The organism is Candidatus Vicinibacter affinis, from assembly GCA_016714365.1.
Taxonomy (GTDB): domain Bacteria; phylum Bacteroidota; class Bacteroidia; order Chitinophagales; family Saprospiraceae; genus Vicinibacter; species Vicinibacter affinis.
Genome location: JADJNH010000005.1, coordinates 2,973,759 through 3,031,429, shown reverse-complemented (window position 1 = coordinate 3,031,429; position 57,671 = coordinate 2,973,759). Strand labels below are relative to the sequence as shown.

Genomic DNA, 57,671 nt, shown 5'->3' with positions numbered 1-57,671 from the left:
GTTGGGGCTATTTTGACTTCTATAAAATCAGTCAAAGTCAGAGAGTCGCTTTCAAGGAAATTTTTTGCAACCAATTTGGCATCGTACTTTCCTTTAGCATTGTATGTAACAATTGGATTGCGGGCAGTACTTGTGGAAGGATTTCCTCCTGGGAAGGTCCAAATGAAGTCTGTTGCACTACTGGTAGAAGTATTCTCATATTGAACTGTAAAAGGAACACAACCAATTGGCGTTTGGGTTCTGAAACCAGCTGTAGGTTTAGTTCCGATGATGACAACATCTTTTACAGTCGTAGACCCACAAGCATTAGTAGCTGTATATCTCACTTCGTAACGACCATCTCTGTATTGATGATTGGGGCTTTCTTCAACACTGGTAGTTCCATCACCAAAATCCCAAAAATGAGTATTTGCATAAACCGACTTATTGGTAAAAGAAACATTAGGTCCATTTAATTGATAGCTGAATTTTGCATCCGGAATGCTGTCAATTCGGATATACATTTCTTTTGTTATTGAAGTTGAAAATTTTGGTGTGTTAACTGAAAGTTTTACTTTATAAACACCTGGATTTGTATACTTCACTACCGGATCCTTTTGGAATGAACCAGAAGGTGTGCCACCAGGAAATGACCAGGTCCAGTTGATCACGTTACTGGATGATCGGTCAAAAAACTTTATAGTTTTAGGTGCGCAGCCCCAGGTAGTATCAGAAGTGAATTCCGCAATTGGATATGTATAGACTCCAATGTTTTTGCAAATTGTTTTGCTACCACAGTCATTGGTAACGGTTAAGCAAACTTTATAAAGTCCATCCTTGGCATATTCATGTTCCGGCATAAATTCTTCACTGGTTTCACCATCTCCAAAATCCCAGAAATATTCTACTCCCCGTTGTGATCTATTCACAAATAGAACAACCAAATCTACATTTCCACCTGTAAAATCAGCTGTCGGTAGGTCATTTGTTTCAATAAATAAGGGTTTGGTAACCTTAACACTGCACTTTGGATTCATAACTTCCAGGGTAACATCATATTTTCCAATTGAATTGTAGGTAACTACTGGATTAATATCTGTTGAGGTAGCGGGATTGCCTCCAGAAAATGACCATTTATAGGATACACCATTTACAGAAAGGTTATTGAATTGCACTGTTAATGGAATACAGCCATATGGGGGATCAGCTGAAAATTCTGCAACAGGAATATTCCCGCCACTGCAGTCATTTAGACAACCACCATTACTAAGTGTGTAAACTTGTATTTCATTCATTGATTGAAACGACCAGGTCCCGGAACCATTGACCACAGGAGACATAATTGTTGGTCCTAAAGGGTCATGTGTACAAGAAAAATTATGTCCTAATTCATGTGATTGTAATTGTTTTAATAAAAAAATATTTGAAATGAATTCACTGCAAACGTTTAAGCCATTAACCTTACATACTGAACTCAGATTTGCTACCCCAACTGCCCCTGTTGTAAATTTTACTGTCCAAAGAGTTGCTACGTCATAAACATTCGTGAAAATTGAAAATTGTTGACCAAATAATATGTCAAGATGAGTAAAAATATCATTAGAATTAATCCATGGATCTTTAAATTGATCTTCTGATATCCATAAATCTGAAATTGAGTATATATATTCATTTAAAAGAGGTGTAGCCCAATCAATTTGCATGAAATTTGCAACGTTTACCATGGCTGCTTCCGCATTTGAAGGACTCTTGTAAAAATTTGTATAAGACCAATCACACGCTAAAGCTAAATCAACTTCATAACAACTCTTATTCCTTTTGTCAATTTCTCCGCCATCAAAATCCTTCATATGTTCTTCTTTGTGTTTATTTAACAAATCAGCACCGCATAAAACATCTTTTACCGGCAGTACATCCGATGTCTTGTACAATATGAATTGATTCAATAAATTTTGGTCCAAACTTCGGTTTTTTTGTTCTAAATAATATGTTTGGCCGTTTTCATTGAAAATAACAGCCAAAAAATCCTTAGCCACTGTCATACCAGCATTACCCCCAGAAAAACTAGAAGAAATCCCTCTGAAAGTTCTCAATTCTTTACTTGGTTTGCGTGTAACAATACCATTTGCAGTTTGAATCTTGACAATGGCATTGCTTTTAAACATGTCATACTCAAATAATTGAAGTATGATCCTTTTAGAATCAAGATTGAGTTGTAATTCAACACCGACTTTGGTGATATTCTCTAATTTTTTTCGAATGTCTTCTACATTAATTTCATATTCTTCAACTTGCCTAAATTTTTGAAAAAGAACCTGGTCAACAGGAATCTTTTTACTGTTAATTATTACATCCTGAGCCGATAGCCAAGGGAAGGTGATGGCAAAAATGATTAAAGTAAATAATTTATTCATATTGATAATTGTTAGCATTTAGACGCTACAATATACGGCTATTCTATCAATTTATTTCAAAAGTATGTTTATGCTCCTCGGTTAAATCTTTCAAAATCCGTGTTTTACTTAATTTTTATGATTTAAATAAGTGTTTGTTTAGTTAAAATATATATGTGTAAATTATTGAATATTAATGTGTAATAGGATATACCAAATATTAATATAATTTACATCAGATCTCTCAATCTAATTTGGATTTTTAGAAATTCTGATATTTAATGCAAAAATTTAGGAATTAATAAAACCACTTTTAATTGTTAGAATTTACTCTCTTTTTGCTCAAGAATTTATTAACAATTTCAACAAAAACTAAAAGGACCTGCATATTTCAATAAAACCCATATTTATGATTTTTTTTTGTGAAGGCGAAAGGTTAAAAAAAAAGATATGTTAATTAAAAGTTTCATTTTTACAGTACACATGCTGTCTTTGTATCCTTTTTACAATCTAAAAATAAACAATCTATGAAGGTTTTTGAATCATTTGCCAGGATTCTTGTTTGGATTTTAATATTGCAAGTTTTTGATAATCAAATAATTGCTCAGAAATGGGGTTATGTTACGATGATTGCACCCGGAAATTCAAATACAGTAAACCTGTTGGATACAAATAGCTTGGTAGTGAAGTCTTGGAACAATTTGAGTGGAAAGACAGCATACTCATCCCATCTAATGCCCGGTGGAATATTGTGGAGATCGGTTGGTGCCCCAAATGCAATATTCAGAGGTGGTGGAATCACAGGAAGGATCCAAAAAGTAGATTGGGAGGGTAAAATATTGTTCGATTATACAATTTCTGACAATACACAATGTGCTCATCATGATTTTTGCCCTTTGCCTAATGGGAATGTCCTTGTAATAGTATACGAACTAAAATCTGCAGCTGAAAGTTCTGCGAAGGGAGGACCAAATGCTTCAAGATATTCAGAAAAATTAATTGAATTAAAGCCTACAGGTTTAAGTACAGCTGAAATTGTTTGGGAATGGCATTTGTGGGATCACCTATGTCAAAATACAAACCCTGCTTTATCAAATTACGTGAGTTCTCTTGTAAATACTCCCCACATGCTGAATATAAACTACCTAAACAATAAAAACGATTGGGTTCATATGAATGGGGTTGACTATAATGAAGAGCTTGATCAGATTGTGCTTAGTTCGCATTTTTTAAATGAAATGTGGGTAATCGATCATAGCTTAAGTAAAGCTGAAACAGCTCTAAATAAAGGTGGTCGTTTTGGGGTTGGAGGTGGCTTTCTCTACCGATGGGGAAATCCGGCAACTTATGGCGCCCAAGGACCAGTCATTTTTAAAGTGATGCATGACGCACATTGGGTTCCAAAAGATGCACCAAGAGCAGGATTTTTGGCTGCAGTTAATAATCAGGGTGTAAGTAACAACCAAACTGCTGCGGACTATTTTGAATCCACATGGGATGGCAAAAAATATTCCTTAACCCCAGGTCAGGCTTATTTACCTGCTAATTATTCTTTCCGTCATGCTGCTAATGGTTACACCAGCAATATGGGAAGTAGTCAGGAATTGCCGAATGGGAATTTATTGATATGTTTAGCAACTGCCTCTAAAGTTTATGAAGTAGATTCATTTGGTAAGCAATTATGGTTGTATCAGGGCAATGCACCAATCCCTCAGGCTTTCAGATATTCTAAATGTTTTATTGAAAATCTGATGGCAAGTGTTTCCGCAAGTTCTACTTCAATAAATCAAGGGGAAAGTACAAACCTTAATTGTACAATTGTTTCTACTGCAGCGACTGGAATAAATTATAGTTGGTCCCCTGCTGAAGGGCTTTCAAATTCAACAGTAGCCAATCCAGTCGCTAAGCCAGCTGTTACTACGACTTATGAAGTGACCGTTACATCTTCAGCAGGTTGCTTGACTACAAGTTCAATTACTATTGTGGTTAAGTCAAATGGATTGGAGGTAGATGTTTCGGCAATTGATTCAATTATTTGTTTAGGTGAAATTACTCAGCTCAACTCCAAATTATCCGGGAGCAATGGAAATCCTACGTATGAATGGACTTCCAACCCTGTTGGTTTTAATTCTAATTTGCCAGATCCATATATTAACCCCGAAAAAAATACTTGGTATTTTTTAAAAGTGACAGAAAATGGAAATACTGCTTTGGATAGCATTTTAATTCAAGTTAATCCACTTCCGTTACAACCATCTATCACCAAAGAAGATTCTTTACTTGTTTCATCAGCGGACATTGGAAACCAGTGGTTTTTTTATGGTAACCCAATCGACAGTGCAAATAGTAAGTATTTATTACCTAAAGAAACTGGTTCGTATCAGGTGCAAATTGTCGATAGTAATGGCTGTGCCTCTATATTATCAGACCCTTTTGAATTTATTCATACCCTAATCAAGGATATTAATCTGATGGATACGTGGACTTACTTCCCTAATCCTACAACGGATAAGGTGAATATTATTACATCAGATTTAGAATCAAATTATTGCTTGATCTTGGTAGATCAACTGGGCAGAGTTGTAAAGAAAATTTATAATGTAAATCAATTTTCCGTTGGAGACCTTTTCGATGGAGTTTACAATCTTGTGTTACAAACTGAAAAATCAACCAGTTTCAAAAAACTTATTGTTACTCATTAATCATTTACAATTAAATTTTATGGTTTGAAAGTTAAGGTATATTTTTTGTTGCTTTTCTTGCCTAATTTAATTTTTGGACAAGGTTTTTATGATTCAGAGATAATTCAGGATATAAAAATTTATTTTCCATTTGACGACTGGAGATTCAGGTTGGATACAGCCAAAGCTGGATACGATGGATACATATTGGCAGATTCAATCTTAATTAATGGCAATAAATATTTATTGGCTGGGGTAAAGTTTAAAGGGAATAGTAGTTATGCTATTTCAAGAAAGAAAAACCCATTGCATATAAAATTGGACCTTGTTAAAAGTGCAAACTATGAGGGTTTTGATGATATCAAATTAGGAAATGCCTGGAGCGATAATTCGATGATTCGTGAGCCCTTGGCTTATGATGTATTGAGACAATATATGTTTGCTCCCAAAAGTAATTTTGCAAAAGTTTTTATCAATAACCAGTATTATGGATTAATGAACAATACTGAGAGTATTGACAAAGGATTTATTTTAAGGAATTTCTTGAGTTCAGCTTACAGTTTTGTCAAATGTAATCCTGAATCAATAGGGGCTAATTTTGGAAACGGACCTAACCTTGGGTATTTAGGAGAAGATTTAAATTTTTATAATGGGAAATATGAATTAGAATCTGACACTGGATGGTACGAATTGATTCAACTTTGTGACACCCTGAATAATCATTTTGAATATTTTAACTCAATTGCTGATATAGATCGTTTTCTATGGATGCTGGCTTTCAATAATGTGTTGGTCAACCTGGACAGTTATTCTGGTAATTTTAGACAGAATTATTACTTATATAGAAATCACAAAGATATTTGGAATCCAATTGTTTGGGATCTAAACATGGCTTTTGGCGGATTTGCTTTACCCGGAGGTATATCAGGATCACTAACCCCAATAACTATGCAAACAATGGCGCACAACCTTCATAAATCAGAAAACGGTTGGCCATTAATATTTAAATTATTAAATGACCCATTTTACGCTAAGATGTACTATGCGCACATGAGAACAATTAATCAGGAAAATTTTGTTTCAGGAAAATACAAAGAATGGGCATTGAAACTCCAGAATTTAGTTGAACCTGCAGTATTAATTGATTCTAATTTTCTATCTACTTATGGTAATTTCAAAGTTGCACTTGAAACTAATACTCCGGGAACTAATGGGGCTCCCACTTCACCTGGAATTTTTCCGTTAATGGATGCACGAGCTAATTTTTTAAAAAATGTCTTATCAGCATCACCTCCTGTTTTGGAATTTGTAAAAATCCCAACAAACATTGAGATTGGAGCTGTAGTGGTTTTTAAAGTAAAAATATCTAATGGTGGAAATGCTTATCTTGGATACCGAAGACAAAATGGAGATAGATTTTTAAGAGAGCCATTATTTGATGATGGAATGCACGGGGATGATCTTGCCGGAGACCAGATATTTGGTACTTCAATCACAATTTCTGATCCACTAATTCAATTCTATTTTTATGCTGAAAACAATCAAGCTGGTGCATTTTTGCCAGAAAGAGCAGAGCATGAATTTTTTACAATTGAAGCAAATGTACCATTGGCAAAATTAGGAGATTTAGTAATTAATGAACTAGTGCCAGTTAATTCAAAGGGTATTTTTAATGAAAAAGGGAAAATTAAGGACTGGTTTGAATTAGGGAATAATACAAACCAGTTTTTAAAACTTTCAGGGTTTAATTTGAGTGACGATTTGCAGAATTTTCGTAAATGGTCATTTCCTGATGATGCCTATATATCCCCAAATGGACATCTATTAGTCTGGGCAGATGGAGAAAATAGCAGTTACCTAAACCATCATACAAATTTTTCTTTATCCGGTTCGGGTGGAAATCTTATACTCAGCTATAATGGACAAATTGTCGACCAAACTTCTTATTCAACAATAAAGACTGACTTTTCCTCAGGGCGCTGTCCGGATTTAACTGGAGATTTTCAAACAATATCAAAGGTTACACCGGGTGAGGTTAATTACTGTTTAAGTTTCTCGGAGGATTTATCCATAAATAAAATCAACATTTTTCCGGTTCCTACTTTTGGGGAGATTGCAATACATTCTGAAGTTGGAATTAGAGAGGTCCAATTATTAAACTGCTTTGGAACCTTTGTTAAAGAGCTAAAAGAGGGTGTCTCTGATTTGTGTGACTTACCTTCAGGGGTGTATATTCTAAAAATAATTGACATCAATAATAAGGAATATATTAATAAAATTTCTAAATTGTGACGAAATTGGAATTTGCTGGAAAGTGAAATTATTTTAACCAGTAAGTTGAGTTTGTTTAAATTTAATTTTGTATTTAAAGTAGATAGGTTAATTTTTAAATTGAAGGATCAAATCCTAATTTGGTCTTTTTTATATTGGGATAGACGGTAAAAGGTAAAATATGAATATTAGAAAGCGGGAAGCATTTCTGATTGCTTTGTTTTTCTTATTCTTGACATTTGTTTTTGTAAATCAAACAAAAATTGCGAGTGAGATTCACAACAAGTATACAATACCAGCAGATTTTGAATCGCAGGAAATGGTTTGGATGTCTTGCATAGGTTTGCCCCCCTTTAATAAAATAAATGCTGAGCTCATTAATATTATTGAATCGCGCATCAGGATTAATATTGTCACGGATTCAGATTCATTACTGGAAGACTGCAGGAAATACCTGAGTAATGTTGAGCACAATTCCCATCCTATCAAGTACCGGAGTATTACAGATAGTGATCTCTGGATTAGGGATCATGGGGCAGTTTTTGTTAAAAACAAGGAAGGTCTTTTAAAGATAGTGGATTTTAATTGGACCCAATACGGTTATAGAGAGTGGCTCAATGAATATTATTCCGGCAATCAGTCTTTAGTGAATGAAGTGATGTCAGTGATATCAAAATCTAGAAAAGGGCAGTTTGATAGTTTAATGGCAGTGCGCCTCGGAATACCTATAGAGAAAACTTGGATAGCCATCGAGGGTGGGGCTATTGAAACCAATGGAAAGGGTACTATAATACTTAATGAAAAACTTACCTTAGAAAGGAATCCTGGCGTGGCAAGAGATGAAATAGAAAAAGAATTTAAACGAGTTTTGGGAGTTAGTAATATTATATGGTTACAAGAAGGTCTTGCAGAAGATCCACATATTTTTGGAACGATAGTAGATAATTTCATCGGAATTGGAACAGGAGGCCATACGGACGAATTTGTAAGGTTTGTAGGACCAAAAACAATTTTATTAGCTTGGGTGCCGGAAGAAGAAAAGCATTTGAATGCCATTACTGAATTGAATTTTCAAAGGATGTCTGCCAATTATGAAATATTAAAATCCTCTAGAAATGAACACGGAGAAGAGTTTAAGATCGTTAAGGTACCTCTACCCAACAATGTAATGCAAAGAATTAGAATTAATAAAGGGAATGAATGGGATTCAACCTTAAATATTCCAGAAATGATGTTTAAACCTACGGATGGGTGGAGTGCGGGAGATTCGGTTATTAGAGTAGCTGCTACAAGTTACCTTAACTATTTTGTAACCAATTCTGAAGTTATAATTCCAAGTTACATTCACTCTGGAACATCTAAGAAAAAGGAGCAAGAGGTAAAAAATATCTTTAATGCAGTATTTCCAGGAAGGCGAATTATAAGCGTAAATGCATTGCCTTTAAATTGGCGGGGAGGTGGACTTCATTGTGTAACTTTAAATCAACCTGCATCCATCGTAAAGCCTTAAGGTGTATATAAATTATTCAAAATCAGGGTTAGTATTATTTTGTTGATAGACTATAATTTAATTGGATATCTATTTTAAGATCCAGTAAATAAAACCAGTTAATTTTATTTGAGAGCTCAGAATCCTTTTTTTTACTTGAAGTGGAATCAAGTAATTTTAGCGATGCTCTTTTAGAATTTTAAATTTGTTCTAAAAATTCCTTTGATGAAAATCAAAACTCATGGTATTGATTTTATGTCAAATATCCTTGAATTGTATAGCCAAAGATTTATTGATTTAAAATTGAACTTCGATGGTCACCAAAGGGATTGAATAGTAGTTTTATTAGTATGTTGTTTGATTTGTGCAACAACTTTATTCAAACGAATTATCATTTTATGCCCATTCATTACTTTAGGTTCAATATTTTACTTGTAATAATAATTCCTGAAATATGTTTTATCATAAGGGTATACAAGTACTTGCCTGTTAGATTTTTACCCGTAAAAAGCTAGAAGGTACCTCAATTTCGTGGTCACCTTCTGTTAATTCACCCTCAAACAATACTCCTAAATTATTTCCATTAAAATCATAGATTTCTATTGTAACCCTGCAGGATTTGTCTAAAAAAAATGGGATCGTGGTATGTGAATTAAAAGGATTAGGATAATTTTGAAACAATTTAGATTCCCTGATCTTTTCAACTCCATCGATATCTGAAAAAACTGCCGGATTATCCTTGAACGCAATTGCAAAAGTTTCAAAATGAGGAGGATTGTAATGTCTAGCTGATCCAACCATTACGTATCTGTCCCTATTTTGTTTGATAACATCCAGAACATTGTATTCAATGAAAGTTCCTGATTGATCTGTGAACTCAAAATATGGATGACCAAAAACGATATCAAGTTCTCCTTTGAGATTATATCTGGACATGGCCAACTGCCTTCCATTCCCTGTGTAAGCAATACTTATTCTATCATTATCAATAAAGATTCCCCCAGGGACTTCTAATTCAGCTGGGTCACAAATCACAAGTCCTAAATTCCCAAAATCAGGAATATTGGATCCAGAAGTTGCAGATCGTTTAATTAACCATGGAGCAAAAATATCACTTCCGCCATACATTAGTACTTCTCCATCAGGAAAGTTCAGAATTCGTTTTGAGTAGGTCTCATTATGGAAACCAGGCCTTTTTTCAACTACGGGTTTGCCGTTCCCAAAACTTTTCACATAAGCACCATTTTTGTCGAATCGATACAAAAGCTGATGATTTGCGCCGAACTGAGCCCTCGCTGTTCCAATAGCGAGAAACGAGCCATCACCTGATGAAGTGGGAGGGATGATACTTTCAATATAACCTCTCCAGGTAATAGAATCCAATGGCGTTATAAGACCTACAGCACCAAAACTACTATCATACATGCCGCTGTTCAGAAACCTCCTGATGGCCGGTCTGCCAGGGGAAAATGGTGCACTTGAAATGGAACCTCCACCAATAAGGATCTTATTATCTGAAGTAACTTCTAAACATTTTAGCTCATCTGCAAGCTGGCTGGGAGTTTCCCCGTCATGTCTAAAGGATTGAATCACCAAGCCCTTGTCACCAAATGTTTGATCCATTTGACCATTAGAATTTAATCTCACTAAACCAATTTCATATCCAAGTGAATTATCAGAATATGTAACTATAAAATCGCCCCCTAGAATTATTTTTCCATCCACCTGTAATGCCATTGCTTTTAGGCTTGTCGGAAAAACTTGGTAGAATGATGATTTTATAGAAATTACAACCTTTCCATTCATACCGAAACTCGGATCCAGAAGCCCATCAACGCCCAATTTCACTACAGTAAAATCTACTGTTTCAGCACCATTGGTGCTGACTTTGCCATTTTTAACGTCACCTGCAATAATTAGTTGTCCATCTTTTGTCAAGCGGACTGCTTTAGCACCATTGGCCAACTTTGCACCGGAGGCATCCCATTTGAATATGCCATTGTCACCAAAGCTATTGTCAATTACCATGCCCTCAACAACTAAAAAAGAAGCACTTGTTGCAATCTTATTATAACCCCCATCCCGATAGAGTCTAAAATTATATACACCGGAACTTTTAAACCCTGGAAAGGTCAACTCACCACTCGTCAGGTTATTAATATATTGATAGGAAATATAATTCCCGTCGGGATCAGATTCACGGTAAACGCCTATCCAGCTGCCATCCACACCACTGGCATTTTTAAATTCAACTGGAATAAGCGCCCTTAATCCAACTTTAGAATACTTAATAGTAAGAGACTGAGCCCAACATACCTGCAAACTCAGCCAACTGGCTAACAACAATATCGTAGAAACTCTCATAAGTCAACATTTAAAAAGTAAAAACTCTATTGCCGAAATTATCATGTTATTATTTTAAATTAGATAACAGAACTTATTTAAGGAAATGATAACGATCATGATTTTTCTTCAGAAATATAATTTTATAAAGTCAATATCAAGGGACATACATGTTAATTAATAAGGATAGCCTCCTAAAAATATGGATTCAGATTTAAGGCGTAAATTGAAAATATGATTTTAAAAAAGAGTGGATGGCAAATTTTAATGATACTGAATATAAATTGGGCGGGGATAAATTTTAAAAGTTCGCTCGGGGTGTATAGTTCTTTCAAGCTAGTTTTGGTATCATTTTTATAAAATATTTTGAATCCAGTAAATTGTACAGGTTCTGTAAAGATGTGTCTTTGATAGGTACTCTTTTTTAATTCTTTTGTACCAAATCCGTCCATATCCAAAATGAATTGCACCTCTGGAGATATTTTTATCGATCTGACATTGGTAACCATGTTTTTCGTAAAACGATGGACTACCAGAATCTTTGGTGTGAGTTGATATTTTTTTACAAGGTTACTTAAATATTTGGAAGCGTAATTGATGTCTTTGGCATCAAAAGTGCCAATTTGTTTGCCGGGCAAAATCTCTGATTTCATTGAAAATTCCGGATCTATTCCAAGATGCACGTTGGGCAATTTTAAGAATTTTTCAAGTTTGGGGATTTCTACTTCAAGACTGCTCCAACCAACCTGAATATCCAGAAATACTAGAGCGTCTATTGTGTTGGCTAGAGAAAGTATTTTTTCAATTTGGTGAAATGGCATTCGAAGGTTTTTATTTTGACCTTCAGTTTGGGCGGTGACCGCAATGTAATGAAGCGCGGGCTTTACAGGAAAGGCCGAATCAGCTTTTTCCCAATTTTGACACTCCTTTTTAAGTTTTTCTAGCATTTCAGCTGCTGGATATTCACCTAAAATCCCCATCCTTTTTGAATATAGATTTCCATAAAAGGCTACTATACGATAGAATGGCAGAATTGCACCTGGAAGAGGATAGGGACCTTTTGGCGGCCATTTCCCTGAAGTGTCCCCATTAGCTAAAAAGTTGAGTCTAATATTATAATCCAAGGTATCCAAAACAAAGATGGGCGTTTTTACAGGTAGCGAATCTACAAGATTTTTTGCCTTAATGTTGCCATTCAAAACTTCTTTGCAGCATTGGAATATTAAGGACAATGGAACCAAAATAAATGCAATAATGATGAAGATTAAGCACCTGTTCAATTTTATTTTTTCGTAAGTCAATCGGTTTGGTTTTCTTGAAGAATACAAATATATCCCTTATAATTTAATAAAGGACATAACAACTCAATTTGAGGAATTCCAATATAGTTCATTATAAGATAGAAAACTTAAATTGAGGATTTGGGACATTAATTTAAAATTTGTAATGGTGTACATTAAATTTGTTGTATACAGAAAATATTTTCTCTATTTCTATGAAAACGGTTATTTTATAAGAAACCTAAATAAATTTTATTGTAGGATTTGGAATAGAGGACGTAAACAGTAAAAGAGTTCGCCAAAATAAAAAAGCCGACTAATAATTAATCGGCTTTTAAATTTTTGTGGCGGAGGCAGGACTCGAACCTACGACCTTCGGGTTATGAGCCCGACGAGCTACCAACTGTAAATCAATGTATTATGTATATTAATTAATATTAATTTAAATAATTTTCAAGGAACGTGCACCAAATTGGATACCATGTTTTATTAGAACAAATTTAATAAAGATTCACCTTATCCGGAAATACATTATTCTCCTAATGGTAAATATGCAAATTTGGAATCACTTACCAAATAGCCTTAATTCAAAAGCTGGAATTAAATTCTTATCTAAAATCAAAGGATTTTTTATTTGAGTTTTATGACCTTTAATTTGCCTAAATTAATCCATCATCAGCCATTGAGTAATACCCAGTATTGATGATTAAATGATCCAGAACCTGAATGTCAAACAGCTTTGCAGCCTCCTTCATTTGAGAAGTAAGTTGGATATCTTGAGAACTTGGGCAAAGGTTACCACTGGGATGGTTATGGGCTAAAATAATACCACTGGCATTCACTTTAAGGCCTACAGCAAGGACCTGCTTAATACTCACAATAGTGGCGGCATCCGTTCCAGAAGAGTGCTTATGGACTCCTAAGACCTTATTAGCCTTATCTAGATATAGAACCATAAACACCTCCTTATAATAGATCTGATGTTCTGGAAATTGAGACTTTAGGAGATTATAAGCATCAAGACTGGATTTAATTGCTGTCCTCTCGGAAGGCTTTATAGTAGGCAAATAGCTTACTTGTATTTCTGAGATTTTCATAGGTGTAAGTTTTAGTGGTTTGAGTTTAGGATTAACCGGTAGTACCTTATGGTGCTTAGTAAGCTTCTATTTGCTTTAAGATTGGATTGGAGCTTTAGGTTATAATTGGCTTTAAGAGCTACTTTAAAATATTACTAACATATTGGTGTGGCCCTGCTAAGGGTTGATCTATATGGAATCCTATCCTATCCTTCTGCCTATTCTATATTTTAAAGTTTTTTTTTAAAGAAAAGGATAATCCTCACCCTATCTAACCAAAATATCTTCCTAAATTTAACAAAATCCACTAAATTAGGGCCAAATAGTAAATTTTAGCCAGAAATGGTAATGCCATCCTGGGACTATAATTAGAACAATATGGGATTCTTTCAAGATACGGTAGTACACAAGTACCTAAGGACCAATGATGCCAATTTAATAAGCCAAGCCTATGCTAAGTTTGGAGAGCATTTTCACAACCCCAGGATACAGGAAAACATTAGGAACAGTAAGGAAGAACAATACCAGGGAGAATTTCTTATTGATCTGTTTGTCAAAGTATTAGGATATACTAAGAACCCCAACGATAACTTTAATCTAACCACCGAGTATAAAAATATCAAGGATAGTAAGAAGGCTGATGGAGCCATTTTAGTTAATGGTACTGTAAAGGCTGTCATTGAACTTAAGGGTACTAACACCACTGATTTAGGGAAGGTAGAAGAACAGGCTTTTGGCTATAAGAATAACCAGCCGGAATGTGTTTATGTAATAACTTCCAACTTTGAGAAATTAAGGCTTTATATAGACAATGCCATAGAACATATTGAATTTAACCTGTTCACGTTAAATTTTAAGGAGTTTGAATTGCTTTATTTATGTTTGGCCTTTGAAAATGTTGAAAAGAACATTCCCAAAAAGATAAAAGATGAATCTCTCAGTGAGGAAGATGTCATAACCAAAAAACTCTATAAAGATTACTCCATATTCAAGAGTGAACTTTTCAACAATATAGTTACACTCAATCCTGGAATTAATCCTATAGATCTGTTTCAAAAAGCCCAAAAATTAATTGACAGATTCTTATTTCTTTTCTTTGCAGAAGACAGATCATTGTTGCCACCAAATTCAGTAAGGCTAATATTGAGTGACTGGAGAGATTTGCAGGATAGAGATGAAGACATTGGCTTATACGATAGATTTAAAAAGTACTTTGAATATCTAAACACCGGATATAAAGGCAAAAGGTATGAAGTATTTGCTTACAATGGAGGGTTATTCAAACTTGATGAAATTTTGGATGTAATAAAAATAGACAGTGATCTTCTTTATAAGCACACTCTGAAATTATCAGAATACAATTTTAACAGTGAAGTAGATGTAAACATTCTAGGGCATATATTTGAGAATTCATTAAATGAGCTAGATGAATTAAAAGCTCAATCTGAGGGTGAAGCCATAGATAGAAAAAAAACAAGAAGAAAAAAGGATGGTGTCTTCTATACACCCAAATACATAACCAAATATATAGTAGACAACACAGTAGGTAAACTGTGTTTAGAAAAGAAAGAAGAAATAGACATTAGGGATGAAGATTATGTCTTCGACAAAAAAAGGCCAAAGAAAATTACTCTAAGCTTAGTAGAAAAATTAAATCAATACAAAGCTTGGCTTTTAGAATTAACTATTTGTGATCCTGCTTGTGGCTCCGGAGCATTCTTAAATCAAGCTCTAGACTTCTTGATAAAAGAACATAAATACATTGATGAACTACAAGCTGTTTATTAGGAGAAACATTAGTCTTTAGTGACATAGAAAAAAGTATCTTAGAGAAAAACCTTTATGGCGTTGACATTAATGAAGAAAGTGTAGAAATAGCTAAGCTGTCCTTATGGTTAAGAACTGCTCAACCCAATAGAAAATTAAATGATCTCAACAATAACATAAAGTGTGGTAATTCAATAATTGATGATCCAGCTGTAGCTGGTGATAAAGCATTTAATTGGCAGAATGAATTTCCAGATATATTATCTAAAGGTGGATTTGATGTTGTTATAGGGAATCCTCCTTATGGGGCATATTTTGATGAAAAATCTAAAATATATCTTCCAAAACAATTCAAAACATTTCAAGGAAATTTTGAAATATATTTTTTCTTTATTGAAATTTTGAACAAATTAGTTAAGTCTTTAGGTAAAGTGGGATATATATGCCCAGATACATGGATAAATATACCCCAAGCTCAAAAATTAAGAGAACATGTTCTAAAGAATTATGGCATAAATACAATAATTTCATTTCATCATTCAGTTTTTTCTGATGCTAGTGTGAATGCTATAATTTTCATTCTTACAAAAGATAATTTTTATGAAAATTGTGAATTTATAAATGTTATATCTAATAATTACTCAATTGGAAATCTTAACAATACAACTCAATGTGACGTATCAAATTGGAAAAAATCAAAAGATAATCAATTTCAAATTTGGCAAAATGAATCAGATATAGACATAATAAAAAAAATTCAATGGAATTCTAAGTTAGGCGAAGATGTTCTGGATATATCTCAAGGCATAGTTCCATATTCTAAAGAAAATCTTACTGAAGAACAGGTAAAACAACGAATATACCATAATTCGGAAAAATTAAATGAGAATTTTGGAGATTGGGTACAAGGCCGATCTCTATTAAGATATGGCATTGACTTAACCAATAAAGAATACCTAAAATATGGAGAATGGTTACATAGACCAAGAAAAGCAAAATACTTTAATGGAAATAGAATTTTGATTCAGGAAATTACTGGAGGAAACCCTCCAAGAATAAAAGCAACAATATTTAATGGATTACTATATCATGATCCTGGGATAATTGCATGTCTAAATAAATCCACATTTAATTTAGAATATATACTTGCTATAATAAATTCAAAATTAATTTCATGGTATAATTTAAAGACCGCACCAAAGGGAAAAAGAACTACATTTCCCAAATTATTGATAGGTGATGTTAGAAATATTCCATTTGCAAATACACTTCAAGAAAAACAAATAAAATTATCAGAAAAAGTACAAGTCATTCTAAAATTAAACAAAGTACTCATGGAAATTTCCGAAAAATTTCAAAGAAATTTATACAGAAAATTTAAACTAACAGAAATGTCCAAAAAAATGCAAGAATGGCACATATATTCATATGTAGATTTTATTAAAGAGCTATCTAAATTAAAAATCAAACTGACCTTAAGTGAAGAAGCAGAATGGGAAGAATATTTTAACTCAGAAAAGAAAAAAGCATTAGACATATTAGCCGAAATTGAAAAAGCTGATAAAGAAATTGATCAAATGGTTTATAAGCTTTATGAATTAACAGACGAAGAAATTAGAATAGTTGAATCAAGTAATTAATTAATATGAAATATACAACTTATTTATTAGGAGCTGGAGCAAGTGCAAATGCAATACCTACTTACATGCGAACTTCTTCTAACTCAAAAATGGAAATAAATGATAAAAGACTTGAAATCGCTAAGGAATTTGCTTCTAAGACCGCAGCAGCATTTGCATTTTGGTTAATATTTAAAAACTATGAAAAATGATCCTATTTTATTTGTTGGCACATTACCAAAGCTAGTCAAAATACAACTCTTAGAGTTTATTGCCTTCAGACGCATGGATTAGTTAAGCCCAAAATTGATCACAATAATTTCAAATATGAAAAAATATTTTTACATTAAAAACGAAAAAGAATTGGGACCTTTTGATCTTGAAGAATTAAAATCAGAAAAGATTAAGCGAGATACATTGGTTTGGTTTCAAGGCATTAAAGATTGGACCAAAGCGTCTAATGTTCCAGAACTCGATGAGTTATTTATCTATTTACCACCACCCTTACCTAATATACAAACAAAAAAATATCGAATTTCATTGCAGCTATTAGCACTAACATGTTTTGTTGGCAGTGTGGTTGCTTGGGTTGAAGTTGAAAGTATTGTTGTTAGTGGCCCTATAGCAATAGTCATAAGTTTAATTGCATTCTTCTTTAGTTATGAAGAAAGCAAAAATCAAAGAGTAATTTCATTAATCCCAGTTTTTGTTTACACATTATGTATGCTTTTGATCTTGGTTTATGATTTAAAGCCAAGTGCATCTACTATACCGGTAGGAATTATAGTGTCTATTGGCGCACTTTTATTCATCACTTTGGCATTTGACAAAATCAAACATTTCTAAAAATATTTATATTATTTTATTAAAAACTAGACTATGAGGAAATTTATTGCTAAAGTAAAAGGAAAATATTTTGATGAAAAGACTAAAATGCCAGTAAGGAAGAAGTTTGTGGATAGAAGAGATTATTTGGATACATTGGGATATGATATATGTGGCAAGCTTATTGATTTTAATGATTATAGGGACACTAACTCTTTACATGGTTGGGAAATAGACACATTAAACCGGTGAGTAATGCAGGTAGAGACAAACTTAGAAAGCCAACCAGGATAAAGGCGATAATGTTGAGTGGAAGTGTAGCAAGATTTTTTTAATGTATAAGAATCAATCAATTATATTATTTAAGTATGAATATGGGGAAAAGAATAGGATTACATGACAAGAATGAACTTACAAAATTATTGCATTTAGATGTAGTTCTTTCTGCAGAAGTTGAATCTTCAATTGATAACATAGATTCTTATAATTCTAGAGTGTATAATAGAGTTGTGAACTTGTATTTAGTAAGGAATCGGCTTTTAAGGATTAAAAAAATAATTTCTAATTCTAAAATATTATCTAACAGCATAGAAATGAGCATGGAAAAATTTGTAGAATTGCAATGGTCGTTATATGTTGTTTACATTAATTCTTACTATGATATTATTTTACTTTTAGTTAATGATGTTTTTTCATTTGGACTGAATGGGAATTGTGTTAATGATAAAACAATAGTTGAGAATAATAATATTGACAATAAACTCCGCAATGAATTAAAAACTTTGTCTCATCTTATTAGTAATGAAAATAGATTTAGAGTAGCAAAAAACAAAGTTGCTCACCAAGGCATTATTGATAACCATGAATTAATGAATTCAGCATGGAAACAAGAGAATATTTTTAGAGGTAGAATTTTAGGATTTACTTTTAAGGATTTATTTGTTGAACATAGTCAAATTTTAGAGAAGAAATCATTTAAAAAAAACCTTGATGAATTAAAATCGAAAAGGATTAAGTTAGAATCGATAATTAATGAAATATTAGATATTTTAGCTCAGGAGTTTAAAATAAGAGATATATAGTGTATTTCTATGTATCGCAGGCACTATCAATCGAAGTATGTAAACCAAAAAGTTAGAGATAAAATTGGAGTAAGATCCAAAAATCCTACTCCAATATTCTACTAACATAATGGTTAACTGGTAAACCAAGGTTCTTGATCGACTAAAGTTACTTATTAAGCATACATGGAGTATCTTGGTTTTCGAATAAATCCCATAGGATTGTCTCCAATAATCTTATATACATTGATTCTTTGATCGCCATCTCTTTTTTGAAAACGTTTAATCATTTTTAATTCACTTAATAATTGGGTTGCTTTAGTTTTGGTTTCTATTCTACCAATAGATTTATCAAAAGTACCTAGAATACTTTGCACCATTTGTAATTTTTTTAATATTTGATTAGAAGTAAATACAGCTCCATCAGGAAATTCATTTGTTATATTTACCTTCCAATCAGAATAGTCTTCAGCCATAAAATATTTGTAACTTCTGGATATCTTCTGAAGTTTTTTAGTATTTGGTGATCCCAAATAATTTTCTTTTATATATACAGCAATAGCTTTGCCCTCAATTCCTTTAGATAGGTTGGAATAGAAATTATATAGTTCATTACCAGTATTGTTTTTTGTATACTTCAAAAGCTCTACATTACTTACATCAGAATTTAAGTCATTTATAAAATTGGATTTAATAGTATCTGAATTCTTTTCTTTTCATTATGGTAATTATTAATTATCCTATTATCAATACATGATTTTAACCACGCATGTGTGTTTATAATTTTTACATCATACCCATAATTCAATGCATTCATGCAAAAGGATTCCAACGATCTATATATTTCAGTAATCATTTGAATCTTTATCAATTCATGGTCAATTGCCAAATATGAAACTTCGATTTCTTCCATATTTGAAAATTTACATAGTGCTTGTGGACTAAAAAAATCAATTAGTGATTCAACTTTTACTTTTAAAGATTCTCCCTTTAAGCTAACATTTTTGTTACTTTTTACCATGTTGGTTATTTGCCTTAATTGATTTTTAGCTGTTTCAATTAATTCATCTTTGGTGGCTTTAAGAACTTTAAAATTTGATTTTGAAAATATTACGTAAATTGACTGGAGGTCTAGTCTACATCTACCTGCAATTTGGGTCATTTTCTCTAAGCTTAAAAAAGAATGTTGTGCTTTAGAATCATTAATTAAAATAGGGCAAAATATTTCATCAATATCTACCCCAACAAAGTAGGTTGAGGTGATGAAATTAATTTCTGCAGGTAACAAGTTATTATTGAATTCATCATAATACTCAATCGTGTCTAATGTTGTCTTGATTCTACTTTTTCTGAACATAAAACTTTGCATTTTGCACGTAAATCTATAGGAAGAAGAGATATTACTTCCATAATTGACTCTACACTATTATAAGCAATCAATAATTTTTTATTAGAATCCTTATCAATATCATCCCAAATTATTTTTTCAGACTTATAATCTAGTATTAATTCAGCAACTATTTTGATTGGATTACTTGGACTGTTTATAATGTTTAATTGTTTTTTATCCCTTTTTGTATAATCAATAACTATTCTTGGAAGGTGTTGAATTTTTGGATTAGAGAATTCAATTAAAGTAGCAGAAACCAAACAACGTTCCTTGAATTTGAAGAAGTAATCTAGGGATAATTCCATTTTAGGCCTATAACCAATTTCAGATTGGAAACTATCTATTTCATCAATCATTATAAAATAGTCATTGTATACACTGTCTCCTATATGGTTGAGTAATCTAGGTAAACTATCTGCTACCACAAGAAATTTCTTATACTTAATGGGAGAATTTATGTAATTATTAATATCACTATCCTTTATTTTGTTTTTAATTTCTCCATAAGGACTTCCTAAATAAAAGCTATCTGGATGGGTTTGTGATTTGGTGTATGCCAAAGCTCGTGTAGGTACAACAATAATACTATTTCTGGGTGAAGTAAGCTCACAAGTTGTAGCTCCAATTCCTGTAGCTTTCTTATCAATTAGTCCAGATGGTAAGCGATCAATAACATCACCAAGCTTTATGCTATTATCAATGATCAGATTATTACCATTAATTGTGTATAATTGTTTATTTGTGTTTATTATATTAAATGTCATCAGTTTAAGATTTTAATTCCCTATAAAGATAAAGTGAAAGTGATGACAAAACTTACAATTAATTATTTGTATCTTAAATTTATACGTTTTTAAATGACAATTTATTTTGTCATCAGTTTCAACAAGAAATTCCCTATAAAGAGCATTCCAAAGTGATGACAAATTGAATTATTGATTCAGATTATGATAATAATGGAAAAATGTCATCATTTTCAAATCCAAATTCCCTATATAAAGATTGTCAAACTGGTGGCAGTTTAAGTCACTGTTTTCCGAATAAATCACTTATGGAATTCTGTCACCACTTTCGACTCTAAATTCCCTATATAAAGACTCCCATAGTGGTGACAAAACCAATATATCCATTAATACCTAGGTATCAAACCAGAAAAAGTTACCGCAAAGCACAATCCATTTATAGCAATTGCGCTTGCGCTCTCAAAAGTGTTCCAAATTTACATTCCACCTATAAGGTAAAAATGTAAATTTGGGATACCCAACGCAAAACCCAAGACATAACTACCCTATACAGATTATTGAACCTATGATTAATATCTTTAAAAACCAATTTTGACTACTCTCTAAACCCCAAATAAGCTCATTTGGGATCTGTTGAACAATTACACTTCTACCCAGTAATCCTTCAGTATAACTACTCTTATTAGCTTCTGTAATCAGAATATACTGGCTCCATAGTCCAATCTCATCAAAATGTAAGCTAAAGTTACCCCTTCTAATAAATGCGCATATTAACCCTACTCTGAAATATTACTAACATAATGGTATATAGATATTGATAGGCATTCCCAGGCTTGGTTTGGCAGCATCCCAACTTATTATTGGCTTTTACTTAGAAAACCTTTAATTTCAAGAAATCCTTTAGAATACTGATAACCTCCTTACCTTTAATGTAACTTACATAAAATTATAAATCATGAAAACAATTATTGCTCTCTTTTCTCTAATCATTTATTCAACAGTAACTTTTGCAAGTGATCCTATCCCTGGTGTAGATGTAAAGGTTGGTAGAAAACCACCTGGTGAAGGCCAAATTATTGAAAACATAATTACTGATAAGTATGGATCATTTGAAATTAAGAATCTTACTGCAGGTAAATATTCTTACTACCTGGATTTTGCTTTCAAACAAACTGGCACAAGAGGTTTTGCCCCTCCAGGGCCTGGTTTTGCCCCTCCAGGGTCTGGGATGATTACATATGCTTTAGTACAAGTTGATAATATTAAATTATTGAGTTGCACTAAAGGTAAGACAAAAGCTGCTCCTGCACCTATTGTTGACAGGTTTAGTATTAATATCTCTGATTATGGCCAGGTTAATTTAACGATTATCTATGATTGTAATTCAATTAAAGGAAGTTTAGAAATGTTTGATCCCAATCAAAGAAGTCTACCATTCTATACAAATACAAGTAGAAGCAATATTAAAATTATCAAGCAATAATAAAACTATCAGATAAACAATAAATCTTTGTTTACCGAGAGGAATGTCATCACTTTAATTATTCCTTAGAATAGTCAAAGTGATGACAATTTTTCCATTTAAATAAGCCAGCTCTGATTACTCTGGAGACCCCTTATAAGTTCCTCTGAAATTTGCTGAGCATTTACTCCTCTATCTAGAAACCCATCTATATAACTACTCTTATTTGCCTCTGTTAGGAGGTTATAAAGATTCCACAGACTGATATCTCCTTGATTATTGGAGAAATGAGGATCTGCATAATAACCCTTTGTTACAGAAGATAATTGAGAATCAGTAATCAAGATTTTAGGAATTTCCTCTTTATAAAGATGATGTTGATACATCCTACATTTACCCAGAAAGTGAGCAAATTGGCCTTCTGTTAAGCTATAATTACTTAAAGATTCCATCCAAGATAAATGCTGTTCTGGACTGTAACCTTCCACCATAAGCCTTATTTGCTTCCCCAGAAGGTCTATAGAACTTGTTTTAAATTCCAGTATTGTTCCATCTGTAGAAATACATAAATTAGAACACACTTTGACCTGAAAGCCTATAAAGAACTTAAAATGTTGGGATGCTCTTTGGTCTTTACCTAAATTATCCCAGGAGTATGATTTAACGCCTCCTATTACTAAAGACAATTCCTTTCCTTCTATTAAAGACCTGATGTTAGGTATCTTTATAAGAAACATCATCCTTTCAAAATAAAGAGTTGTTTCATGAGGAAGTAATTCAAATGCCTTTTTAGTCCTTGCTTCCGGAATTCTACCCATAATAGGATGTGACACTCTGATCTGTGGATCCAGTAGTTTTAGATCCTTAAACCCAGAGAGTACATCCATCATGGTTTCAATAATTTGAAATTGAGCAATAAGTGGATGGTTGTCTTTAGAAAATACAGGAATGATATGCTCCTCTTTTAATGCTTGGTAAGTAGCGCTTTGGGTGTTAGCGATAATAAAAGGGGTTTCAGTAATTTGATCAACGGTTAAAAGTTCCATTTTGAGAAGATTTAAGGTTTGATAATAAGAAGGATTTTCTCTCTAGAAGTGGAGCTGAGATTTCAGGATGTTGCTGTATATGATCTCTATAAATGGCAGTTAATTCTTGTATGGATGTTGCCCGGCTTATCCTTTCTTTTAGATTTTCTTCACCTTGATTGCACCAGGATTTGATAAGCCTTCCTGTTTCCTCTGAAATAACAAATTCAGTTTTGTTTATAAAGACTCCTGTTCTGTCTTTTGAGCAGGAAACATGATGCCTAATGTCAACATCAAAAACAATTGTAAACTCATAATCCACCCCATCTCTTTGAATGGCTTTAAGGCCTACTTTTTCAGGGACCATCTTTCCATTCTTATCTGCAAGTACATAATCCTGTTTTACCCTAAGAGTAGAAATTATGTGTACCGGCGAATTAAGGATTTTAGTAAATAAGGCATTTTGTCTTGGGGTAATTTTGGCCCAATTGGTAAAAGAATTACCAGCCATTCCTGCATGAGACTCTACAAGGTGTTCCCAACCATGAGACAAGGAATCAATGATGATTAATTCCATGCCTTCTGACTCTGCAAGTTCAATAGCTTGGATATACTTCTCTGGAGTGTAAGGAGAAGAAATAGCTATAATATTATATGTACCTAGATGTGCATATAGATTTGATGACCCATTTTCAGTGTCGATGACACATACTTTGTTAAAATCTCCCACTAATCCTTTAGCCAAAAGGAGAGAAGAATATGTCTTTCCTGATCCAGCAGGACCTTGTAATGCCATTTTAATTTTGGCTTGTTGACGCTCAGCTTTATGAATATTCATTTTTTATGGTTTTGTTATATGAAAGAATACGTTTTTAAAGAAAAAAGTAAGGGATGTATACAAAAAGTATACACCCCTTTACCAAGGCAACAGTTAAGCTTCAACTGCAATGCCATTGGAACTAAAAGTCTTAATGTCTGCCTTGACTTTTCTTTCCTCACCCTCTGGAACATAAGTCCATCTGTGAGACATCTCTACAATTTCTCCTGTTTCTGGAACTAAATAGTCATAAGCTTCACAATCCTCCTTTACAATTCTGCCTGGAAGTTGCTTTCCTACCATTTCCGCTGCAAATTGTTTACTAAAAGTTGACGTAATGGTACACTTCTTTGCTGTTGCATAGAAATTACCTGTTTCCTGAGACCTGACCATTTCCAGATCTCCTTGCAGAATAAGTACTACAAATTCCTCACCCTGCTGATTTTGCCTTACGGCATAGCCACTAACTGTTACCATTTTAAAAAAATTAATAAATTAAAAAATCCCCATTTTGAAGGGGGGAGGATATTTTACCCTGCCAAGGTTTATGGGGGGTGTGGGATGCCAGGTAAGCAAGTTCAATTTTACATTTTTATCACATAAGTGAAAATGTAAATTTGGAACTAAGAAGGGAAATCTGATGTCTTAACATGTTTTTGATATAAGGTACCTAGAATCTCATATCTTTTTTTTGGTGCTGAAACAAGCTCAACAAACTTATTAAGGAATTGAACGTAAAAATTTGATTTTTCTTTATTAAAAAATGAAACTGGACTGTTTGGTTTCAAAATAGGGTCAAATTCCTGAATTTTATCTATTATGGATTTTAGTTTCTTTTCGTTAAACACTATATTTATTTCAGGATTACCTTTTAGAGTCTGCTTTCCTTTATTTTGCTTCACAAAATAATCAATAAATAATTTTAATTCATACCAACTTTTTCTAAATCATTTCCGGTTTTAGATGAGTGTAATAATCTTTGTGCATAATAAAATCTCTCCATTTCGTCTCCATCATTGAGTATTTTATTGTCAAACTTAACTTCTTTTATAGATAAACTAAAGAGTGCCTGTAATAAGACCAAAAACTTCTTATTGTTTGGTTTACTAACAGCTACACCATCTAAGGCGACTTTGGAATTAATTTCAGTTCCTTCCTTTACAAACTTTGTAAAGGCATATCTTATTTCAGAATAAATAGAGGAAATATCAAGATCATATAATTCAGTGCAGGTTTTGCAATACTCCTTATCTATAAAATGCTTGAGATCAGCCGCACAAGAAACTTTACGAATATCCACCTTCACACTAATTTTCTCTTGTACTATAATCTCATTTAAAGTACAATTGGTAAATTGATTATGATATGCTGCCCAAATTAAATATGGGGTGGCATATTTTCCACTGGACAGATGCTTAGAAACGAGATACTGTTGTGCTTTTATAATTTTACGTTCATAAAGGCTTGGAAATAAATTAAATACCTCGGAAAGCAATTCATCCAAATTTAACTCTTCTTGTAAATAATCATTGTGCTTAATTCGAGAAGCCATATTTGAAAGAATCAGTTTTGCAGTACTATTCAATTTATTTTTTAAATATTCAGAATCCTGCGATGCTCTAGAAATATATGAAGTCACAGAATTTTCCTCTTTATTTAGAGGAATATAATTTTCAGCATTTTCAATTATCATAGAAGGCATAAATTTTTTAAGTTCATGCATGTAACCATTTGATTTTGAAACAATGTGATCACCTATTCTAGGAAGAATTACATAGATTGTATTATTTGATCTTGCTCTTGCTAAAGATTGCACAATTGCAGGCACTCCTTCTGAAAATACACCTAAATTATTTTTATAGTTATAATTTTTAGAAACAGGGGGCATTATTATAAAAAAAGAATCACCAGGGGGTAAGTTAACTCCAGATTTAAATGTGGTTCCAATGTTAATTTTAGACGGATCAAATGGGTTCTTATCTATACTTGTACATAAATTGACAGCTTTGCTTCCAAACCATTTCTTATTTGCAAGTTGCTCTGCTATTTTTCTACTATAAGAAAAAATGTGAAAATTTGAAATCTTTCGTTCATTAATTAATTGCTCGATTATCCTTAATGGCTGGATTCTTTCACTTGAAATATTTTTATCAAGGAACACAAGTTTTAAATCACTTTGGTGAACACTTTTTACCCTAATTGAAGTCATTATTCTGGGATGGTCAACCCTTAAAGATGATAACAATTTCAATACCTCAATCGAAGATTCTGTATAGGTGGCTGAGGAAATGATGATTTTATGATAAATATTGATCCTGTTCAAAAGGCTAGAAACATATTCTGTACTAAAATTATTTGGACTCTCGTGTATTTCATCTATAAATAAAAATATTCTTTTTTTTGCCTTCTCAGCATGCTTATGAACTTCTTCAATATAACATTTCATTCTATTAGATTGAAAAAAGCAATCTCCCTGGATTACCCAATAGGCTATTTATTGTTGTAATATGAACCCTTTTTCTTGCTATAAATTTCTTGATTATATCTGCCTTACTTATTGTCCATGGCGCATTTTGTATTTGCTCATAGTTTTGGATATAATTGGGTCTAATGCGTTTTGACAATTCATCGAAATCCTTATTGACAAGTATTTTGAATGGACTCGCCATTATTATTAGGTTCTTAGGGTCTTTTGCAAGCTTGGAAATGATATTATATATAGCTGTGGTCTTCCCTTGACCTACACCGGCATTAATTATTAATATTTCTTTCAAATCTTTATCAAACCCTGTTTCAATATCCTTAGTAACATAACCTGTCTTAGGGTCTATGGTTAGTGGTTTATAATTTAACACACTGCAATAAAACATTCTAGTGCCTAAGATCCTTTCAGTAAGATCCTTAAAGTCAATTGTAATGGAGTTTAAAGCCTTAGGCGTGTGAGTTTTGTAATTTATTAATTTGGCCATTTCAAAAGTAAGGTTGCCCAACCCAAATTTACATTATTTTATTATATGCAAAATGTAAATTTGGCACTTATAGCTTGAATAATTTGAGGACTTCTTCAGTAAGAACATCTTGTTGAATTTCAGCATAATGCTTTTCCGTTATCCTTGAATCAGAGTGTGAAAGCAGACTACTCACTACCTTAATTGGAACATTATTACCTAATAATACAGTGCTTGCAAAAGTCTTCCTGGCTAAATGAGTAGTCAGAGGAGTTTCAAATTCGCAGATTTTACCAATATCCTTTAAATATTGGTTCATTTTCTGATTAGACATTACTGGGAGTTTACCTCCATATTTAGTCCAAATTTTCAGAGCCTTTGGAAGCAGTGGAACTTTTTGGATTTTTTTTGTCTTTTGTCTAATTACAGAAAGCCATAATATGGAACTTTTTTCCTCCAGACCTTTTATTGAACATTGTTTTAATTCAGAGTACCCAAATCCGGTATAGCATGCAAAAATAAAAATATCTCTAACTTTATTTAATTTGTTGTCCTCTAGAATAATTGCCTCAAGCTTTTGTAATTCCTTTTTTGTAAGATACTTTATGTTTATATGAACAGGCTTGGATTTGAATGCCATCCAAGGATCTTTATCAAGATACTCATGTGCGATGGCATATTTAATAATTGATTTTAGTCGCTGGATAGACTTGTTGATTGTAATTTGTTTAAGTTTTAGATCAATTGTCATGTATTCCTCAAATTCTAAAAGATGCCTTATTTTTAATTCTTTTAACAATATTTCTTTTTGATTATGAACTTTAATTAGGTATTCTTTCAGATGGTTGTAAATAGTTTTGAATTTATTAAATGTACTTAGGGTATAGTTTTGATTTATTTGCTTTTGGATTCCTTCAAGATAAATTTTATAAACTTCAACAAAACCAACTGGATTTATATTTTCCTTTTTTACTCCTAAATCCACCAATACTTGGTTTAGATTTGGTATTTCGTTATCCAAAAATGCCTTCGTAAAAGTTTTTAAAAGTAGAACTCTCCACCTTTCAATAATCAGAAATGAAATGGGGTCCCTTTTCTGGTTTACTGTTAAAGTCAAATTATTCCAATTTTTAAGCTCAACCATAACTCCTGTTGACATAACCTTTGTTTCATTCATGATTTTAATCCTGCAATGAATAGGAGCTTTTCCTTTGGAATTTATTCTAGAATTTCGTAAAAAGAAGTAATAAGATGCTTTTCCAATTTTCATATAGAAATGATTTAAAGCATCCAAAATGGGAGGGTTCACTAAAAGTCCGATACACCAAATAGTTGACTAAAAAGTACACCAAATGGCAAGTGAAAAGTATTTAAATTAAAAAAGACCATAATACATATTTAATTGTATTACAGTCTTAATTAAATTTTTGTGGCGGAGGCAGGACTCGAACCTACGACCTTCGGGTTATGAGCCCGACGAGCTACCAACTGCTCCACTCCGCGATATGAGGCCGCAAAGGTAAGACTATTTTCTTAATTTTCAAAGATTTTCTTAAATTTCATGCTTAAACTAAAATCAAATTTTTTCGTTTTATTCCCATGATTAAGTTAATTGCCATCACCGCCCTCATTTTTCAGATGAAGGCTTGTAGCGCTCCTCAGCCTGTAAAAGAAGTTCAAAACCCTATACCAACTATGGAAATCAAAGAAGTTTTGTCGGAAGAAAAATAAATCCCTCTGGCTTGGATACGATTATACTAGCTGCAGGATGCTTTTGGTGTGTTGAGGCGGTTTTTCAGGATTTGAAGGGGGTTTATCAAGTAAAGTCTGGTTATACAGGGGGCAAAACCAAGAATCCGGATTACCACGAAGTCTGTGGTGGAATGACCGGGCATGCTGAAGCTCTTGAGGTTTTGTTTGACCCTCAAATAATTTCTTTGGATCAGTTATTGGAAGTGTTTTGGTCCACTCATGACCCAACAACCCTGAACAGACAAGGAGCTGACAAGGGAACCCAGTACAGATCTGCAATATTTTATCAAAATGAGGCGCAGAAAGCAGTGGCAATGAAGTCTAAGGCTGAGGTCGCAACTAAATTTTGGGATGATCCAATTGTTACTGAAATAACAAAAGCCGATATATTTTATCCGGCAGAAGACTATCACCAAAATTACTATAAGCAGAATTCAGATGCCGGATATTGTCAAATTGTAATAGCACCTAAACTGATTAAATTAAGGGAAAAATATCAGGGACTTTTAAAAAAGTAGTCAATTGCCAGATTTCAATCTGTCTATTTTTGACAAAATGTACTAATTATCAATTAAAATAAAATATTCCTGTATGCAGGCCTCAGAATTCAATAATCTTAATGAAGAAGAAAAGCGAGTGATCCTGAACAAGGGAACAGAGTTTCCATTTTCTGGAAAATATGAATCCCATTTTGAGGCGGGAGTTTATACATGTAGACAATGTAACGAACCTTTATATCGATCTGCCGCCAAGTTTCATTCAGGATGTGGTTGGCCTAGTTTTGATGAAGAAATCAATGGAGCAGTCAAGAGGATACCTGATGCCGATGGTTACAGGGTTGAAATAGTTTGTGCAAAGTGCGGTGGACATTTAGGCCATGTGTTTGAAGGAGAAGGCTTCACACCTACAGGATTACGTCATTGTGTCAATTCCGTATCTTTGGATTTTTTACCTGAGTAAATCCGGAATGTTTTCATTTTGCCAATTAGTTTGAAAATCAAATAATTTTTCTTGAATTTTAGTGCTCATTTTTTCTGTAAAGTTTAAAGGATCAGTAGGAATCTCGGAATCAAAAAAATGAATTCTAACTTCGGTTTTCCACTTCGAAAAAGTGGTAATGAATTGTTGTAGCAAATGTTCATTCCACCAGAAATCTCTTTTTTTGGATTCATATATTCAATTGCGAAGAATGATACCTTTTTGCCTGCTGCAACTGCTGATTCAATAGAGCCTTTTTTGAATGGAAGTAACTCTCTCGTGATGCTTATGGTGCCTTCCGGAAAAATCAGAATAGAACGATTATTATTTAAGTTTTCAAGAATTGAGTTTTTAGCTAAAAATCGACTCTCCGTATTATTTCGATGAACAAAGATCACTCCGGATAATTTTGCACCTTGACTAATAAGAGGGTATTTTTCTACTTCTGATTTACTTACTGCATAACCATTGTCTAAAAATGAAAAGATTACTACAGGGTCAATGAGCGATCGATGATTTCCTACGTATAGTTGTGGTTGAGATACGTCAAGGTGACCTGTTTTATAAATTTTAATTCCTAAAATAGAACATGCCAGTTTGCACCATATCGTTCTAATTTTAAATGCAAGTTGTTGTTTGAATAATCTTGTGTAAATTAAGATAAAACCAAAACCTGTAAAAATAGCCATGGTTAATACCAAGAGTAAAAACCGTGAAATTGCCAGTGCTGACCCAATTATTTTTTTAACCACGCTTTAGTCTATCAGTTTCAAAGCCTCAGCAGCATTCGTTACCGGAATTTTGCACACTTTATTTCTGCAAACATAAATAAACGTGTTACCTTCCTGTAACTTGTCTTTCAATAATTCAAGAGTTCCTTCTGTTGTGCCTCCAAGAAGTATGACTGAAGGAAGAAAAGTCATTGCCAATTCGTTCCGTAATTCTTTGGAGTTTGGTCCTACAACTGCAACTTCATAGTAAGGTTTTAATAGTGAGATATAGAGTCTTGTCCAGTTTGAATAAAATTCTGTTTGGCCTTCTCCAAAATTCTCGGTTGCACTAAGGATCATTTTTTTACTTCTTTCCAAGTATTCGTTGTTGTAAAAAAACAAGCCTAAACGATATAGATTATCAGCCATCACTGAGTTTGCAGAAGGGGTCACCTGGTCCTCGAAATCCATTTTTCTAGAAATTAATTGTTTATCTAATTTTGAATTAAAGTAAAAAAATACATTATTCTGATCAGAAAAATTCTGAATAGTTACATCGGTCAGTTGTTTTGCGAATAACAAATATGATTCATCAAAACTCATTTCGTACAATCTGATGAAAGCGTCGATTGTGAAGCTATAATCCTCCAAAAATCCATTTATATTTTTTTGACCGTTTTTAAAATTGCGATATAAGCCATTTTGAGGATCCCACATTCTGTTTTTTATCAGATCCGCTGCTTTTATGGCGGAGTTCAAGTATTCTTTATTATTCAATGCTGCCGATGCATCAATACACGCCCTTATCATTAGAGAGTTCCAGGCTGTTAGGATTTTGTCATCAAGTTTAGGTTTTTTTCGATTGGATTTTACTTTAATTAGTTTATTTCTGGAATCATTAAGTGATTGTAAAATTTCAGATTCAGATTTTTTGAATTTTTTTGCGGTGGATTTTACATCAACGACAGTAAACAATACGTTTTTTCCTTTTTCCCAGTTGCCTGCTTCTTTAATACCGTAAGTGTATTTAAAGATTTCAAGGTCACTACCTGCGCCTAATCCATCGTTGATTTCCTTTTCTGTCCAAACATAGAATTTCCCCTCTTCGCCTTCGGTTTCTGCGTCTAAGGAGGAATAAAATGAACCATCTTGGTTGGTTAAATTATTCTTGACAAAATCCAAGCTTTTTTCAATGACTGATTTATATTTTTCATTGCCATTCTTTTGATAAGCAAATGAATAAAGACTGATCAATTGAGCGTTGTCATAAAGCATTTTTTCAAAATGAGGAACCTTCCATTCCGGGTCCACTGTGTATCTGCTAAAGCCACCTTCTAAATGATCATAAATTCCACCATCAGCCATCTTGTCAAGTGTCGTGGAAATGAATTTATCCAGTTGGGGATTCTTTGAATAATGTTGGTATTCAAGCAAACTTCTCATCAACGGAGGTAGTGGGAATTTTTGGCTGCTTTTCTTTCCGCCATGGACAAAGTCCAGGGATTGAATAGTTTTGTCATAAAGGTTTTTTAAAATTTTTTCTGAACCTACTGTTTGGGTTGTAGTGCCAAATCGTGAATAATCCACACTCAGATGGCTTTGAATTTGCATCGCCATTTTTTCCAATTCATTTGGATCTTCAGCATAAACATCCTGCATATTTTTCAGCAATCTCAGCCATTCGTCTTTGGTCAGATAAGTCCCTACCCAAACTGGTCTGCCGTCAGGAAGCGTAATGGCATTTAATGGCCATCCGCAAGCGCCTGAATTGATTATTTGGCAGGCGTTCATATAGATTTGGTCCACATCCGGTCGTTCTTCACGGTCAACTTTAATAGAAATGAAATGTGCGTTCATGACGTTACTGACTGCAGTATCACTAAATGATTCTCTTTCCATTACATGGCACCAATGGCAAGATGAATACCCAATACTAATGATCATCAGCTTTCTGGTGTCCGCAGCAATTTTAAGTGCTTCATCTTTCCATGGATACCAATCTACAGGATTGTGCGCATGTTGGAGAAGATAAGGCGAAATTTCACCACTAAGGTGGTTGCCTGATGTTTTATGTGAGGAGTCTTCTTTGGTATTCTTACAAGAAGTAAAATTTATCAGTAGAACCGCAGTAAAAATTAATAATAGTTTCATTTTATTAATATTGTCCATGATTATTAAGAATCTTAAATTTGGATTTATAATAGTTTTATTTATTAATTATTGTCATATATTAGATCAACATATTTTGTCCGTACTTAACAGAATGGTTTAATTTGGGGTAGAGTCCTTTGGATGGTAAACCAAAATGATTATTTAAAAATTTAGCGTAATTAAAAAAATGTTGAAATCTCGATTTAATTAAGTTGCAAATATAGACTATGGAATGGAGAAGTTTCAGTGGTGATGTGATTAAACAGCCTCTTTTGGAAAAAGTTGAAGAAATAATTCAAAGAGAGAAAAATCTTGGATATAAACTTAAAGTTTGTGTTGGAACAGATTCCAGGGTTTGTGTTGAAAAAATTGAATTTGCCACGGTGGTAGTGTTCTTGAGAGAAGGGAAGGGAGGATTCATGTTGGTTGCCTTATCAGAGGTGTATCGTAAAATGGGATTGAATCAAAGGATGATGACAGAGGTGTCCAAATCAGTTGAAGTGGCTTACTCAATGTGTGAATTGCTGGACACTTACCAAATTCCACTTGAAGTTCACGCGGATATTAACACTGACCCAAATTTTAAATCGAATGCAGCACTGCGTGAAGCTACAGGGTACATACTTTCCATGGGTTTTATTTTTAAGGCCAAGCCGGAAGCCTTTGCCTCAACCTATTGTGCAGATCACTTGATACATTAAGGCATCCAGATAACTTAATTACCCTTTAATGAATTTAAAAATATTTTCTTCTGCCGTGTTGGGGTTGGAAGTGATTTTGACAAAATAGACTCCTTTCGGTAAATCCTGGATGCTAATTTTGTAAGAGGTTTTTGATTCTACGGCTCTTAAGACCTGACTTTTTAACTTCTTTCCATTCAGGCTGTAAATATCCACATAATGATCAGTCCTTTCAGTTTGCCCCAAAATATCCAGATTTAAAAAATCAAATGCGGGCACAGGATATAGATTTAAACTCAATGATGATCCTGTTTCTAGAGTTCTGACACTGATAACCTGTGAATAGCTGAAGGTTAAATCTTTGTCAACCATTTTCAAGCGATAATATGTAGTTCCCTCGATTATTTGATCGTCCTCAAAACTCAAAGAATGTATGCTGTTTTCTGATGTGCCCGGTTGGAGTGCAAGCATTTGGATGGGTGAAAATTCAATTTCTGAATTAGATTTTTTTTCTACGATATAATGTGAAAAATTATGATCAGCGATACCTTGCCATTGTAAAATATTATGCCCGTCCTCCTGCAATACCTTAAAGGAAATCAATTCCAGTGGTAGGACTTGACCACATACAATAATGATTCCGTTTCCGTTTGGTCCTCCGCTGGTAGCTTTAAAAATGTCGCCAGGGCATGAAGGGTTCTTCCATCCACCGGTTGTTCCATCTCCGGTTACACGAATCACAGGTCTGAGTAGATTGGCTGAACCACATTTGTATTGAGCTTTAAAACAGAACGGATCCAAATCCGGAAATTTTGCATTTGGAGTACCAATACCGTTATCTCCATAGTTTGTTCTCGGATTGCCGTCATTGTCATCTACATAAAATCCGGGTCCCGGCAAGTCAAAATTTCGGGCTTTGATAGAATCAATGTAAATCCATCTTCTATTTCCATATTGGGTGTTTTGCGTTCCTGTGGGTCCTTCAAAATAGGTAACTCCCGATTGTAAGTCATCAAAAGCCATGAAAATACCATGAACCCAATTGGTAGAGGCTTCAAAAAAGCCATCCAATTTAAAACAGAATTCAAAATCTATAGTTCCTTGAGCTGGGCTCTCGTACGTTCCCAGACCTGATGTAGCCATGAACTTGGTGATGTATATGTTTCCTTTGGCGCATTGTCCCTTTAGACCATAATTTGTTGTAATGGTGAGAGAAAGAACCAACCAAACCAAGTTGAAAAGTTTCATAAAAGTCTGATAATTAGTTAAATAAACTTTGTCGCTCCAAGTATTGGGACGGCACTCCTTGAATGATTCAAAAAACATGCCAAATACCTATTCTAAACGTATGAGGAACAATATTTTATACTTTGATCAAATCAGGTAACTTTTAATTAAATCGGAAGACCGAGAACTATAAACACTGATAAAAAGATAGAAACCAAAGTTCTTTTAAATTAAATTGTGGGAACGATTGAATTTAAAACTGTGTTTCAATATCATTAATTCAAAAATTGTAAGTATGGGAATTTTCGACTTTTTAAAGAATGAGTTTGTTGAATCCATCGATTGGGTAGATGTTGATGGGGAGATTGTACTGTATAAATTTCCGGACAAACAAGCTGATATTAAATACGGAGCTGCCCTCACAGTTAGACCTAGCCAAGTTGCTATTTTTGTAAATGAAGGCCAAATAGCGGATGTTTTTCAGGAAGGACTTTACACTTTGGAAACGCAAAATATGCCTTTGCTTACGAAATTGAAAAATTGGCAAATGGGCTTTAACTCTCCTTTTAAGTGTGATGTATATTTTGTAAGCCTAAAAAGTTTTACCCAATTTAAGTGGGGAACCCCAAATCCTATCATCATGAGAGATTCTCAGTTTGGACAGGTGAGAGTCAAGGCTTTTGGTACTTATATGCTTAGAATAAAGGAGCCGGTGTTGTTTTTTAAAGAGTTTGCAGGTAATAAGCCTTTGGTCAGGCAACAAGAAATTGAAGCTACCATGCGGGATTTTATTTCCCCAAAATTTGCCGAAGCTCTTGCAGAATCAAAAGTTTCAGTAATGGACATGGTTTCCAATTATTCGGAAATTGGGAATAAAGTACTGCCGTTATTACAAGATGACTTTGATCAATTCGGTATAACCCTTACTAAATACGTTGTCACAAGTATAAGTCTGCCAGAAGAAGTTGAAGCTTTCTATGACAAAATAACCAACATGAATATGGCACAGGACCTGAACAGATTGACTCAATTTGAAGCAAGTCAGGCTATTCAGAAAGCTGCCGAAAACCAAGGAACAACTGGTGCTTTTATTGGAATGAATATGGGCGCTAACCTTGGAAATGCAATTAACAATCAAATGCAATCTGCGCAATCGGTTTCAACAGGTCTTTCGGAAAAGGAGAAAATTATGGACACCATTAGGGAATTGGGAAAGTTAAAATTGGAAGGATTGCTTTCAGATGCCGAATTCGAAGAGAAAAAGAAAGAACTTTTAGCAAGGTTATAGTAGGCGGCTTACGAACTAAATGGTTGAGTTGTCCGGTATATATAGTCCTAAGTGCCCTTCATGTGGAGGTTCCGTGGTTTATTCGCCAGACTCAAAACACTTGACATGTGAATACTGTGGATTCTCAGAAGATCTTCCTGTAGGAAACGATCAAATAGCTGAAACTATTTTAGACCTTCAAAAGGATCAATTTGAAGAATTAAATTTTGATATTAATTCTGAAAAATTATTGAATTGTAATTCATGTGGAGCTAAATTTTCAATTTTTCATGAACAGTTGAAAGTAAATTGCCCTTTTTGTAATTCTGAGAAAATTCACGAAGAAGCTGTTTTACAAAAATTGATAAAACCGGTTGGGATTGTTCCATTCTATTTAGGAAAAAGAGAAGCGGAGAAAAAATTCAAGATTTGGTTAGGACAGGGATGGTTCCACCCATCGGGCTTAAGCAAAACTTCAACTTTAGATCATTTGCAGGGAATTTATATTCCATTTTGGACCTTTGACTTTCAGACAAATGCTCAATGGTGTGGAGAGGCGGGGTATGAATATACGACCTATCAGAATGTTTACGTGAATGGCAAAATGCAATCTCAGCCAGTCACTAAAATCAGGTGGGAATACAGATCAGGAAACTTAAATCATTTTTTTGATGACATTTTGGTGGCAGCTTCAGATCGTATTGATTCTAGATATAGGGAAAAAGTATCAGGTTATAAATTGACGGAAATGGTCAATTTTGATAAGCGATATTTATTAGGTTGGCAGGCAGAAGTATACAATCAAGACATACGCACTTCTTATCCCTTGGCAGAGGCAATGGTTTATGAGCAGGTCAGGCACATGTGTGCTGCACAACTTGGAGGAAATGTTCAAAGAAACCTCAGTGTTCAAACCACTTTATCCAATCAAACTTTTAAGCATATATATTTACCATTGTGGTTAAGTTCATATGAGTACAATGGAAGAATTTACCATGTTTTAATAAATGGACAAACAGGAAAGGTAATCGGAGATAAACCTTTATCTTGGATAAAAATCAGCTTACTTTTGTTTTCATTTTTACTAATTATTTTTGTCATCTGGTGGCTAAGGGAAAGTGGGGTAGTACGCATTTAATTTTCTAATAATAAAAAACTTCATGACACAACAGATCCAAATATTTGTAACAGGGGGTACTTTTGACAAGGAGTATAACTTTGTATCAGGCCAACTCTTTTTTAAGGACACGCATTTAAATGAAATTTTGGAAAGGGGAAGATGTTCATTAGATTTGGATGTAAAGACACTGATGATGGTGGACAGTCTTGAGATGACAGACTCTGACCGTGAAATCATACTACACAATTGTCAGAAAACAACCTCCAGCCATATTTTAATTACACATGGAACAGATACCATGGTAAAAACAGCTGAAGCCCTTGCAAAGGAAAAAATCATTGGAAAAACTATTGTGCTTACCGGAGCTATGATTCCATATGCCTTTGGTAATTCATCTGATGGTTTTTTCAATCTTGGAAGTGCTCTTGCATTTGTACAATCACTTAAACCGGGCATTTACATTGTAATGAATGGGAGATATTTTGATTGGGATAAAGTTCAAAAAAATACCAAAACTGGATTCTTCGAAGAAAAATAATCAAATAGAGGCTTCAAATTTAGCTACACCACTTTGCCCATAAAGAGGAATGATTTCTGTCATTTTAAACCAATCTTACCACACTTTTATGTCCTTGGTTTACTATCTGAGTTGTTGTTGTAATAGCCTTTTAAATCTTTACTTTTCTTCTTCCCCTTAGTAGTGGATGCCAGTTGTAGTGCATTGTAAGCATTTATCATCCCACCAGTGCTGGATAGATCTGCAAATTTAATTGCATTCCCCCTTCCTGGACGAGTTACTTCGATTTTACTTTTTACGGTTGATTCTCTTAGGATTTTTCTGACCTGCTTGGCAGTAAGATTTGGATAATAACTTCTAATAAGCGCTGCAACACCCGCCGCAATGGGACTTGCAAAAGAAGTGCCCTGCATATTTTCGTAACCATTGTCAGGAATTGTTGAATATATTACCATTCCGGGTGAAAACAAGTCAACATTTTTCTTTCCATAATTAGAAAAACCTGCCACCATTTGTTCTCCTTGATAAGGAGACAAGGCTCCCACCTCTATCCAGTTGGATACAGAACGAGATCCAAACAGGTTTCTTTTTTTAATATACTTATTTGGAAAGTTGTCTACTTTGTCAATATCAGCTGACCCATTTCCTGATGCATGTACAATTAATACATCTTTTGATTCTGCATATCTCACTGCAGCATCAACCTCGTCTTTGTTAGGTGAATCGCCTTTTCCGAAACTCATGTTGATAATAGTGGCGCCATTATCAACTGCATATCTTATAGCGTTTGCGACATCTTTATCTCTTTCATCGCCATCCGGGACACATCGAACACTCATGATTCTTACCTGATCAGCAATGCCATCCATACCTTTGCCATTATTTCTGACAGCTGCAATACAGCCAGCCACATGAGTTCCATGCTTGGCATCGGGTCCTCTCACATCATTATTGCCATAAAATCGTTCTTTAACATTATTGTAATCATCGCCTACTATTTTTCTTGAATTGTAGTCAGGATTAAAGTTGAATTCGAGTTCTTTGGAAAATTGTCCAATTCCCTCTGCATATTCATTTTCTATAAATTTTTTTAATTGTTCAGCAGTACTTAATTGAGGTTCATTTTCTAAAATGTTTCTGGCAATGCTTATCCCAATCGCCAATTTTTTTGAATCATTGTCTTCAATGGAATTAAGATTTTCCATGGTTAATGGTTTTGCTCCCAAAGCGTTGGACACTGCGTCCAAACCAGATTTTACTTGATTTTGTGAAGCCAACATACCTTCTAGATTCGATTTGGCTGTAGCTCGCCGACTTTCAACATTGTCCTTGTATTTTAAAAATTTGCTGTATTCTTTTTTCTGTTTTGAATTTAGCTTGTCGGGATCTGCATTTTCATACTTATATCGCAATGCTGCATAAAGTCTGGTTGTCTCATACGTATCTGCCCCCACATTTCCATTTTTTCCACCTATAAAATTCCACCCATGGATATCGTCTACATAGCCATTTGAATCATCGTCTATCCCATTTGCCGGAATCTCTGCATGATTGATCCACATGATAGGCTTAAGGTCTTCGTGTTCCGGGTCTACTCCGGAATCTAAAACAGCAACAATCACTGGTTTGGCTGTTTTATTTTTCAATAGTTCTTCATAAGCCTTTTGAGAGCTCACTCCATTGAAACCGTCTTTGGTAGGATCTAAGTGAAACCAATTTTTTGGAATTTCGCTTTGAGCATGTACCGCAAACGATATTAGACAGGTTAATGTAAAAAGTGAAAAGCACTTGAGAAGTCTTGGTTGCATAATTTTATATGAATGTACAGGATAAGAAACGTAAAAATGTCCTGCTTGTTGAGCAGTTTATCAAAACTTATGAGATTTTATCAAATAAATAAAGGACTGAAATGTCAAATAATATTTATCGTTTTCAAAAGTTGTTAAATTATTCAATTTAATTTTATATGTAATTGATAAACAATATTATATATAGATGTAATTTAATTATATGTAAGAAAATTCATATATGATGTTTTTTGATTTTTAAGAGCGCCTAATTAAGTTTCTAACAACAAAATTAAATATTATATATTTGCATTAATAATAATATTTAAGATGCTGATATAAGCATGTGTAAATGATATTTTTACAATATGGTGCGAAGTTTAATGCTTGTTTTATGGTTGACCGGAATGAAGCTTTCCGCCCAAACTATAGACATAGGACTATCCTTAGTCGGCTCTAATTATAGTGGCGACTTAACCGAAAACTCAATAATTGCTATAAAACAGACCAACTTAGGAATTGGGTCTAATGTCCGATATGAACTGAATGATTTTTTGGCGGCTAAAGTCCAATACCTTTACATGGTAGTGGAAGGTTCCGATTTAAAATCAAAAAGAGAATGGCAAATTCAGAGAAATCTTCAATTTAGAACAGCCATCCACAATGTCGATATTTTGGGCCAAATCAACTTAAGTGGGATATTATTTCAACAGAAAAAGCGATGGAATCCATACTTGACATTGGGGTTGAGTTATTTTAATTTTAATCCAAAAGCAAAGTACCAAGATCAATGGGTTGAACTCAAACCATTGGGGACTGAAGGTCAAGGGATGAAGGGGTATGCGGAACCATATAAATTAGATTCGAAAGCCTTGACATTTGGATTTGGTGGTAGATATTTTTTTAGTCCAAATTTATCTTTAACAGTTGAATTTCTTTGGAGACAAACCAATACTGACTATTTGGATGATGCTTCAACGAATTATGTGGATTATGATGAATTAAAAGCGCAAAATGGTTTACTTGCAGCAGAATTGGGAAATAAAATTAAGGCAACCGGAGGGAGTCAGAGAGCCAATTCATCTGACAATGATTGGATCCAATCAGGTTCGATTGGGATAAGTTATCATTTTAATTCTCCATTTAAAGGGGATTCTGATAGATTTAAGAAGAAGGCTATAAGTTGTCCAAAATTCAGATAAAGTAATGTTGAAACCCAGCCCCAAGGAGATCCTTAAAAAGTACTGGGGATTTGAAGAATTCAGATCAATTCAGGGGGAAGTAATAGAATCAATTATTGGATCTAGAGATGCTTTAGCACTCATGCCTACAGGCGGAGGAAAATCTCTTTGTTACCAGGTTCCGGCACTTTGCATGGAGGGTTGTTGTGTGGTGATTTCACCTTTAATTGCCTTGATGCAGGACCAAGTAAATCAATTGAAACTGAGGGGAGTAACTGCAGAGTTTATTCACTCAGGATTGCGTTATAAAGAAGTAGAAAGAATTTTAGACCAGTCCAGAAGAGGAGCAAATAAATTGTTGTATGTTTCACCGGAAAGACTTCTCAATCAAAATTTTCGAGAATCAATAATTAATTTTAAAATCAGTTTTATTGCGGTAGATGAAGCACATTGTATTTCCCAATGGGGATATGATTTTCGACCTGCTTATTTGAAAATCAATGAATTTAGATCTTTATTTAATTGTCCAATACTTGCGCTTACTGCAACAGCCACAGATGAGGTACAACTCGATATACTTAAGCAATTGGGGATTCCAACAGCCAAGATTTTTAAATCAAGTTTTAAAAGAGAGAATCTTTCGCTAGTTGTAAGAGAACAGGAAAACAAATCTTCAGAAATCGTTCATATACTTAAAAAATTGAAGACTTCTGCTTTAGTCTATGTTAGAAACAGGAGGCAGACTGTTGAGATTTGCAATGATTTGCAGAGGGAAGGTATAAGTGCCGGATTTTATCATGCTGGTTTACCAGTGGAATCCAGAAACGAAAGACAAAAGTCCTGGATAGAAAATAAAATTCGAGTAATGGTTTGTACCAATGCATTTGGCATGGGCGTAGACAAGTCTGATGTATCTGTGGTAATTCATGCTGACTTACCTAATAGTCTTGAGGAATATTTTCAGGAAGTGGGGCGTGCAGGTAGAAATGGTTCTAAGGCTTATGGGGTATTGTTGTATCACCAAAAAGACATTCGACGCATTCAAATACAATATGAAATTTCATTTCCATCTATTGAAGAAATTCGATATGTGTATCAATGTTTGAGTTACACCCTTGATTTAGCGGTTGGTTCGACCATGGTTGACAGTGTTGATTTTGATCTTGTCAGTTTTTGCAATCGGTATAAGTTAGAATTGAATAAAACTATAGGATGTCTTAAAAATCTTGAACAATCCGGTTATTTGTATTTGTCAGAAGCGTTTCATCATCCAAGCCAAATGCAGATTTTGGTTTCTTCTGAAGAATTGTTTGGAATTTATGAAGGGAAGCCACAAATTGAAATATTAATTAAATCTATCCTCCGTTTATATGAAGGGATTTTTAGCGTCACTGTAAAAATTCAGGAACTTCAATTGTCTAAAATTACCGGGCTTTCAAATAAAATGATTATAAATATTCTGACCTCATTGCATAATTCAGGAATAATCAAATATTTGCCTCAATCTGATAATCCTAGGATTCAACTTTTGCTAGAGCGAATACCCTCTAAAGAAATTGATATTGATGAACAATGGTTGAAAATTAGAAAATCTGCTTTTAATAAAAGAGTTAATTCCTTGCTTGAATATTTATCTACAAGTCACTGCAGACAATTTTTTATAATGAATTATTTTGGAGAAAATCGAATGGAGGATTGTGGAATATGCGACAATTGCATTGGAAGGAAAAATTCGACCATTAATTCTGAACTTAAAACTGAATGGAAAAAATTTATTTTACAAAAATTAGAAACCAAATCTACGATGATCCTAGTAGAGCTGTTTCACTTATTTCCAAGTAATAAAAAGGAAGAAGTTGAATTATTGTTAGAAGAACTAATTGGAGAAAAATTAATAGAAAGAAAATACGATCAATTATTTTTTAGAAAACCAAAGTAAAAATACTTAACAATTAACTTAATTTCTAAAGACCTATTCTTTAATAAATTTTTGAATTTCTTCATTAACAAACAAGAAATATACACCAGGTTGTAATTGGCTGATGTCAAAAGTTAATGGATCATTCAAGATTGGACAATTAATTATTTTACCATTGAGGTCAGTTATTTTAGAAAGTTGAGGAGATAGATTTTCTCTTGCTTCAACAACTAAAACACCTGAAGCTGGATTGGGATAGATGCGCAACTTCTTGGCTCTATCATTTTTGGTGCTAGCAATTTTACTAATTGTGTAGGATCCATCCAGATCAAACATTTTTAATCTAAAGTAATTAACCAAATTTATATTTGTAGGCAAGGTCTCAATATAATAGTTCTTTAATACATTAGAATTGCCAGCTGCTTTTACCTTTTGAAAATCCTTAAAATTTCTGCCATCAAAACTTTTTTCAATTACAAAATGAGAGACATTTTGTTCTACTGCAGTTTGCCATCTGATTTCAATGCTTCCATTTTTAGAAATTTCGGCAGTAAAGTCCACTAACCGAATAGGCAGTATCAAAAAATCTGATATCACTCCACAAACAGTTAAATTAGACCTCTTTCCTTCTGCAAGAAAAGAAGCCGTAGAATTGCACTCAGCCACAAATGTAAAATCTTCACAAAAAACTGTTCCTACAGGGAGGGTTTCAATATTTTTAACCCTGGTCATTGTACCATATGTGTGGTTAACTGCAAATTCAACAGTTTTTGCATCAGTGGTAGATTTTTTTAAACAAAAGCGAATGGTGAATAGGCAATCAGCTCCACCAAAATTCTGTTTAGATACGATGGATAAGCTATTATTTATTGTTTCTATACAATCTTGTGCAGAATTTGAACCAATTATGCCTAAAAATAAAATGATAAAAACTATGTTTTGCTTCATCTGTCAATAGTTAGTTTTTGGTGTAACTGTAAAAATAATGTAAATAATATTACTGTTCAAATTAACTACATATATAATTTATTTATAAGTGTAATGTATTTGTATTTAATAATTTATGTATAAATATTAAACTCGTCACAATTTAGCGTTGTGTCTTAAAGCATCTTTCTAATTTAAAATCCCTAATCTTTAATGTACAAGATGGAATTGTCCAATAAATTATTTCCAGACTTTAGTTTTAAGTATACTCTTGCGGTCAGGATAACATCCTTCATGCAATATTCAGAAATTCTTGGTAAATCTTTTTCCTCCCAATAAACTCTACCAACATCTTTTCCACTAATATCGGACTTCGAAGAGGGTAATTGGAGGCAGGATGCCAGTAAGTCAAGAGAAGTAAAATGCTTGTAATCTCCAAACTTCCACATTTCCATTGTGTCCACAATATGCTGAATTTCCCATGGTTTTTTATTGTTCAGTTGAAAGATTGCAGGAAGAGTCAACCCATTTATAATTGCTCTTCTGCAAATGTAAGGGATGTCAAATTCCTTAATGTTATGACCACAAAATCCGGAAAGATTGGGGTTGTTATAATGATTAAGAACCAAATCAAAAAACTGGCTTAAAATGACTTTTTCATCATTGCCAAAAAAGCTTTTTATGCGGAAGACCTCATCTTTGAAAAAACCAATACTTATGCAGACAATCCTTCCAAATTCAGAAAAAATTGCTGCCTTTTCGCTGTAGATTTCAGCTGGTGACTTAAGTGGTTCAGAGGTAAGGTAATATCTTGATTTCGAGACCCACAAGTCCCGCCATTCCGGACTGAGCTGATCAAATGAGGATACCGAACTTACAGTTTCGATGTCTAAAAATAGGATTTTTCGAGTGTCCATAATTCATTGATTTAGTGTGTTTAATAATTAAATGACAATAATTTTGGTTGTTTTTTCATTAATAAGTAAATTTACGTCTTAACAAATAGGATATTATGACAGATAACAGATCAAATCAGAATTTAAAAGCTGCTGTTTTAGTAGCAATTTTAGCCCTTTTTGGTGCTAATGTATATCAATTTGTAAACAACAGAGGACTGCAAAAGGATAATTTAGCCAAAGAAACAGAAATTGTTGAGTTGGACAAAGCCAAAGTTGAGCTTGAAAAACAATATCAGGAATCGGTTGCTGAGCTCAACACCATGAAAACAGATAACGAGGAATTGAATAAAAGTATTGAAGTTCAGAAGGAAGAACTTAGGTTGCAAAAGGAGAAAATAACCTTGTTATTAGGGGATAGTAAAAACTTAAGAGTCGCTAGAAAAGAGATGGAAGGCATGAAAGCGAAGCTCACTGAATATGTAGCAGAAATTAACAAATTAAAGGAAGCAAACCAGTCATTGACGGCCTCTAATCAGAATTTAACGGTTGAAAAAGAAAATTTGTCCAAAGACCTTCAAATGAAAAGCGCTGAAAATCAACAACTTGCTGAAGCTAAAAATGCTTTGGCATCAGATAAGGAGTCGCTCAGTAAAGAACGGGAGAGTTTGAGTCGAAAAGTTAACAGAGCATCTTCTATTGCGGTGACTAAAATATCTGCAGAAGGATATCAGAATAAGGAAGGTAAGAAGCCATCAGGAAAATCTAAGGCCAAAGATGTTGATTTTGTTGAAGTCTGTTTTAAAACGACCAACAATGCAAATGCAGATGCAGGTAATGAATCATTCTATATTAGAATTATAAATCCGATTGGAGAAACCCAAACCATAGAATCTACTGGTTCAGGTATTATTAAAAATGAAGCCACAGGTGAACAAGTTAAGTACAGTGCAAAAGCAAATGTGAATTACAAAAATGACGTTCAGGAAGTTTGCGGAAAATATGAGAATCCTGGAGCTTTTCAAAAAGGGGTGTATCAAGTTGAAATTTACAATAAGGGCTTTCTGGTAGGTACCGGCACCTTTAAACTTAAATAATATCAAGCTGAATTATTTTAAGAACCATATGTGATTTTGCTAAATTACATATGGTTTTTTTTATGTTTGTCCCTTTAAATCTAAAACTTCCCTGAATATGGCTAAAATTCTAATGCTGGGTTCAAATGGTCAAATTGGAACTGTTTTGGCCAAAGCACTGATGGACAAGTATGGCCCGGATGAAATTATTACTTCTGATGTCAGAGAACCAAAAGAGAAGCAAAAGAATTTTTTAATAATTGATGTCTTGGATAAGGACCTTATATCACAAGTGGTTGACGAATACAAGATAAGTCAAATTTATCATCTTGCAGCCATACTCTCTGCAAGTGGCGAGAAGAATCCTGCTCTTACCTGGAAAATTAATATGCAAGGACTTCTTAATGTTTTAGATGTTGGTGTGGAAAGAAAATTAGAGCGCATTTTTTTTCCAAGTTCGATAGCAATTTATGGGCCGAGCACACCTAAACAAAATACCCCGCAGTTTGCAAGTTTTATGCCAACCACAGTGTATGGTATAAGCAAAATTGCCGGAGAGATGTGGTGTGAATATTATTTTAAGAAGTTTGGTCTCGATGTTAGATCTCTTAGATATCCAGGTGTGATAGGATGGCAATCACTACCCGAAGGAGGAACAACAGATTATGCGGTGGAAATTTTCCATGAGGCAATAAAACATAAAAAATACAGCTGTTTTTTAAAAGAAAACACAAGGCTTCCAATGATTTATATGGACGATGCTATTCGAGCAACCATTGAATTGATGGAGGCTGATGGTTCGAGGTTGAGCTTACGATCGGGTTATAATCTGGTTGGAATGGATTTTACACCAGGTGAACTTGCCAATGAAATCACTAAAAGTATATCAGATTTTAAAATTGAATACCACCCTGATTTTCGACAAGGTATAGCTGAATCTTGGGCAGAGTCAATAGATGATTCCGAAGCCCGTGTAGATTGGGATTGGAAGCCTAATTATAATCTTGCCGCCATGACAAAAGAAATGTTGGCAAAACTCACCCCCATCGTTTAACTGCGCCCAGTTTAAGCTTAAATGATTAACAATGAAAGCGATACATTTTGATCATTACCATCAATTGTTTTTTTTATAATAATTATAACTAGTTGATAATAGACAATTTTTATATTTAATAAATAAGTAATATTATTAATTCCGCTAAAAAAGCAATAAAGATTGTAGTTCTACTTAATTTTGCGGGCAAATTCAAACATATGAAGACCAGATATTCTGATGAAGAGTTAGAAGAGTTTAAGGCCCTGATTGATGAAAAATTGGTGAGTGCCAAATCCGAGTTACAGGGCATAGAGCAGCAGATCATGGAGATGCGGGAGAATATGGCCGATGAGCAAGGTGGTGATTGGTTTGACGACAGCTCCATTCATACAGATATCGAGTTTCTGACCAAAATGGCTGAAAGACAACGCCAGTTTGTTCAAAACCTTGAGCTGGCTTTGGTTAGGATTAAAAATAAGTCTTATGGTATTTGCTCAGTTACAGGAGAGTTGATTGATAAACAAAGATTACTCTTAGTTCCTCATGCAACAAAAAGTGTAAAAGCCAAGGAGCGAGAAGCCCCTGTTCAAAATGAGGATGCAAGACCAAATTCTCAGTTTGAAGAAGAGGACAACGAAGAGCGTATAATTGAAGAATAATTTTCAGAATGATTTTTCAATTGTGATACATTTTCATGATTGATTAATTAGATGAATTTTAAACTTACTTATGAAACATAAGTTTGGCATAAAGCCAATTGATAGATAAAAATGATGATGATAAGAATTCTAGGTTTCGCAATGCTTGCATGCTCCCTGAATTCATGCTTTCCTCCTATTGAAAATGTTTCTTCTTCCTTGGAATATTCACTTAAAGACCCTGTTGTAAAACAGATTTTTGAAGCTAGGGACAAAAGGAATTCTGATTCTCTTAAATTATTTTTGAATAATGAGCAAGCGAAGTACAGAATACTTTCTGCCGAGGCTTTTGGCTCATATCATGATTCAACTTCTGTCCATGTATTGTCTGAGCTGATGTTGGATCCGTTTCAAGAGGTCAGACAAGCAGCCGTCTGGGCTTTAGGACAAATAGGACATCAGTCAGCTGAAAAGGAATTGATAAAAGCATTCATACCCGTAGATTCTACAGGCCTTTTCCTAAAAACAAATATGATGATACTTGAAGCCCTTGGCAAATGCGGAGGGGATTCAACTCTTCAAATGATTTGCAATGTAAAATCATACCAATCTAAAGATACGGCTTATATTCTCGGACAGATATTGTCAATTTACAGATTTGGGTTAAGAGGTAAATTTTGTGCGCAATCCTTTCCTAGATTGGTCGAATATGCTACCCAAAGAAAATATTCTGATGAAGCTAGGTTAATAGCAGCACATTGTCTCCAACGGTTTAGAGAAATTGACACCAAGCCTTATTTTGATTTGATAAAATCAGCTTGTTATGAAGAAAAAAATCCCAATGTAAGAATGTGTTTAGTAACGGCATTAGCCCGCGTGGGGAGTCAGAATGCTTTGACTGAGTTGGAAGAATTATACAGGCGTGGGTTAGATCAAAGAATTCAAGTTAATATTATAAAAGGTCTTCAAAATTTTAAAACAGGTAATGCATCTGGGCTTGCTTTAAAGGCTATACAAAATCCTTCCATTCATGTGGCTTATTTGGGAGCGCAATATTTTTTGGAAAATGGTAACGAATTGCATGAAGAAGCTCTTGGAGCTATACTTCAACAAGGCGGTTTGTCATGGCAAGTTAAGAGCGTTGTGTATGATGCAATATTGAGAATTGTCCCCGGGTATAAAAAGTTAACTCGCGAAATCTTAATTAATCAGATTAAGGGTTTAGTGGCATCCTCAAAAAATCCATATGAAAAATCAGCTTATCTTAAATGCTTGTGGCGTGATCCAAAGGAAATTCAATACCTAATAAGGATAGCAGAACAAAGTCCTGCTGCAATCATAGACTTAACTACTACAGAGACTATATTAAAAAGCACAAAACATCCATTATTTTCTGTCATCTATAAGGGTGCCAAAAACCCCATTTATAAAATTATTTCAACTCATCTGCAATCAGCTATTGCAAAATCAGATTTGGGCAGTCTATCTATAATGGCCGAGCATTTTTATCAGGAATCCGGACTGTTGAAATATTATTTTAAACCAGACTCTTCATTCAAAGAGGCCATGAAATTATTGTCATTGCCAAGAGATGTTGAAACATATAATGATCTAGAAAAATACTTGGCTAAAAGTGGTAAAAGGAAGGCAAATACAATAATACCTGTTTTTAATCATCCCATTAATTGGTCTTTATTGGCTGAAAAGTCTGACACAATTTCTGTTGAGATTGAAACAGACAAAGGAGTTCTGGAATTAGAATTGTATCCTAAATTTGCTCCTGGTACGGTCTCAAATTTTATTGATTTGATACAGAAGGATTTTTTTAAAGATAAATTTGTTCACCGGGTTGTGCCAAATTTTGTCATTCAAGCAGGATGTCCAAGAGGGGATGGTTATGGAAGTCTTGATTATACTATTAGAATGGAGTCTTCGAGATTTTTAAATTTTCAAGAAGAAGGAATTTTGGGGATGGCAAGCGCAGGCGCGGATACAGAATGCAGTCAGTTTTTTATTAGCTTTTCGCCTGCACCACATCTTGATGGTCATTATTCTGTTTTTGGAAAAATGATAAAAGGGAATGATGTTATGAGCATTATGAATGTCGGTGATAAAATTCTTAGTATAAAATTAAAGACTTAATTAACTCAAGATAATTTATGAAAAATACAGCGCTTACAGAAATACATATTGCACTTGGAGCGAAAATGGCTGAGTTTGCAGGGTATAATATGCCAATATCATATTCTGGAATAAAAGAGGAACATGATGCAGTTAGAAATTTCGCCGGGATGTTTGATGTGTCACACATGGGTGAATTTATTATTAAGGGAAAACAAGCATTTGACTTGATTCAAAAAGTCACCTCAAATGATGTCTCAAAACTTGAAATAGGCCAGGCACAATATTCTTGTATGCCAAATTTGACAGGAGGAATTGTGGATGATTTATTGGTATACCGACTTTCTGAAGACCAATGCGCTGAAGGAGAAAAGGCCTATATGCTGGTTGTGAACGCTTCCAATATTCAGAAGGATTTGGATTGGATTAACATTCATAATTCATTTGATACAAGAGTGATTGATATTTCAAATGAGACAGGACTTCTGGCAATCCAAGGTCCCGGCGTTGTTGGATTATTACAGGAACTTACAGATATTGAATTATCATCAATTCCTTATTACTCCTTTCGAAAGGGACGATTTGCCGGTGTTGACAATGTTTTGATATCTGCAACAGGTTACACAGGGAGTGGTGGTTTTGAAATTTATGCTGAAAACAGTCAAATAGCTCATATTTGGAATGAGGTATTTAGAATTGGAAACCCAAAGGGACTTTTGCCAATTGGACTTGGTGCAAGAGATACACTTAGATTGGAAATGGGATTCTGCTTGTATGGAAATGACATTGATGATACAACATCACCTTTAGAAGCTGGTTTAGGATGGATTACTAAATTGAATAAAGGTGAATTTATCGGCCGCGATTTAATGCTTGAACTTAAAGCAAAAGGGGTAAAGAAGAAATTAGTTGCAATCAAATTGGAAGACAGAAGAGTGCCTAGACATGGGTACATTGTGGTTGATGAAAGTGGAAAAGAAATTGGAGTCGTTACGTCAGGGACATCATCTCCATCTTTGAATTGTTCTATTGGACTATGTTACGTGCCAAATGAATATTCTGCCGAGGGTAGTATTGTATTTGTTTCGGTTGGATCAAAAAACTTAAAGGCAGAAGTAGTGAAACTACCATTTTACAAAGGGAAATAGCCATATATCATCATTGAAATTTCTCTTCCTGTTATTCTTTAATGCCTCCAAAAATTTAAAGTGCAAATAAAACCTATAAGTTATTCTTTTCCCGACCTTGTTAGAGTTGAAAATTCTGCGGAGTTTTTTGAGACCATTAAAGATAACTTCCCTCAAAAAATGAGTGAAGGAATTTTTTTAGAAGGTAAAAAAAGCACTATTTTTTTGTACAGGATTCTTGCTAAGAAACGCCAATATCATGGTGTGCTGGCTGGAGTGGACATAGAAGAATATTTGAAGGGCAATATAAAAAAGCACGAGAATACTTTATTGAAACAAGAGGAAAACATTGTTAAATTAACTTTAGAGCGTAATGCAATAATTAAGCCCGTATTGCTTACTTATAAATCAACTCCCAAATTGAGAGAGTTGATTATGGAAGGCTTTCATAATAGGAGTCCCAAATTTGTACTTGAATTTTCCAAGGAAAAACAAATCCATGAACTCTATGCAATTACCAAAGAAAGTGAAATTAAGGCTTTTCAGAAACTGTTTGATAAATTCGTAAATAAATCCTATATAGCAGATGGGCACCACAGAATGGCTGCAGTAAGCTATATCCTTGAGCAAAGTCCGGAGTTAAAAAATCATGGCCTTAATTATATTCTTTGTGCTTTGTTCGATTTGAAGGAATTAAGTATTATGTCTTACAATCGAATGTTTTCACTATCAAATATTGATGAACTACCATTTTTGTTAAAACATCTAAAAGGTTGGTCTGATGTTAAAAAATTGCGCAGTGTAAGGCTGCCCATGAAAAAACATGAATTTATAATGTACACGTCAAAGGGTCATTATTCAATAATATGGAACAAGAAAATAGTTGCACAAAATAAGAAATCTAATCAAATAGTCTATGATATTGATTTGTTCAATGATTATGTTTTAACAAAGGTTTTTAAAGTTTTGGAAGTCAGATCTGATCCTAGAATTCAGTATGTGGAAGGGATCAAAGGCGTAAAACCAATTTTGAAAGGTATCAATGAGAATCAAAACCTGATTGGATTTAGCTTCTTTCCTGTTAAATCTAGGGATTTTGTAAAAACAGCAGATACGGGAAAAATTTTACCACCTAAAAGTACATGGTTTGAACCGCGGATTCGAAATGGAATTATAGTTCAAAATTTGTAGTTATTGTATAAATTTGATCTATATGTTGAGAGTTTATAGTGATCATATTTTTAATGGCTATGAGTTTTTAGAAAATGCCGGATTAGTTTTTGATCTTAATGGAAAAGTGTTAGAGCTATCTACTGCTGGTAGTTTTGACAAAAGTGCATATGATTATTATCCGGGGCTACTAGTGCCAGGTTTTGTAAATGCCCATTGTCATCTTGAATTATCTCACCTTCAGAATAAAGTTGATTCTGGAACAGGTCTTCTGCCATTCCTTCAAAGTGTGGTAGGATTGAGAGAGATTTCTGAAGAAGAGATCCAATTGGCTATTATGAAGGCCGATGCCCAAATGGTTGAAAATGGTATTGTAGCGGTTGGAGATATTTCAAATAAATCTGATACTGTCGCTTGCAAATTAAACAGCAAGATTATATATTTTAATTTTATCGAGGCTTTTGATTTTATGCAAGAGGAGTTGACCCATCAATTTTTTGATAAGTATTTCAAAACCTATCAACAGTATGGCGATCTCCGTAAGTCAATGGTCCCCCATGCTCCATATTCAGTCACACCTGAATTGTTTCAATTGATTTCTCAACAAAATTCAGAGTCTACAGTTATAAGTATTCACAATCAAGAAGTACTTGATGAGGATCAGTTGTTTCTTTATAAACAAGGAGGTTTTTTAAATTTTTATCAACATTTTGGATTTAATTTAGATTCCTTCAACGCCACAGGAAAAACCTCAATTCATTACACATTGGATCATTTAGATCAAAGGCATAATGTCCTTTTTGTTCATAATACCATGATGAAATTTGAAGATATTCTTGAAGTTAAAAGTAGATTTTCGAATTCTTTTTTTGTTACTTGTCCCAATGCTAATTTATACATTGAAAATAGGCTTCCGGATTACAAATTGTTTATGGATGCGGGTGTGTCAATGTGCATTGGAACAGACTCGCTTTCTTCCAATTGGAGTTTGTCAATACTTGAGGAACTTAAGGCCATTCAAAAGTACAATGGATGGATTCCATTGGAAACATTGTTTTCATGGGCAACCATTAATGGAGCAAAAGCCTTAAGAATGGATGATAGATTTGGCAGTTTTGAGATCCAAAAAAATCCTGGTTTGAATTGGATACAAAATGTCGAATTTATTAAGGGGAAATTGAATTTATCTCGTTCGGCCGTAGTCAAGAAAATTTTATGACATGAAAATTTGTTAATATGGTTGAATCCGTTTTTGATCAAATTGTTTCATATACTGGCTTAACCTCGCGACAAGTTAAAAATACGCTTGATTTATTGGAGGATGGAGCGAGTATACCATTCATCGCAAGGTACCGTAAGGAGAAAACTCAATCTCTAAATGAACAAGAGATACGACTTATTAAGCAAGCAAGCCAAATTTTCGAAGATTTGTTTGATAGAAGAAATTTTATTTTGCAAAAGCTTGATGAACAAGGAGTATTAACAAATGAATTAAAGACAAAAATTTTAGGAGCGAAAGATCTGATTTCATTGGAAGATCTTTATTTGCCTTATAAAAAGCGTAAAAGATCTAAAGCTGATATAGCTATAGAGAACGGTCTTGAACCGTTAGCCATGAAAATTATTCAGAATATAAATATTGATCTAAATACTGAAATAAATCAATTTATTCCGACTCCTTATCATTCAAGGTCTGAAGTTTTAGATGGTATAAAATTTATAATTTCAGATTTCATTAACAGGGATGATGAGCTCAGACACAGATTAAGAAACAGGATGTGGAATGAAGGATTGCTGGTCTCAAAACTTTCTAAAGGTAAGGAACTAAGTGCCGAAAAGTTTAAAGATTATTTTGATTTTAAAGAGTTGTTAAAAAAAATCCCTTCTCATCGTTATCTTGCCATTAGAAGAGGTGAAGAAGAGAAGTTGTTGAAAGTTGATTTATTTTTAGAGGATGATGTTTTTATTAAAATTATTGGCAGAAAGTATTTTAGTCTTGGTTCTAAGGATTTATTACTTTTAATGAGATTAGCTGTCGAAGAGTCTTGGACTCGACTACTTTACCCATCTTTAGTTTTACAAATTCATCATAGATTAAAGGAAAAGTCAGATCAAGCAGCTATCGATGTTTTTGGAATGAATCTTCGTCAAATTTTATTGGAAGCTCCATTGGGATCTAAAAAGATATTGGCCATCGACCCAGGATTCCGTTCTGGTTGTAAGGTGGTGTGTTTAGATGCTAGAGGTAACTTGATTGACCACTTTGTTATATTTCCATTAGAACCTGTTCTAGAAAAATATAAGTCTGCTGAAAAGCTATTGTCTTCATTAAAAGTGAATGACATTTCAGATATTGCAATTGGCGATGGAACAGGAGGTAGAGAATTAGGGGTTTGGTTGTTAGAGATTTTAGATGGAAAAAATATAAACGTCCATGTAGTTAGTGAAAGTGGCGCATCTATCTATTCCGCATCTGAATTGGCTGGTTCCGAATTTCCTGATCTTGATTTGACATTTAGAGGGTCTATTTCAATAGGAAGACGTTTGATGGATCCATTATCAGAGTTAATTAAAATTGATCCAAAATCAATTGGCGTAGGACAATACCAACATGATGTTAATCAAAAGTTACTAAAAGATAGACTGGATCAGGAAATTGTAAGCTGTGTTAATTCAGTTGGAGTGCAGGTTAATACGGCTTCTGCTCAACTTTTATCACATGTCAGTGGAATAGGTTTAACATTGGCAAAAAGTATAGTTGATTATCGTGATAAAAATTTGGAATTTAAAACCAAGAGTCAATTTCTAAATGTGCCTAGATTTGGACAAAAAGCCTTTGAACAGAGCGCTGGATTTTTAAGGATTAGAAATGGAACTCATCCTTTGGATAATACAGGTGTTCATCCTGAGCGTTATGTTTTGGTAGACGCAATGGCTGCTTCCTTAAAACATAGATTGTCGGAATTAATTGAGTCCAAAGAATTAATTGGTAAAATTGATTTATCAAAATTTATTTCTGAGGAGGTAAATATTGATACCCTTAGAGATATCATTAATGATATATCAAAACCTGGACTTGATCCAAGGGGAGAAATCAAGTTATTTTCTTTTGACCCGTCGGTAAAGACAATAGATGATGTCTTTCAGGGAATGATTTTACCCGGAATTGTTTTAAATATTACTCAGTTTGGTGCTTTTGTTGATATAGGAATTAAAGAATCCGGACTGATTCATAAATCTGAAATAAGCGAATCATTTGTAGATGATCCTTTGAAATTATTGAAGCTTAGACAGAAATTAATGGTCAGAGTAATTTTGGTTGATCACGAAAGAAAGCGAATTCAATTAAGCATAAAGAATGTTGACTGGAAAATTTAGTTTAAATACCATAGTTTATTTTTATTTTGATTTCTGAAAGTACATATGATCTGATTATAATTGGAGGAGGAATAGTTGGGCTAGCTACAGCAAGAGAATTCCTATTAAAACTCAAAGGCTTTAGAGTGCTTATCCTTGAAGCTGAAGATCAAATAGGGAAACATCAGACGAGTCATAATAGTGGCGTCTTACATTCCGGAATTTATTATCAGCCTAATTCTGTAAAATCAAAAAATTGTCTTAGAGGTTATTCCCTGATGCTTAATTACCTAGTGGAGCAGGCAATTCCTCACCAGATTTGTGGAAAAATCATTGTGGCAAAGAAGGAAAATGAACTTGAAATGCTTCAAAAATTATATGAGAATGGATTAAATGTAGGATTAGATAAAATCAGAATTTTAACGGATAAGGAGTCTTCGGAAATGCAACCAGGAATCAAAGCTGTGAAAAGTTTATGGGTGCCATATACAGGAATTGTAAGTTATCTTCAAGTTGCAGGCCACCTGGAAAAGGAAGTGATTTTAATGGGAGGCAAGGTCTTGCTTGGCCAAAAAGTAATTAATTTGGCTTTGAATTCAAATCAAGAATGGGTGGTTACAACTTCAAAAGATGTATTCAGGAGTAAGTATGTAATTAGTTGTGCAGGATTACAGGCCGATCGTATAATCCCCAATAAGTCTATCCTAAAAAAGTATAGAATAATTCCATTTAAAGGTGATTACTATGCATTAATGAATACATCCTATCAAAACATTAATCACCTATTGTATCCTGTTCCTGATCCTGTATTTCCATTTTTAGGGATACATTTTACTTGTCACATGGATGGAAGCAGGTCTTTAGGCCCTAATGCTGTGATTTCACTTAATCGGAGCGACTATAAAAACCACAGCATCAATATTGGCGATTTGAATTCAATAATTACCTTTCCGGGTTTTTGGAAATTTGTTAGACGATATTGGCGTACGGGATTGAAGGAAATGATGCTTTTTGCCAATCAAGAATCATTTGTTAAAGAGGGTTCTTCGTTCGGGATAACTGTCAGAAAATCTGACTTAAGTAAAATGGAATCAGGTATAAGAGCTTTGGTTATAGATAATCAAGGTTATATAAATGATGATTTTATTCTATTTCAGGATCATAATTGCTTGCATGTTTTGAACGCTCCCTCCCCAGCCGCAACCGCAAGTTTGGCTATTGCGGAGACTATTTTTCAAAAGCTAATTTCAGGTCTAAACACAGGATTTTAAGCTTTTTTGTAGCTTTACCTTAATTTTTAAAATAAGATAATATTATTTTTTATGGGGTCATTTCAAGTCACTTCAAAGAATTGTGTTTTAACTGTTGACGAGAATCAACTCAATCAATATCAAATCTCAGAAATCTCTCAAGATAACTATCACTTAATTTATAAGGATAAATCGCTTCAGGCCAAAATAATTTCAGTTGATCTTACAAATTGCAGAGTTGAACTTTTGATCGACGAAGTTAGATATGAATTGACAATAGATGACGAATTGAAAATGTTAATTGATTCAATAGGATTGAGACTTAGTGAAAAGAAAATTGATGACATATTGAAAGCTCCAATGCCAGGATTGGTAATTAATGTTTCTGTAACACCTAACCAGATTGTAAAAAAAGGGGATAATTTGATCACACTGGAAGCCATGAAAATGGAAAATGTTCTAAAGGCACACCATGATGGTGTCATCAAATCAGTAAATGTTTTGAAAGGCGAGAAGGTTGAAAAGGGACAAATATTGATTGAGTTTGAAAATTAACTAATGAATGACGGGTTTTAGAAAATATTCAAAAATTGAATGGTTGGAATCATTGCCCCTTGACAAAGGAATTCAACTAACTCATATTGTTGATCATCAAATAAAAGGGCCGTCCTTCGCACATCTCGATGACTTAAAGGAAGGTGAAAAATATAACCGATTCAGGAAATTGGATGGAGATTGGAAAATATCATGTTTAATAGAGATTTCTGAGCTTTCCAAGCAAAACCCACTAATACCTTTGAGTCTTGAACATGGAGTTGAACAGTTGAGATTGCATTTTAAAATTAAACCAGATCTTAAATCAATCATCATTCAACTTGAAAATGTCTTAATTGAGGCCATAGATATTTTTGTAAGCTGGAATGACATGTTTCCGGATGATTTGTTGGAAATAAATAGCAAAATATTTTCCTATTATGAATCCTCCACTTTAATTAATTTGGAACTAGAAATTGAAGAAAACTCCAGGTCATTTGAGAAATTATCTGAGCAGCATCTATCAATAAATGAAGCCATTTTATGGAATTACAATTTTGGCGTTTTTGAAATTGAAAGTTGGTTTAAGAAGTTAGAAGAATTTTATAGAATATTCAATCGTGTTAGCATATTTAAGCCATATAGGGTTGCGATCAAAGTGGAGTTTGGCAAGGACTTTTTAACTAACATTTCATCATTTCGGGCACTTAAAAGAGTTTTAGAAGGTTTAGAATTCATTGATCCTTTGTTTTACTTGAATTTTTATAATGTTGATACTGAAGAAGATTTAAACAATAATCTCATTCAATTGGCTATCGCAAGTTTATCAGCCAGTATTTCAGGAGCGGATTCGATTTGGGTATGTCCTGCTGATTCTTTTCAATCCAAACAAAATGAGTTTTGGTTAAAATTAGCACTTCATCAACAGCATATTCTTAAGCAGGAATCAAAAATGAATTTAGTAAAAGATCCATCATGTGGCTCTTATTACATTGAAGACTTAACCAACAAAATATTCAATTATTTAAATTCAGCCTTGATATAATTCAGAAATTAAATCCAATGATTAAAAAATTATTAGT

General features: G+C 33.7%; 47 protein-coding genes, 1 tRNA gene and 2 pseudogenes (2 of these 50 cut by a window edge). 29 read left to right on the top strand and 21 right to left on the bottom strand.

From position 1 onward, the window contains the following. Positions 1-2,393 carry the 5' portion of a PKD domain-containing protein gene (locus IPJ53_12050; GenBank protein MBK7799834.1) on the bottom strand. Its footprint begins 799 nt before the window's first position, so only the first 2,393 of its 3,192 coding nucleotides appear in the window; its start codon is at positions 2,391-2,393; its stop codon lies beyond the left edge, outside the window. Positions 2,394-2,899: 506 nt separating this feature from the next. Between IPJ53_12050 and IPJ53_12045 the strand changes: the two genes are divergently transcribed. From IPJ53_12045 to IPJ53_12035, 3 genes are all read left to right on the top strand, one after another. Then, entirely contained in the window at positions 2,900-5,074 is a 2,175-nt protein-coding gene (locus IPJ53_12045; protein MBK7799833.1) for an aryl-sulfate sulfotransferase, read from the top strand. 24 nt (positions 5,075-5,098) lie between these two features. Then, positions 5,099-7,345 carry a CotH kinase family protein gene (locus tag IPJ53_12040; protein MBK7799832.1) on the top strand — a complete coding sequence of 749 codons (2,247 nt, stop codon included), beginning with the start codon at positions 5,099-5,101 and terminating at the stop codon, positions 7,343-7,345. 160 nt (positions 7,346-7,505) lie between these two features. Further along, entirely contained in the window at positions 7,506-8,834 is a 1,329-nt protein-coding gene (locus IPJ53_12035) for an agmatine deiminase family protein (protein ID MBK7799831.1), read from the top strand. 468 nt (positions 8,835-9,302) lie between these two features. Here IPJ53_12035 and IPJ53_12030 read toward each other — a convergent pair whose 3' ends face one another. The 3 genes and pseudogenes from IPJ53_12030 to IPJ53_12020 form a co-directional block, all read right to left on the bottom strand. Beyond that, positions 9,303-11,177: a hypothetical protein gene (locus tag IPJ53_12030; protein MBK7799830.1), complete on the bottom strand. Its 1,875-nt coding sequence runs from the start codon at positions 11,175-11,177 to the stop codon at positions 9,303-9,305. A gap of 243 nt (positions 11,178-11,420) precedes the next feature. Next, positions 11,421-12,436, bottom strand: a pseudogene (locus tag IPJ53_12025) (hypothetical protein). Positions 12,437-13,095: 659 nt separating this feature from the next. Beyond that, positions 13,096-13,533, bottom strand: a complete 438-nt coding sequence (locus tag IPJ53_12020) for a JAB domain-containing protein (protein MBK7799829.1) — start codon at positions 13,531-13,533, stop codon at positions 13,096-13,098. 357 nt (positions 13,534-13,890) lie between these two features. On the opposite strand from IPJ53_12020, the pseudogene IPJ53_12015 reads away from it, so the two are divergent. From IPJ53_12015 to IPJ53_11995, 5 genes and pseudogenes are all read left to right on the top strand, one after another. Then, positions 13,891-16,919, top strand: a pseudogene (locus tag IPJ53_12015) (N-6 DNA methylase). A 5-nt stretch (positions 16,920-16,924) separates the two neighbouring features. Further along, positions 16,925-17,110 carry a hypothetical protein gene (locus IPJ53_12010; GenBank protein ID MBK7799828.1) on the top strand — a complete coding sequence of 62 codons (186 nt, stop codon included), beginning with the start codon at positions 16,925-16,927 and terminating at the stop codon, positions 17,108-17,110. Between the two features lie 115 nt (positions 17,111-17,225). Beyond that, positions 17,226-17,744, top strand: a complete 519-nt coding sequence (locus tag IPJ53_12005; GenBank protein MBK7799827.1) for a DUF4339 domain-containing protein — start codon at positions 17,226-17,228, stop codon at positions 17,742-17,744. 33 nt (positions 17,745-17,777) lie between these two features. After that, entirely contained in the window at positions 17,778-17,975 is a 198-nt protein-coding gene (locus IPJ53_12000; protein MBK7799826.1) for a hypothetical protein, read from the top strand. 122 nt (positions 17,976-18,097) lie between these two features. Next, positions 18,098-18,805, top strand: coding sequence for a hypothetical protein (locus IPJ53_11995; protein MBK7799825.1), 708 nt, complete (start codon positions 18,098-18,100; stop codon positions 18,803-18,805). Between the two features lie 155 nt (positions 18,806-18,960). Here IPJ53_11995 and IPJ53_11990 read toward each other — a convergent pair whose 3' ends face one another. Genes IPJ53_11990 through IPJ53_11980 form a run of 3 tightly spaced genes read right to left on the bottom strand, consistent with a single transcriptional unit; the run spans position 18,961 to position 20,938 of the window. Further along, positions 18,961-19,425 (bottom strand): hypothetical protein, encoded by a 465-nt coding sequence (locus tag IPJ53_11990; protein ID MBK7799824.1) that lies wholly within the window; start codon positions 19,423-19,425, stop codon positions 18,961-18,963. Between the two features lie 35 nt (positions 19,426-19,460). Beyond that, complete coding sequence (locus IPJ53_11985) at positions 19,461-20,141, bottom strand: hypothetical protein (GenBank protein ID MBK7799823.1); 681 nt, start codon at positions 20,139-20,141, stop codon at positions 19,461-19,463. Then, positions 20,108-20,938, bottom strand: coding sequence for a hypothetical protein (locus tag IPJ53_11980; GenBank protein ID MBK7799822.1), 831 nt, complete (start codon positions 20,936-20,938; stop codon positions 20,108-20,110). Before IPJ53_11980 ends, IPJ53_11985 begins: the two co-directional genes overlap by 34 nt. Positions 20,939-21,872: 934 nt before the next feature. On the opposite strand from IPJ53_11980, the gene IPJ53_11975 reads away from it, so the two are divergent. Then, positions 21,873-22,400, top strand: coding sequence for a carboxypeptidase regulatory-like domain-containing protein (locus IPJ53_11975; GenBank protein ID MBK7799821.1), 528 nt, complete (start codon positions 21,873-21,875; stop codon positions 22,398-22,400). Between the two features lie 98 nt (positions 22,401-22,498). Here IPJ53_11975 and IPJ53_11970 read toward each other — a convergent pair whose 3' ends face one another. From IPJ53_11970 to IPJ53_11935, 8 genes are all read right to left on the bottom strand, one after another. Next, positions 22,499-23,425: a DUF3871 family protein gene (locus IPJ53_11970; protein MBK7799820.1), complete on the bottom strand. Its 927-nt coding sequence runs from the start codon at positions 23,423-23,425 to the stop codon at positions 22,499-22,501. Beyond that, complete coding sequence (locus IPJ53_11965; GenBank protein MBK7799819.1) at positions 23,406-24,242, bottom strand: AAA family ATPase; 837 nt, start codon at positions 24,240-24,242, stop codon at positions 23,406-23,408. Before IPJ53_11965 ends, IPJ53_11970 begins: the two co-directional genes overlap by 20 nt. A 93-nt stretch (positions 24,243-24,335) precedes the next feature. Further along, on the bottom strand, positions 24,336-24,698 hold the full coding sequence (locus IPJ53_11960; protein ID MBK7799818.1) for a hypothetical protein: 363 nt from the start codon (positions 24,696-24,698) through the stop codon (positions 24,336-24,338). Between the two features lie 146 nt (positions 24,699-24,844). Further along, positions 24,845-25,123 (bottom strand): hypothetical protein, encoded by a 279-nt coding sequence (locus tag IPJ53_11955; protein MBK7799817.1) that lies wholly within the window; start codon positions 25,121-25,123, stop codon positions 24,845-24,847. A gap of 20 nt (positions 25,124-25,143) precedes the next feature. After that, entirely contained in the window at positions 25,144-26,667 is a 1,524-nt protein-coding gene (locus tag IPJ53_11950; protein MBK7799816.1) for a hypothetical protein, read from the bottom strand. 4 nt (positions 26,668-26,671) lie between these two features. Beyond that, positions 26,672-27,190 carry a DEAD/DEAH box helicase family protein gene (locus tag IPJ53_11945; GenBank protein MBK7799815.1) on the bottom strand — a complete coding sequence of 173 codons (519 nt, stop codon included), beginning with the start codon at positions 27,188-27,190 and terminating at the stop codon, positions 26,672-26,674. A 67-nt stretch (positions 27,191-27,257) separates the two neighbouring features. Next, a complete protein-coding gene (locus IPJ53_11940; protein MBK7799814.1) occupies positions 27,258-28,439 on the bottom strand; it encodes a site-specific integrase in 1,182 nt (393 codons plus the stop codon). Positions 28,440-28,599: 160 nt separating this feature from the next. Beyond that, positions 28,600-28,672 (bottom strand) — tRNA-Met (locus IPJ53_11935). A gap of 224 nt (positions 28,673-28,896) precedes the next feature. Between IPJ53_11935 and msrA the strand changes: the two genes are divergently transcribed. Both msrA and IPJ53_11925 read left to right on the top strand, forming a co-directional pair. Next, the gene (gene msrA, locus IPJ53_11930) at positions 28,897-29,439 is read left to right on the top strand and encodes a peptide-methionine (S)-S-oxide reductase MsrA (GenBank protein MBK7799813.1); all 543 of its coding nucleotides are present in this window, start codon (positions 28,897-28,899) and stop codon (positions 29,437-29,439) included. A gap of 73 nt (positions 29,440-29,512) precedes the next feature. Next, positions 29,513-29,881 carry a methionine-R-sulfoxide reductase gene (locus IPJ53_11925; protein ID MBK7799812.1) on the top strand — a complete coding sequence of 123 codons (369 nt, stop codon included), beginning with the start codon at positions 29,513-29,515 and terminating at the stop codon, positions 29,879-29,881. Between the two features lie 83 nt (positions 29,882-29,964). Here IPJ53_11925 and IPJ53_11920 read toward each other — a convergent pair whose 3' ends face one another. Next, positions 29,965-30,588, bottom strand: coding sequence for a 1-acyl-sn-glycerol-3-phosphate acyltransferase (locus tag IPJ53_11920; protein MBK7799811.1), 624 nt, complete (start codon positions 30,586-30,588; stop codon positions 29,965-29,967). Positions 30,589-30,654: 66 nt separating this feature from the next. Beyond that, on the bottom strand, positions 30,655-32,760 hold the full coding sequence (locus IPJ53_11915; GenBank protein MBK7799810.1) for a thioredoxin domain-containing protein: 2,106 nt from the start codon (positions 32,758-32,760) through the stop codon (positions 30,655-30,657). A gap of 227 nt (positions 32,761-32,987) precedes the next feature. Here IPJ53_11915 and IPJ53_11910 point away from each other — a divergent pair, with 227 nt between their 5' ends. Beyond that, the gene (locus IPJ53_11910) at positions 32,988-33,461 is read left to right on the top strand and encodes a hypothetical protein (protein ID MBK7799809.1); all 474 of its coding nucleotides are present in this window, start codon (positions 32,988-32,990) and stop codon (positions 33,459-33,461) included. 18 nt (positions 33,462-33,479) lie between these two features. Here the strand turns inward: IPJ53_11910 and IPJ53_11905 are convergent, their stop codons facing one another. Further along, positions 33,480-34,688: a T9SS type A sorting domain-containing protein gene (locus tag IPJ53_11905; protein MBK7799808.1), complete on the bottom strand. Its 1,209-nt coding sequence runs from the start codon at positions 34,686-34,688 to the stop codon at positions 33,480-33,482. A gap of 274 nt (positions 34,689-34,962) precedes the next feature. On the opposite strand from IPJ53_11905, the gene IPJ53_11900 reads away from it, so the two are divergent. From IPJ53_11900 to IPJ53_11890, 3 genes are read left to right on the top strand one after another with little or no spacing between them, the layout of a single operon-like run. Further along, a complete protein-coding gene (locus IPJ53_11900; GenBank protein MBK7799807.1) occupies positions 34,963-35,955 on the top strand; it encodes an SPFH domain-containing protein in 993 nt (330 codons plus the stop codon). A gap of 28 nt (positions 35,956-35,983) precedes the next feature. Then, entirely contained in the window at positions 35,984-37,072 is a 1,089-nt protein-coding gene (locus IPJ53_11895) for a hypothetical protein (GenBank protein MBK7799806.1), read from the top strand. Positions 37,073-37,094: 22 nt separating this feature from the next. Continuing rightward, positions 37,095-37,592 carry an asparaginase gene (locus IPJ53_11890; GenBank protein ID MBK7799805.1) on the top strand — a complete coding sequence of 166 codons (498 nt, stop codon included), beginning with the start codon at positions 37,095-37,097 and terminating at the stop codon, positions 37,590-37,592. 86 nt (positions 37,593-37,678) lie between these two features. On the opposite strand, the gene IPJ53_11885 is transcribed toward IPJ53_11890, so the two are convergent. Beyond that, on the bottom strand, positions 37,679-39,379 hold the full coding sequence (locus tag IPJ53_11885) for a S8 family peptidase (GenBank protein MBK7799804.1): 1,701 nt from the start codon (positions 39,377-39,379) through the stop codon (positions 37,679-37,681). Positions 39,380-39,726: 347 nt separating this feature from the next. On the opposite strand from IPJ53_11885, the gene IPJ53_11880 reads away from it, so the two are divergent. Both IPJ53_11880 and IPJ53_11875 read left to right on the top strand, forming a co-directional pair. Beyond that, the gene (locus IPJ53_11880; protein ID MBK7799803.1) at positions 39,727-40,560 is read left to right on the top strand and encodes a hypothetical protein; all 834 of its coding nucleotides are present in this window, start codon (positions 39,727-39,729) and stop codon (positions 40,558-40,560) included. 4 nt (positions 40,561-40,564) lie between these two features. Continuing rightward, a complete protein-coding gene (locus tag IPJ53_11875) occupies positions 40,565-42,478 on the top strand; it encodes a RecQ family ATP-dependent DNA helicase (protein ID MBK7799802.1) in 1,914 nt (637 codons plus the stop codon). Positions 42,479-42,511: 33 nt separating this feature from the next. Here the strand turns inward: IPJ53_11875 and IPJ53_11870 are convergent, their stop codons facing one another. Both IPJ53_11870 and IPJ53_11865 read right to left on the bottom strand, forming a co-directional pair. Next, positions 42,512-43,405: a T9SS type A sorting domain-containing protein gene (locus IPJ53_11870; protein ID MBK7799801.1), complete on the bottom strand. Its 894-nt coding sequence runs from the start codon at positions 43,403-43,405 to the stop codon at positions 42,512-42,514. A gap of 182 nt (positions 43,406-43,587) precedes the next feature. Then, positions 43,588-44,301, bottom strand: a complete 714-nt coding sequence (locus IPJ53_11865; protein MBK7799800.1) for a 3'-5' exonuclease — start codon at positions 44,299-44,301, stop codon at positions 43,588-43,590. 95 nt (positions 44,302-44,396) lie between these two features. On the opposite strand from IPJ53_11865, the gene IPJ53_11860 reads away from it, so the two are divergent. From IPJ53_11860 to IPJ53_11805, 12 genes are all read left to right on the top strand, one after another. Beyond that, complete coding sequence (locus tag IPJ53_11860; GenBank protein ID MBK7799799.1) at positions 44,397-45,377, top strand: hypothetical protein; 981 nt, start codon at positions 44,397-44,399, stop codon at positions 45,375-45,377. A 97-nt stretch (positions 45,378-45,474) separates the two neighbouring features. Next, positions 45,475-46,410: an NAD-dependent epimerase/dehydratase family protein gene (locus IPJ53_11855; protein ID MBK7799798.1), complete on the top strand. Its 936-nt coding sequence runs from the start codon at positions 45,475-45,477 to the stop codon at positions 46,408-46,410. A 200-nt stretch (positions 46,411-46,610) separates the two neighbouring features. Beyond that, positions 46,611-47,051 carry a TraR/DksA family transcriptional regulator gene (locus tag IPJ53_11850; protein MBK7799797.1) on the top strand — a complete coding sequence of 147 codons (441 nt, stop codon included), beginning with the start codon at positions 46,611-46,613 and terminating at the stop codon, positions 47,049-47,051. A gap of 117 nt (positions 47,052-47,168) precedes the next feature. Next, positions 47,169-49,172: a peptidylprolyl isomerase gene (locus tag IPJ53_11845; protein ID MBK7799796.1), complete on the top strand. Its 2,004-nt coding sequence runs from the start codon at positions 47,169-47,171 to the stop codon at positions 49,170-49,172. A 17-nt stretch (positions 49,173-49,189) separates the two neighbouring features. Beyond that, a complete protein-coding gene (gene gcvT / locus IPJ53_11840; protein ID MBK7799795.1) occupies positions 49,190-50,299 on the top strand; it encodes a glycine cleavage system aminomethyltransferase GcvT in 1,110 nt (369 codons plus the stop codon). Between the two features lie 159 nt (positions 50,300-50,458). Further along, positions 50,459-51,469, top strand: a complete 1,011-nt coding sequence (locus IPJ53_11835; protein ID MBK7799794.1) for a DUF1015 domain-containing protein — start codon at positions 50,459-50,461, stop codon at positions 51,467-51,469. 22 nt (positions 51,470-51,491) lie between these two features. Next, the gene (locus IPJ53_11830) at positions 51,492-52,667 is read left to right on the top strand and encodes an amidohydrolase family protein (protein ID MBK7799793.1); all 1,176 of its coding nucleotides are present in this window, start codon (positions 51,492-51,494) and stop codon (positions 52,665-52,667) included. A 17-nt stretch (positions 52,668-52,684) separates the two neighbouring features. After that, positions 52,685-54,826, top strand: coding sequence for a helix-hairpin-helix domain-containing protein (locus IPJ53_11825; GenBank protein MBK7799792.1), 2,142 nt, complete (start codon positions 52,685-52,687; stop codon positions 54,824-54,826). A gap of 26 nt (positions 54,827-54,852) precedes the next feature. Further along, the gene (gene lhgO, locus IPJ53_11820; GenBank protein MBK7799791.1) at positions 54,853-56,076 is read left to right on the top strand and encodes an L-2-hydroxyglutarate oxidase; all 1,224 of its coding nucleotides are present in this window, start codon (positions 54,853-54,855) and stop codon (positions 56,074-56,076) included. Between the two features lie 51 nt (positions 56,077-56,127). Next, positions 56,128-56,610, top strand: a complete 483-nt coding sequence (locus tag IPJ53_11815; protein ID MBK7799790.1) for a biotin/lipoyl-binding protein — start codon at positions 56,128-56,130, stop codon at positions 56,608-56,610. A gap of 7 nt (positions 56,611-56,617) precedes the next feature. Beyond that, the gene (locus tag IPJ53_11810; GenBank protein MBK7799789.1) at positions 56,618-57,634 is read left to right on the top strand and encodes a hypothetical protein; all 1,017 of its coding nucleotides are present in this window, start codon (positions 56,618-56,620) and stop codon (positions 57,632-57,634) included. 17 nt (positions 57,635-57,651) lie between these two features. Further along, positions 57,652-57,671, top strand: partial view of an acetyl-CoA carboxylase biotin carboxylase subunit gene (locus IPJ53_11805; protein ID MBK7799788.1) — the start only. It continues 1,456 nt past the right edge of the window; the window shows 20 of its 1,476 coding nt (coding positions 1-20); it begins with the start codon at positions 57,652-57,654; the stop codon falls past the right edge of the window.

Coding starts and splice junctions, on each gene's coding strand:
- IPJ53_12045 (MBK7799833.1), top strand. CDS start 2,900: ATGAAGGTTTTTGAATCATTTGCCAGGATTCTTGTTTGGATTTTAATA.
- IPJ53_12035 (MBK7799831.1), top strand. CDS start 7,506: ATGAATATTAGAAAGCGGGAAGCATTTCTGATTGCTTTGTTTTTCTTA.
- IPJ53_12030 (MBK7799830.1), bottom strand. CDS start 11,177: ATGAGAGTTTCTACGATATTGTTGTTAGCCAGTTGGCTGAGTTTGCAG.
- IPJ53_12020 (MBK7799829.1), bottom strand. CDS start 13,533: ATGAAAATCTCAGAAATACAAGTAAGCTATTTGCCTACTATAAAGCCT.
- IPJ53_12010 (MBK7799828.1), top strand. CDS start 16,925: ATGAAATATACAACTTATTTATTAGGAGCTGGAGCAAGTGCAAATGCA.
- IPJ53_12005 (MBK7799827.1), top strand. CDS start 17,226: ATGAAAAAATATTTTTACATTAAAAACGAAAAAGAATTGGGACCTTTT.
- IPJ53_12000 (MBK7799826.1), top strand. CDS start 17,778: ATGAGGAAATTTATTGCTAAAGTAAAAGGAAAATATTTTGATGAAAAG.
- IPJ53_11995 (MBK7799825.1), top strand. CDS start 18,098: ATGGGGAAAAGAATAGGATTACATGACAAGAATGAACTTACAAAATTA.
- IPJ53_11985 (MBK7799823.1), bottom strand. CDS start 20,141: ATGTTCAGAAAAAGTAGAATCAAGACAACATTAGACACGATTGAGTAT.
- IPJ53_11980 (MBK7799822.1), bottom strand. CDS start 20,938: ATGACATTTAATATAATAAACACAAATAAACAATTATACACAATTAAT.
- IPJ53_11975 (MBK7799821.1), top strand. CDS start 21,873: ATGAAAACAATTATTGCTCTCTTTTCTCTAATCATTTATTCAACAGTA.
- IPJ53_11970 (MBK7799820.1), bottom strand. CDS start 23,425: ATGGAACTTTTAACCGTTGATCAAATTACTGAAACCCCTTTTATTATC.
- IPJ53_11965 (MBK7799819.1), bottom strand. CDS start 24,242: ATGAATATTCATAAAGCTGAGCGTCAACAAGCCAAAATTAAAATGGCA.
- IPJ53_11960 (MBK7799818.1), bottom strand. CDS start 24,698: ATGGTAACAGTTAGTGGCTATGCCGTAAGGCAAAATCAGCAGGGTGAG.
- IPJ53_11950 (MBK7799816.1), bottom strand. CDS start 26,667: ATGAAATGTTATATTGAAGAAGTTCATAAGCATGCTGAGAAGGCAAAA.
- IPJ53_11945 (MBK7799815.1), bottom strand. CDS start 27,190: ATGGCCAAATTAATAAATTACAAAACTCACACGCCTAAGGCTTTAAAC.
- IPJ53_11940 (MBK7799814.1), bottom strand. CDS start 28,439: ATGAAAATTGGAAAAGCATCTTATTACTTCTTTTTACGAAATTCTAGA.
- IPJ53_11925 (MBK7799812.1), top strand. CDS start 29,513: ATGCAGGCCTCAGAATTCAATAATCTTAATGAAGAAGAAAAGCGAGTG.
- IPJ53_11920 (MBK7799811.1), bottom strand. CDS start 30,588: ATGGCTATTTTTACAGGTTTTGGTTTTATCTTAATTTACACAAGATTA.
- IPJ53_11915 (MBK7799810.1), bottom strand. CDS start 32,760: ATGAAACTATTATTAATTTTTACTGCGGTTCTACTGATAAATTTTACT.
- IPJ53_11910 (MBK7799809.1), top strand. CDS start 32,988: ATGGAATGGAGAAGTTTCAGTGGTGATGTGATTAAACAGCCTCTTTTG.
- IPJ53_11905 (MBK7799808.1), bottom strand. CDS start 34,688: ATGAAACTTTTCAACTTGGTTTGGTTGGTTCTTTCTCTCACCATTACA.
- IPJ53_11900 (MBK7799807.1), top strand. CDS start 34,963: ATGGGAATTTTCGACTTTTTAAAGAATGAGTTTGTTGAATCCATCGAT.
- IPJ53_11890 (MBK7799805.1), top strand. CDS start 37,095: ATGACACAACAGATCCAAATATTTGTAACAGGGGGTACTTTTGACAAG.
- IPJ53_11885 (MBK7799804.1), bottom strand. CDS start 39,379: ATGCAACCAAGACTTCTCAAGTGCTTTTCACTTTTTACATTAACCTGT.
- IPJ53_11880 (MBK7799803.1), top strand. CDS start 39,727: ATGGTGCGAAGTTTAATGCTTGTTTTATGGTTGACCGGAATGAAGCTT.
- IPJ53_11875 (MBK7799802.1), top strand. CDS start 40,565: ATGTTGAAACCCAGCCCCAAGGAGATCCTTAAAAAGTACTGGGGATTT.
- IPJ53_11870 (MBK7799801.1), bottom strand. CDS start 43,405: ATGAAGCAAAACATAGTTTTTATCATTTTATTTTTAGGCATAATTGGT.
- IPJ53_11865 (MBK7799800.1), bottom strand. CDS start 44,301: ATGGACACTCGAAAAATCCTATTTTTAGACATCGAAACTGTAAGTTCG.
- IPJ53_11860 (MBK7799799.1), top strand. CDS start 44,397: ATGACAGATAACAGATCAAATCAGAATTTAAAAGCTGCTGTTTTAGTA.
- IPJ53_11855 (MBK7799798.1), top strand. CDS start 45,475: ATGGCTAAAATTCTAATGCTGGGTTCAAATGGTCAAATTGGAACTGTT.
- IPJ53_11850 (MBK7799797.1), top strand. CDS start 46,611: ATGAAGACCAGATATTCTGATGAAGAGTTAGAAGAGTTTAAGGCCCTG.
- IPJ53_11845 (MBK7799796.1), top strand. CDS start 47,169: ATGATAAGAATTCTAGGTTTCGCAATGCTTGCATGCTCCCTGAATTCA.
- gcvT (MBK7799795.1), top strand. CDS start 49,190: ATGAAAAATACAGCGCTTACAGAAATACATATTGCACTTGGAGCGAAA.
- IPJ53_11835 (MBK7799794.1), top strand. CDS start 50,459: ATGAGTGAAGGAATTTTTTTAGAAGGTAAAAAAAGCACTATTTTTTTG.
- IPJ53_11830 (MBK7799793.1), top strand. CDS start 51,492: ATGTTGAGAGTTTATAGTGATCATATTTTTAATGGCTATGAGTTTTTA.
- IPJ53_11825 (MBK7799792.1), top strand. CDS start 52,685: ATGGTTGAATCCGTTTTTGATCAAATTGTTTCATATACTGGCTTAACC.
- IPJ53_11815 (MBK7799790.1), top strand. CDS start 56,128: ATGGGGTCATTTCAAGTCACTTCAAAGAATTGTGTTTTAACTGTTGAC.
- IPJ53_11810 (MBK7799789.1), top strand. CDS start 56,618: ATGACGGGTTTTAGAAAATATTCAAAAATTGAATGGTTGGAATCATTG.